Source organism: Lachnospiraceae bacterium (assembly GCA_022794035.1).
In the GTDB taxonomy this organism is placed as follows: Bacteria; Bacillota; Clostridia; order Lachnospirales; family Bianqueaceae; genus CALWPV01.
Map to the genome: position 1 here is coordinate 115,343 of JAAWDX010000005.1, position 57,671 is coordinate 173,013.

General features: G+C 51.3%; 55 protein-coding genes, 1 tRNA gene and 1 pseudogene (1 of these 57 cut by a window edge). 41 read left to right on the top strand and 16 right to left on the bottom strand.

Going from position 1 to position 57,671, the window contains the following annotated elements; all coding sequences use genetic code 11:
• Nucleotides 1-151 precede the first annotated feature (151 nt).
• The 8 genes from HFE64_05240 to HFE64_05275 all read left to right on the top strand — a co-directional run bounded on the left by HFE64_05240 (nucleotide 152) and on the right by HFE64_05275 (nucleotide 9,070).
• On the top strand, nucleotides 152-694 hold the full coding sequence (locus HFE64_05240) for a rubrerythrin family protein (protein ID MCI8632870.1): 543 nt from the start codon (nucleotides 152-154) through the stop codon (nucleotides 692-694).
• Nucleotides 695-818: 124 nt separating this feature from the next.
• A complete protein-coding gene (locus HFE64_05245) occupies nucleotides 819-1,823 on the top strand; it encodes a beta-lactamase family protein (GenBank protein MCI8632871.1) in 1,005 nt (334 codons plus the stop codon).
• Between the two features lie 62 nt (nucleotides 1,824-1,885).
• Nucleotides 1,886-2,716: a serine acetyltransferase gene (locus HFE64_05250; GenBank protein MCI8632872.1), complete on the top strand. Its 831-nt coding sequence runs from the start codon at nucleotides 1,886-1,888 to the stop codon at nucleotides 2,714-2,716.
• Between the two features lie 13 nt (nucleotides 2,717-2,729).
• Nucleotides 2,730-3,539, top strand: coding sequence for an HAD family hydrolase (locus tag HFE64_05255; GenBank protein ID MCI8632873.1), 810 nt, complete (start codon nucleotides 2,730-2,732; stop codon nucleotides 3,537-3,539).
• An 87-nt stretch (nucleotides 3,540-3,626) separates the two neighbouring features.
• On the top strand, nucleotides 3,627-4,544 hold the full coding sequence (gene pyrB / locus HFE64_05260; GenBank protein MCI8632874.1) for an aspartate carbamoyltransferase: 918 nt from the start codon (nucleotides 3,627-3,629) through the stop codon (nucleotides 4,542-4,544).
• A gap of 1 nt (nucleotide 4,545) precedes the next feature.
• A complete protein-coding gene (locus HFE64_05265; GenBank protein ID MCI8632875.1) occupies nucleotides 4,546-4,971 on the top strand; it encodes an aspartate carbamoyltransferase regulatory subunit in 426 nt (141 codons plus the stop codon).
• Between the two features lie 210 nt (nucleotides 4,972-5,181).
• Nucleotides 5,182-7,110: a S9 family peptidase gene (locus HFE64_05270; GenBank protein MCI8632876.1), complete on the top strand. Its 1,929-nt coding sequence runs from the start codon at nucleotides 5,182-5,184 to the stop codon at nucleotides 7,108-7,110.
• 28 nt (nucleotides 7,111-7,138) lie between these two features.
• Entirely contained in the window at nucleotides 7,139-9,070 is a 1,932-nt protein-coding gene (locus tag HFE64_05275) for a S9 family peptidase (GenBank protein MCI8632877.1), read from the top strand.
• Nucleotides 9,071-9,166: 96 nt separating this feature from the next.
• On the opposite strand, the gene HFE64_05280 is transcribed toward HFE64_05275, so the two are convergent.
• Nucleotides 9,167-10,219, bottom strand: a complete 1,053-nt coding sequence (locus HFE64_05280; protein MCI8632878.1) for a Fic family protein — start codon at nucleotides 10,217-10,219, stop codon at nucleotides 9,167-9,169.
• A 312-nt stretch (nucleotides 10,220-10,531) separates the two neighbouring features.
• Between HFE64_05280 and HFE64_05285 the strand changes: the two genes are divergently transcribed.
• Nucleotides 10,532-11,926, top strand: a complete 1,395-nt coding sequence (locus tag HFE64_05285) for a uracil-xanthine permease (protein ID MCI8632879.1) — start codon at nucleotides 10,532-10,534, stop codon at nucleotides 11,924-11,926.
• A 53-nt stretch (nucleotides 11,927-11,979) separates the two neighbouring features.
• Here the strand turns inward: HFE64_05285 and HFE64_05290 are convergent, their stop codons facing one another.
• Nucleotides 11,980-12,123: a hypothetical protein gene (locus tag HFE64_05290; protein MCI8632880.1), complete on the bottom strand. Its 144-nt coding sequence runs from the start codon at nucleotides 12,121-12,123 to the stop codon at nucleotides 11,980-11,982.
• A gap of 176 nt (nucleotides 12,124-12,299) precedes the next feature.
• Between HFE64_05290 and HFE64_05295 the strand changes: the two genes are divergently transcribed.
• Genes HFE64_05295 through HFE64_05305 form a run of 3 tightly spaced genes read left to right on the top strand, consistent with a single transcriptional unit; the run spans nucleotide 12,300 to nucleotide 14,937 of the window.
• A complete protein-coding gene (locus tag HFE64_05295; GenBank protein MCI8632881.1) occupies nucleotides 12,300-13,352 on the top strand; it encodes a P1 family peptidase in 1,053 nt (350 codons plus the stop codon).
• 2 nt (nucleotides 13,353-13,354) lie between these two features.
• Entirely contained in the window at nucleotides 13,355-13,900 is a 546-nt protein-coding gene (locus HFE64_05300) for a methylated-DNA--[protein]-cysteine S-methyltransferase (GenBank protein MCI8632882.1), read from the top strand.
• Nucleotides 13,900-14,937, top strand: a complete 1,038-nt coding sequence (locus HFE64_05305; GenBank protein MCI8632883.1) for a phosphotransferase — start codon at nucleotides 13,900-13,902, stop codon at nucleotides 14,935-14,937. Before HFE64_05300 ends, HFE64_05305 begins: the two co-directional genes overlap by 1 nt.
• On the opposite strand, the gene HFE64_05310 is transcribed toward HFE64_05305, so the two are convergent.
• The 4 genes from HFE64_05310 to HFE64_05325 form a co-directional block, all read right to left on the bottom strand.
• A complete protein-coding gene (locus HFE64_05310) occupies nucleotides 14,897-15,937 on the bottom strand; it encodes a hypothetical protein (protein MCI8632884.1) in 1,041 nt (346 codons plus the stop codon). The two genes, HFE64_05305 and HFE64_05310, sit on opposite strands and share 41 nt — an antisense overlap.
• Before the next feature lie 164 nt (nucleotides 15,938-16,101).
• Nucleotides 16,102-16,248: a hypothetical protein gene (locus tag HFE64_05315; GenBank protein ID MCI8632885.1), complete on the bottom strand. Its 147-nt coding sequence runs from the start codon at nucleotides 16,246-16,248 to the stop codon at nucleotides 16,102-16,104.
• A 24-nt stretch (nucleotides 16,249-16,272) separates the two neighbouring features.
• Entirely contained in the window at nucleotides 16,273-17,595 is a 1,323-nt protein-coding gene (locus tag HFE64_05320) for a TldD/PmbA family protein (GenBank protein MCI8632886.1), read from the bottom strand.
• Complete coding sequence (locus HFE64_05325) at nucleotides 17,592-18,986, bottom strand: TldD/PmbA family protein (GenBank protein MCI8632887.1); 1,395 nt, start codon at nucleotides 18,984-18,986, stop codon at nucleotides 17,592-17,594. The genes HFE64_05320 and HFE64_05325 overlap by 4 nt, the downstream gene beginning before the upstream one ends.
• Before the next feature lie 152 nt (nucleotides 18,987-19,138).
• Here HFE64_05325 and HFE64_05330 point away from each other — a divergent pair, with 152 nt between their 5' ends.
• The 3 genes from HFE64_05330 to HFE64_05340 all read left to right on the top strand — a co-directional run bounded on the left by HFE64_05330 (nucleotide 19,139) and on the right by HFE64_05340 (nucleotide 22,261).
• Nucleotides 19,139-20,473 (top strand): C1 family peptidase, encoded by a 1,335-nt coding sequence (locus tag HFE64_05330; GenBank protein MCI8632888.1) that lies wholly within the window; start codon nucleotides 19,139-19,141, stop codon nucleotides 20,471-20,473.
• Nucleotides 20,474-20,488: 15 nt separating this feature from the next.
• Nucleotides 20,489-21,469: a GNAT family N-acetyltransferase gene (locus HFE64_05335; protein MCI8632889.1), complete on the top strand. Its 981-nt coding sequence runs from the start codon at nucleotides 20,489-20,491 to the stop codon at nucleotides 21,467-21,469.
• Nucleotides 21,470-21,556: 87 nt separating this feature from the next.
• Complete coding sequence (locus HFE64_05340; GenBank protein ID MCI8632890.1) at nucleotides 21,557-22,261, top strand: PIG-L family deacetylase; 705 nt, start codon at nucleotides 21,557-21,559, stop codon at nucleotides 22,259-22,261.
• A 9-nt stretch (nucleotides 22,262-22,270) separates the two neighbouring features.
• On the opposite strand, the gene HFE64_05345 is transcribed toward HFE64_05340, so the two are convergent.
• Entirely contained in the window at nucleotides 22,271-22,657 is a 387-nt protein-coding gene (locus tag HFE64_05345) for a cupin domain-containing protein (GenBank protein ID MCI8632891.1), read from the bottom strand.
• Nucleotides 22,658-22,852: 195 nt separating this feature from the next.
• On the opposite strand from HFE64_05345, the gene HFE64_05350 reads away from it, so the two are divergent.
• From HFE64_05350 to HFE64_05385, 8 genes are all read left to right on the top strand, one after another.
• Nucleotides 22,853-23,014, top strand: coding sequence for a hypothetical protein (locus HFE64_05350; protein ID MCI8632892.1), 162 nt, complete (start codon nucleotides 22,853-22,855; stop codon nucleotides 23,012-23,014).
• Nucleotides 23,015-23,317: 303 nt separating this feature from the next.
• Complete coding sequence (locus HFE64_05355) at nucleotides 23,318-24,391, top strand: hypothetical protein (protein ID MCI8632893.1); 1,074 nt, start codon at nucleotides 23,318-23,320, stop codon at nucleotides 24,389-24,391.
• 67 nt (nucleotides 24,392-24,458) lie between these two features.
• Complete coding sequence (locus HFE64_05360) at nucleotides 24,459-25,376, top strand: ABC transporter permease (GenBank protein ID MCI8632894.1); 918 nt, start codon at nucleotides 24,459-24,461, stop codon at nucleotides 25,374-25,376.
• Nucleotides 25,360-26,151 carry an ATP-binding cassette domain-containing protein gene (locus tag HFE64_05365; protein ID MCI8632895.1) on the top strand — a complete coding sequence of 264 codons (792 nt, stop codon included), beginning with the start codon at nucleotides 25,360-25,362 and terminating at the stop codon, nucleotides 26,149-26,151. Before HFE64_05360 ends, HFE64_05365 begins: the two co-directional genes overlap by 17 nt.
• 23 nt (nucleotides 26,152-26,174) lie before the next feature.
• Complete coding sequence (locus tag HFE64_05370) at nucleotides 26,175-27,047, top strand: DegV family protein (GenBank protein MCI8632896.1); 873 nt, start codon at nucleotides 26,175-26,177, stop codon at nucleotides 27,045-27,047.
• Between the two features lie 4 nt (nucleotides 27,048-27,051).
• The gene (locus HFE64_05375; protein ID MCI8632897.1) at nucleotides 27,052-28,188 is read left to right on the top strand and encodes an HAD-IA family hydrolase; all 1,137 of its coding nucleotides are present in this window, start codon (nucleotides 27,052-27,054) and stop codon (nucleotides 28,186-28,188) included.
• 19 nt (nucleotides 28,189-28,207) lie between these two features.
• The gene (locus HFE64_05380) at nucleotides 28,208-28,768 is read left to right on the top strand and encodes a DJ-1/PfpI family protein (protein MCI8632898.1); all 561 of its coding nucleotides are present in this window, start codon (nucleotides 28,208-28,210) and stop codon (nucleotides 28,766-28,768) included.
• A 212-nt stretch (nucleotides 28,769-28,980) separates the two neighbouring features.
• On the top strand, nucleotides 28,981-30,189 hold the full coding sequence (locus tag HFE64_05385) for an ATP-binding protein (GenBank protein ID MCI8632899.1): 1,209 nt from the start codon (nucleotides 28,981-28,983) through the stop codon (nucleotides 30,187-30,189).
• On the opposite strand, the gene larE is transcribed toward HFE64_05385, so the two are convergent.
• The 4 genes and pseudogenes from larE to HFE64_05405 form a co-directional block, all read right to left on the bottom strand.
• On the bottom strand, nucleotides 30,184-30,993 hold the full coding sequence (gene larE / locus HFE64_05390) for an ATP-dependent sacrificial sulfur transferase LarE (protein ID MCI8632900.1): 810 nt from the start codon (nucleotides 30,991-30,993) through the stop codon (nucleotides 30,184-30,186). The genes HFE64_05385 and larE overlap by 6 nt on opposite strands.
• A gap of 530 nt (nucleotides 30,994-31,523) precedes the next feature.
• Nucleotides 31,524-32,264, bottom strand: a pseudogene (gene larB / locus HFE64_05395) (nickel pincer cofactor biosynthesis protein LarB).
• A 21-nt stretch (nucleotides 32,265-32,285) separates the two neighbouring features.
• Nucleotides 32,286-32,834, bottom strand: a complete 549-nt coding sequence (locus HFE64_05400; GenBank protein MCI8632901.1) for a phosphatase PAP2 family protein — start codon at nucleotides 32,832-32,834, stop codon at nucleotides 32,286-32,288.
• 162 nt (nucleotides 32,835-32,996) lie between these two features.
• Nucleotides 32,997-34,046: a hypothetical protein gene (locus tag HFE64_05405; GenBank protein ID MCI8632902.1), complete on the bottom strand. Its 1,050-nt coding sequence runs from the start codon at nucleotides 34,044-34,046 to the stop codon at nucleotides 32,997-32,999.
• 203 nt (nucleotides 34,047-34,249) lie between these two features.
• On the opposite strand from HFE64_05405, the gene HFE64_05410 reads away from it, so the two are divergent.
• From HFE64_05410 to HFE64_05445, 8 genes are all read left to right on the top strand, one after another.
• Nucleotides 34,250-34,870, top strand: a complete 621-nt coding sequence (locus HFE64_05410; GenBank protein MCI8632903.1) for a TetR/AcrR family transcriptional regulator — start codon at nucleotides 34,250-34,252, stop codon at nucleotides 34,868-34,870.
• Nucleotides 34,816-38,145 carry an efflux RND transporter permease subunit gene (locus tag HFE64_05415; protein ID MCI8632904.1) on the top strand — a complete coding sequence of 1,110 codons (3,330 nt, stop codon included), beginning with the start codon at nucleotides 34,816-34,818 and terminating at the stop codon, nucleotides 38,143-38,145. Before HFE64_05410 ends, HFE64_05415 begins: the two co-directional genes overlap by 55 nt.
• A 180-nt stretch (nucleotides 38,146-38,325) precedes the next feature.
• Nucleotides 38,326-42,975 (top strand): Cna B-type domain-containing protein, encoded by a 4,650-nt coding sequence (locus tag HFE64_05420; protein MCI8632905.1) that lies wholly within the window; start codon nucleotides 38,326-38,328, stop codon nucleotides 42,973-42,975.
• Nucleotides 42,976-42,978: 3 nt separating this feature from the next.
• Nucleotides 42,979-43,473, top strand: a complete 495-nt coding sequence (locus HFE64_05425) for a hypothetical protein (protein ID MCI8632906.1) — start codon at nucleotides 42,979-42,981, stop codon at nucleotides 43,471-43,473.
• A 2-nt stretch (nucleotides 43,474-43,475) separates the two neighbouring features.
• Entirely contained in the window at nucleotides 43,476-44,231 is a 756-nt protein-coding gene (locus HFE64_05430) for a hypothetical protein (protein ID MCI8632907.1), read from the top strand.
• Entirely contained in the window at nucleotides 44,228-45,001 is a 774-nt protein-coding gene (locus HFE64_05435) for a hypothetical protein (GenBank protein MCI8632908.1), read from the top strand. The genes HFE64_05430 and HFE64_05435 overlap by 4 nt, the downstream gene beginning before the upstream one ends.
• Nucleotides 44,998-46,005, top strand: coding sequence for a hypothetical protein (locus HFE64_05440; GenBank protein ID MCI8632909.1), 1,008 nt, complete (start codon nucleotides 44,998-45,000; stop codon nucleotides 46,003-46,005). The genes HFE64_05435 and HFE64_05440 overlap by 4 nt, the downstream gene beginning before the upstream one ends.
• Nucleotides 46,006-46,016: 11 nt before the next feature.
• Nucleotides 46,017-46,532: a signal peptidase I gene (locus HFE64_05445; protein MCI8632910.1), complete on the top strand. Its 516-nt coding sequence runs from the start codon at nucleotides 46,017-46,019 to the stop codon at nucleotides 46,530-46,532.
• A gap of 99 nt (nucleotides 46,533-46,631) precedes the next feature.
• Here HFE64_05445 and HFE64_05450 read toward each other — a convergent pair whose 3' ends face one another.
• Nucleotides 46,632-47,444: a sugar phosphate isomerase/epimerase gene (locus HFE64_05450; GenBank protein MCI8632911.1), complete on the bottom strand. Its 813-nt coding sequence runs from the start codon at nucleotides 47,442-47,444 to the stop codon at nucleotides 46,632-46,634.
• Nucleotides 47,445-47,489: 45 nt separating this feature from the next.
• The gene (locus HFE64_05455; GenBank protein MCI8632912.1) at nucleotides 47,490-48,836 is read right to left on the bottom strand and encodes an MATE family efflux transporter; all 1,347 of its coding nucleotides are present in this window, start codon (nucleotides 48,834-48,836) and stop codon (nucleotides 47,490-47,492) included.
• Nucleotides 48,837-48,961: 125 nt separating this feature from the next.
• Here HFE64_05455 and HFE64_05460 point away from each other — a divergent pair, with 125 nt between their 5' ends.
• From HFE64_05460 to HFE64_05470, 3 genes are read left to right on the top strand one after another with little or no spacing between them, the layout of a single operon-like run.
• Complete coding sequence (locus HFE64_05460) at nucleotides 48,962-49,738, top strand: GNAT family N-acetyltransferase (GenBank protein ID MCI8632913.1); 777 nt, start codon at nucleotides 48,962-48,964, stop codon at nucleotides 49,736-49,738.
• Complete coding sequence (locus HFE64_05465; protein ID MCI8632914.1) at nucleotides 49,723-50,385, top strand: hypothetical protein; 663 nt, start codon at nucleotides 49,723-49,725, stop codon at nucleotides 50,383-50,385. Before HFE64_05460 ends, HFE64_05465 begins: the two co-directional genes overlap by 16 nt.
• Nucleotides 50,386-50,416: 31 nt before the next feature.
• A complete protein-coding gene (locus HFE64_05470) occupies nucleotides 50,417-51,061 on the top strand; it encodes a TIGR01906 family membrane protein (protein MCI8632915.1) in 645 nt (214 codons plus the stop codon).
• A gap of 32 nt (nucleotides 51,062-51,093) precedes the next feature.
• Here HFE64_05470 and HFE64_05475 read toward each other — a convergent pair whose 3' ends face one another.
• Nucleotides 51,094-51,954: a phosphoribosylaminoimidazolesuccinocarboxamide synthase gene (locus HFE64_05475; protein MCI8632916.1), complete on the bottom strand. Its 861-nt coding sequence runs from the start codon at nucleotides 51,952-51,954 to the stop codon at nucleotides 51,094-51,096.
• 41 nt (nucleotides 51,955-51,995) lie between these two features.
• On the opposite strand from HFE64_05475, the gene HFE64_05480 reads away from it, so the two are divergent.
• Nucleotides 51,996-52,703, top strand: coding sequence for a DNA alkylation repair protein (locus HFE64_05480; GenBank protein ID MCI8632917.1), 708 nt, complete (start codon nucleotides 51,996-51,998; stop codon nucleotides 52,701-52,703).
• On the opposite strand, the gene HFE64_05485 is transcribed toward HFE64_05480, so the two are convergent.
• A complete protein-coding gene (locus HFE64_05485) occupies nucleotides 52,675-53,853 on the bottom strand; it encodes a phosphoribosylaminoimidazolecarboxamide formyltransferase (GenBank protein ID MCI8632918.1) in 1,179 nt (392 codons plus the stop codon). The two genes, HFE64_05480 and HFE64_05485, sit on opposite strands and share 29 nt — an antisense overlap.
• Before the next feature lie 14 nt (nucleotides 53,854-53,867).
• A complete protein-coding gene (locus HFE64_05490) occupies nucleotides 53,868-54,581 on the bottom strand; it encodes an inosine monophosphate cyclohydrolase (GenBank protein ID MCI8632919.1) in 714 nt (237 codons plus the stop codon).
• Nucleotides 54,582-54,958: 377 nt separating this feature from the next.
• Here HFE64_05490 and HFE64_05495 point away from each other — a divergent pair, with 377 nt between their 5' ends.
• The 6 genes from HFE64_05495 to HFE64_05520 form a co-directional block, all read left to right on the top strand.
• Nucleotides 54,959-55,294 carry a helix-turn-helix transcriptional regulator gene (locus tag HFE64_05495; GenBank protein ID MCI8632920.1) on the top strand — a complete coding sequence of 112 codons (336 nt, stop codon included), beginning with the start codon at nucleotides 54,959-54,961 and terminating at the stop codon, nucleotides 55,292-55,294.
• Nucleotides 55,295-55,942 carry a hypothetical protein gene (locus HFE64_05500; protein MCI8632921.1) on the top strand — a complete coding sequence of 216 codons (648 nt, stop codon included), beginning with the start codon at nucleotides 55,295-55,297 and terminating at the stop codon, nucleotides 55,940-55,942.
• Between the two features lie 42 nt (nucleotides 55,943-55,984).
• Nucleotides 55,985-56,764 (top strand): DUF4097 domain-containing protein, encoded by a 780-nt coding sequence (locus HFE64_05505; protein MCI8632922.1) that lies wholly within the window; start codon nucleotides 55,985-55,987, stop codon nucleotides 56,762-56,764.
• 95 nt (nucleotides 56,765-56,859) lie between these two features.
• Nucleotides 56,860-56,943: transfer RNA gene (locus HFE64_05510), tRNA-Leu, on the top strand.
• A gap of 83 nt (nucleotides 56,944-57,026) precedes the next feature.
• On the top strand, nucleotides 57,027-57,182 hold the full coding sequence (locus HFE64_05515) for a rubredoxin (protein ID MCI8632923.1): 156 nt from the start codon (nucleotides 57,027-57,029) through the stop codon (nucleotides 57,180-57,182).
• A gap of 269 nt (nucleotides 57,183-57,451) precedes the next feature.
• A protein-coding gene (locus HFE64_05520) for a VWA domain-containing protein (protein MCI8632924.1) crosses the window boundary here: on the top strand, nucleotides 57,452-57,671 show its 5' end (the start). 1,154 nt of this gene lie beyond the right edge of the window; 220 of the gene's 1,374 nt are visible here — the first part of the coding sequence; the start codon lies at nucleotides 57,452-57,454; its stop codon lies beyond the right edge, outside the window.

Below are 57,671 nucleotides of genomic sequence, written 5' to 3' on the forward strand. Positions count from 1 at the left end.
GCCTTCGTTAGATATTGGTACAAAAGGGCCGGGCAGACAGATTGCCCGGCCCTTTTGTTTTTTATTTAAGAAGAGAGGATTCAATCCTTGCGAAGTCTTTAGTTGTATGATATAAATGATACTATCAACCTAATATTAAACAGGAGGATCTATGATGGACAACAAGTACGCGGGCACTCAGACAGAAAAAAATCTAGAGGCAGCTTTTGCAGGCGAGTCACAGGCGAGAAACAAGTATACATATTTTGCTTCTGCAGCAAAAAAACAAGGCTTTGAGCAGATCGCTGCATTATTTTTAAAAACAGCCGATAATGAAAAAGAACATGCCAAAATGTGGTTTAAGGAGTTAAATGGGATCGGCGATACAGCTCAAAATCTTGCTGCGGCTGCAGAGGGTGAAAATTACGAGTGGACGGATATGTATGAAGGCTTTGCAAAGACAGCAGAGGCAGAAGGGTTTCCTGAGCTGGCTGAAAAATTCCGGATGGTTGGTGAGATTGAGAAGCATCATGAAGAGCGATACCGTGCACTGCTTAAAAATGTAGAGACAGCGGCAGTATTTGAAAAGAGCGAGGTTAAGGTATGGGAATGCCGTAACTGCGGCCATATCATCGTCGGGACAAAGGCGCCGGAGATTTGTCCGGTGTGCGCACATCCTCAGAGTTATTTTGAAGTACAGGCAGAGAATTATTGACCAGAAAGCAGCACCTCTCTAAATTCTTTGATTTGGCGGAAGTGCTGCTTTTCTTTGCTGGACTTGTTGGAATCGATGCAGGTATATGTTACAATACGATAGAACAAAAGGGGGAAACACCGTTATGAATATAGAAGCAGTCATTGACCAGCAGTTTAGAGGCAATATCTATATTGTGCAAAACGCAGGCGTGATATATGAAAGAGAGAGCGGCTTTGCCGATCTGCCAAACGAGGTTCCCAATACACGGGAAACGAAATTTGCCAGTGCCTCCGCAGGCAAGGTATTTGTTGCCGTCGGCATTCTGCAGCTGATCGAGCAGGGCCGGCTGCAGCTTGACGATACACTGGGAATGTTTTTAAGTACAGAGCTGGGGGAGATGGATCCGCAGGTTACGATTCGGCAGCTTCTTACGCATACGTCAGGCGTGCCGGATTATTTTGATGAAAGCGTAATGGAGGAGTATGAGGAGCTGTGGACAGACTTTCCTAATTATAAAATCAGGCATAACAGCGATCTGCTGCCCCTCTTTATCCATAAACCGATGATGTATCCAAGAGGAGAACGCTTTCAGTATAATAATTCCGGCTATGTGCTGCTGGCGCTGATCATAGAAAAAATCACAGGAATGGACTTTGATGAATATCTTAAGATAAATGTGTTTGACGTCTGCGAAATGACGGACACAGGCTACTACGAGCTTGACAGGCTTCCGGCCAAATGCGCGCAGCATTATATTTACTGCGCTGATACAGGCGATTACCGCACCAACATCTTTTCAGTGGATGTAAAGGGAACGGGAGCAGGAGGCGCCTTTATTACCGTGACCGACATAGTCAGGTTTTGGACGGCTCTGCTGGAGGGGCGGCTCATTGCAAAAGCGATGGTCCGTGAAATGCTAAAGAAGCAAAGCGGAGATGGCGCCGATGAGGAAGAAGGCTATTATGGCTATGGCGTGTGGATCATCGAGAGTGAGCAAGGAGAGGACCTCGCTTATTTTCAGGGCTGTGACCCCGGCGTCAGCTTTATTTCAGAGTATAACCCCAATACCGGTACCATTTCTGTATTGGTAAGCAATTATGGCGATAATGTTTGGAAGGAAATGCGCAAAATCAGAAAGGCATTTTAGAGAGGAGAACCATGATTTCAGAATGGCTTGTTTCGGAGACAGCAGAGCAGGCAAGGCAGCTGATGCAGTATAATCAGGTGTCAGAAAACCCGCTTGGCGGCTATGGCATGAAAAAAAGAGTAGAGAAGCTCATTCAGCTGCTGCGCACCGCGATGTATCCCAGTATCTACTATGAAGGCGTGCCGGAAGAAAAGTTTTTACAGGCTATCGTCACGCAGCACTGGCAAAAAGCCGCCATGCTGCTTTATGGCATGGCCTGCGATGTGCTGCCCAATGAATGCCGCAAAGCGGAAAAGGATGGCGCACATTGTACGCATTGCGTAGAAAAAGCAGAGCGGCTGGTCAAAGAGTTTATGGAAAGTCTTCCGGAGATCAGCCGCATACTGAGTACGGATATTCAGGCCGCTTATGAAGGCGACCCGGCGGCCCGTTCGCCGGAGGAGGTCATGCTGGCTTACCCTGCCTTTGAGACGATCACCATATTTCGGCTGGCACACCGCCTGTTTGAGCTAGAGATGCCGCTGATTCCGCGGATGATGACAGAATATGCGCATCAGCAGACGGGCATAGACATTCACCCGGGGGCGACGATTGGCGAATATTTCTTTATCGACCATGGAACGGGCGTGGTGATCGGCGAGACCTGCCGGATCGGCGAGCATGTAAAGCTCTATCAGGGGGTTACGCTGGGCGCCAAAAGCTTCCGGCATGATGACGAGGGGCGGCTGGTCAAGGGCGGCAAGCGGCATCCGGATGTGGGCAGCCATGTTGTGATCTATGCAGGCGCTACCGTACTGGGCGGCGATACCGTAATCGGGGATGACAGCGTGATCGGGGGCAGCGTATGGCTCACACATTCTGTACCGGCCGGCAGCAAAATCTATAACGAATGAGAAGGAAAAACCGATGAATCAGCAAACGCTATATGTATCAGACCTGGACGGGACGCTGCTGCGAAAAAATGAGCGCACCTCTGCTTATACTAATGAGGTGATCAATCGTATGACAAAGCAGGGGATGCTGTTTTCGTATGCGACGGCCCGTTCGATCGTAACAGCAAAGAAGGTCACAGCGGGACTGGAGGCGAAGATCCCGTTGATTGTCTATAATGGCGCCTTTATTATTGACAATCAGACAGGTGAGCTGCTGGCCGCCAATTATTTTGAAGACAGCGTAAAAGCTCTGATCAAGGATCTGATGGGCCATGACGTATATCCTATTGTGTATGCAATGCTTGAAGGGGCGGAGCGCTTTTCTTACTGGGAGGAGAAGTGCTCCCGGGGGATGCTGGATTTTATTGCCACCAGAAATGACAGCCGCAAGCGGCCGGTAAGAAGCGAAGAGGAGCTCGGGGCGGGACGCTGCTTCTATATCAGCTGCATTGAATCAGAGGCAAAGCTAAAGCCTTTGTATGAAAAGTATCAGGAGCAGTATCACTGCGTCTATCATAAGGATATCTATTCAGGAGAGCAGTGGCTGGAGATCATGCCTAAACAGACAACCAAGGCGCATGCCATCTGTCAGTTAAAACGGCTGTTAAACTGCAGCCGCGTAGTTGCCTTCGGGGACGGAATCAATGACAGAGAGATGTTTCAAATCGCGGATGAGAGCTATGCGGTGGCCAATGCAGCAGAAGCCTTAAAGCAGCTCGCCACTGGGGTGATCGGAAGCAATGAGGACGATGGCGTCGCCCATTGGCTGGAGGAAAATGCATAATCTGTCCTTGCTTTTGCAGCGCGCAGAGTGTATAATTCTATGAAATGTTATATGCAAGCTGTATGACTGAAAACGGAGGTATCTATGTTGCGGCATTTTTTAAATCCAATGGACTTTTCGGTAGAAGAATGGGACAAGCTGCTCGATCTGGCGGAAGCGATTAAAAATGATCCTCAAAAATACGCCCATGTATGCGATGGGAAGAAGATTGCGACGTTGTTTTACGAGGCAAGCACGCGGACGCGGCTGAGCTTTGAAGCTGCCATGCTGAATCTGGGCGGTTCAGTGCTGGGCTTTCATTCGGCAGAATCCAGCTCTGTTTCCAAGGGCGAGAGCGTTAGCGATACGATTCGTGTTATATCCTGCTTTGCCGATATCTGCGCGATGCGCCATCCAAAAGAGGGTGCGCCCATGGTGGCGGCGGCCAAATCCAGTATCCCGGTGATCAACGCAGGGGACGGAGGCCATCAGCATCCGTCGCAGACGCTGACGGACTTATTTACGATCCGTTCATTGATGGGCCGGCTTGAAAACCTGACGATTGGGCTTTGCGGCGATCTGAAATTCGGCCGGACAGTGCATTCACTCATCAACGCGCTTACCCGCTATGCGGGCATTCGCTTTGTGCTCATCTCACCAGAGGCGCTGCGTGTGCCGAGCTACATCCGCGACGAGGTGCTGGAGCAGAAGAACATACCTTATAAAGAAGTAGAAAATCTGGATTCGGTGATGCCGGAGCTGGATATCCTATATATGACGCGTATTCAGAAGGAGCGGTTCTTTAACGAGGAGGAATACATCCGCCTGAAAGACAGCTACATCTTGGATGCGGCGAAGATGAAGCTGGCCAAGAAGGACATGCTGGTGCTGCATCCGCTGCCGCGCGTGAATGAGATCGCCGTGGAGGTGGATGATGATCCGCGGGCGGCCTATTTTAAGCAGGTACAGTATGGCATGTACGCGCGCATGGCGCTGATCATGACGCTGCTGGGATTGGAGGAATAGTATGTTAAACGTAGGAAAAATTGAGCGGGGCATTGTGCTGGATCATATCAAGGCCGGCTGCGGCATGTCGATTTACCGGGATTTAGGACTGGACAAGCTCGATTGCTGCGTGGCCATCATTCAGAATGCGCGCAGCGGCAAGATCGGCCGCAAGGATATCATCAAAATCGAGGATGCCATGTCCAACATCGACCTCAATGCGCTGGGCTATATCGATCCGGATATCACGATCAATGTAGTCGAAAACGGAGAGATCGTGGAAAAACGGCGCATTCAGCTGCCCAAGAGGATCACCGGCGTCATCAAATGCCACAATCCGCGCTGCATCACCTCCATCGAGCAGGAGCTGCCCCATGTGTTCGAGCTCAGCGACGAGGAGCGCAAGATCTATCGCTGCATCTACTGCGAGGAAGCCTATAAAAGATAATCCGGAGCCTGAAAACGAGGAATCGTTTTCGGGCTTTTTTAAAAACTAGGTTCGTCCCTAAAAAACGCTGGACGGCCCGCGCGCAGCGTGGTATAATAAACTTTATATTAAAACATTTTTAAAAAGCCGGCCAGGCCGGCAAAAGGATGATCGGCATCGCCTTTTTCGCGCTGTGCGCGGCGGGGCGTGGTCAAATGAAAGGAGATTCAGATGAAACAGAAGATTGAAATCGATTCGTTTTTGAAGTTTCAATTTGTGAGCAATCCGACTTTTTCACCCGATGGAAAAAAGGCGGCATTTGTGGTGCAGCAGGCGAATTTAAAGGATAATAATTATCCGGGTGATATTCATTTGCTGGACATAGAGACAAAGACGACATCGCAGCTGACGAGCGGCGGCGATGCAAAAGGATATGTGTGGACGCCGGAGGGAACGCTTTTGTTTGCGGCAAAGCGCACGAAAGAGGACAAAGAGGCGAAGGATGACACGATTTTCTATGAGATCAGCCCCGAGGGCGGCGAGGCGAAGAAGGCCTTCAGTCTGCCGATTCAGGCGGGACGGATCGAGCCGGTGGACAGCGATCTGTATGTGGTTTCGGCGACGCAGAATAATGGCCAGCCGCTCAAGGATCGTGCCTATGAGATCATCGAGGAGTCTCCGTTCTGGTTTAACGGACGCGGCTTCACGGCAGGGCTGCGCGGACGGCTGTATCTGTACCGCCGCTCTACGGGCGAGCTGACGGCGATCACGGAGCCGTTTTTTGATGCGGGCGGCTTTGAGCTGAAGGGACATCAGATTTTATACCGCGGCGCAGAGTGGAAGAGCGGCATGAAATATGAGTTTGCCGGCGTGTATCTGTATGATATCGATGCCAAGACCACGCGCTGTCTGGTGGAGCCCAATCAAAAGCCGGGTTATACGATGGATTTCTGGACCGAAGGCAAGTTTATGCTGGCAACCAATGAGGGAGAGTGCAACCCCGGCATGGACTACAGTGAGTTCTATGTATATGATATGGAGACGGGCGAGGGCAGCAAGCTGGCTCCGTATGAACATAGCATTGGCAGCGGCTCTGTGGGCAGCGACGCCAGACTGGGCGGCGGACGCGGCAAGAAGCGTCTGGGCGATCAGTGGTATTTCATTACGACGGTGGATGACAGCGCATACCTGCGCACGATTTCGATGGATGGGCAGATCTCTGGCAATCTGACGCCGGATGGCTCGGTGGACAGCTTTGATGTCAATGAGGAGCATCTGCTGACCTGCGGCATGTACGGTAATAAGCTGGCAGAGCTGTATCTGGACGGCGAGCAGGTGACGCATTTTAATGACTGGTTTGAAAATGAATATGAAGTGATTACGCCTGAATATCACAGCTATACGGGCAGCGACGGCGTGGAGATCCACGGCTGGGCGCTGAAGCCCTTTGGCTATGAGGTGGGCAAGAAATATCCCTGTATTTTGCATGTGCACGGCGGTCCGCGCACGGTGTTTGGCAGCGTATATCATCATGAAATGCAGATGTGGGCCAATGCCGGCTTCTTCGTTATTTTCTGCAACCCGCGCGGCAGCGATGGACGCGGCAATGAATTTGGCGATATCTGCGGCAAATACGGCACGGTGGATTATACCAATCTGATGGAGTTTACGGATGAGATGCTGAAACAATATCCGGATATCGACCAGAGCAAGGTGGGCGTGACCGGCGGCTCTTACGGCGGCTTCATGACGAACTGGATTATCGGCCATACAGACCGCTTTGCAGCAGCCTGCTCACAGCGCTCGATTGCTAACTGGACGGTATTTGAGCATACCAGCGATATCGGCTATAGCTTTACCAAGAACCATCAAGGCGCGCATACGCGCGATGACATGGAGAAGCTGTGGTGGCATTCTCCGCTTAAATATGCAAATCAGTGCAAGACGCCGACTCTGTTTATTCATTCAGACCGGGATTACCGCTGCTGGATGGCCGAGGGCATTTCGATGTTTACGGCGCTCAAGATGCATGGCTGCGAGTCCAGACTGGTGCTGTTCCATGACGAGACGCATGAGCTGTCCCGTTCCGGCAAACCGCAGAACAGAATCCGCCGCATGGAAGAGATTCTGGGCTGGATGCAGAAATATTTGATGGCCTAAACCTAGCTGCTAAATAAGGGAGATTACTATGGAAAACGTTGTATATCAGGACCTATATCAATTTAACTTTCTCTCCGATCCGGTGATTGCGCCGGACGGAGCTCACGCGATCTTTGCTAAGCAAAACGCGGTAGAAGAGAAAAACGGATACACCTCCGAGATCTGGGTGATCGATCTCAAAACCAAGGAGTATCATGCGCTGACCAGCGGCGGCGACGAGCGCGGCGCATTCTGGCTGGACGCCGAGACGGTAGCCTTTGTCTGCCACCGGCAGAAAACAGAGGGTACCTGCTGGTACAAAATCAATATTCACGGCGGCGAGGCGCAGCCCTATCTGACCGTACCGGAGCGCGCGGGACAGATCAAGCTCATCGATGAAAACACCTATCTGTACACGACGGTGGTCGAGACGGGCGCCGAAGAAAAGGCTGAGAATAAGGCAGAGCTCGGCAAGGATTTCTGGGTGTTTGACGAATTCCCCTTCTGGTTCAACGGCCGCAAGGTCATCAACAAAAAGCGCAGCACGCTGATGCTGCACAAGGACGGTGAGACCAAGGCCATCACGCCGAAGTATCTCGACATGATGGGCATGCAGCTTTCTCCGGATAAGACAAAGGTCGTGTTCGGCGGCTGCGAATACACCGACGTGCTGCAGCGCACGAGCGGCATGTATCTGTACGATATCGCCACGGGCGAAACAACGACGCTGATTCCGCAAGGCACACTTGCCGTTGGCAGCTTCTATTTCATGGGAGATGACGAAATTTTCTATACGGGGCTGGAGGATGAAAAGCGCGGCGACAACCCGGATTACTATATCTACAATTTGAAGACGCAGACCAGCAAAAAGCTGCCCTTCCCCGATGCTTCGCCCCATGGCGGCGTTGGCTCCGATGCTAATATGGGCGGCGGCAATGGCATGAAATATGAAAATGGCTATCTGTATTTTACGCAGACGGTTTGGGGCAATGTGCATCTGGTGCGCATGGATCACGAGGGAACGATAGAAAAGGTTTGTGTGACGCCCGGATCCATCAATGCCTTCGACATGGCAAACGGCTACATCCTTTTTACCGCTATGCGGGGCAATGATTTGGTGGAGATCTATGAGCTGGCGGACGGCAAGGAGACGCGCCTGACAGCGCTGAACCAGCCGTATATGCAGAGCCACAATGTGATTACGCCGGAGTATTTTACGTTTGAGAACCGTGCAGGCGTGACGCTGGAGGGTTATGTGCTGAAGCCGCTTGGCTTTGAGAAGGGCAAGAAGTACCCGGGTATTTTGGAGATGCACGGCGGACCGAAGGTGGCGTTTGGCAGTGTGTTCCATCATGAGATGCAGTGCTATGCGAATCAGGGGTATTTTGTGTTTTATACCAATCCGCGCGGCAGCGACGGCCGCGGCGATGCCTTTGCGAAGATTAACGGCATGCTGGGTACGATTGATTATGATGATTTTATGGACTTTACCGATGAGATGATCCGGCGCTATCCGGAGCTGGATGCGGAGCATATCGGCATCTGCGGCGGCTCTTACGGCGGATATATGTGCAACTGGATGATCGGTCATACCGACCGCTATGCGGCCGCAGCTTCGCAGCGCAGTATTTCTAACTACTTTACGAAGCTGATGTGTACGGATATCGGGATTACCTACGATATGCCGCAGGCGGGCGGCGATCCGTGGAATGATTTTGATCAGGTGTGGGAGATTTCGCCGCTTAAGTATGCGCCGAATGCGAAGACGCCGACCCTGTTTATCCAGTCGGATGAGGATTATCGCTGTTGGATGAGCGGTGCGGTGCAGATGTTTAACGCGCTGCAGCAAAACGGCGTGCCGAGCCGGATTGCGCTCTTCCATGGGGAGACGCATGAGCTTTCCAGAAGCGGCAAGCCGAAGAACCGGATCTCTCGTCTGACGGAGATGGGCGACTGGTTTGAAAAGTATTTGAAGGGCTGAAAATGTAAAAGAGTGTATAAAACGCCAAAAGCCATTGAGGACAATGGTTTTTGGCGTTTCTCTATGTGTTGGGAAGGTTAGCGGGGAGGTTTGCTTTTATTTCTCATTCCAAACGTAGGACGTGTACCGTCCGCCGCCGACTTTTAGGATCTCACCTGTTTTCAGCAGATCTGCTAACGCACGCTGGACGGTGATCTGACTGATGTCCGGGCACTGCGCCATGATCTCACTTTTTGTGATCTTGCCAAGATGGTTTTTAATGATCTCTCGCACCCGGCCGGGCTTGGAAAGGGCATGGTTGGTCAGCAGTTTGACTCTGCTTTCAAAATCGCGGTAAGCGGCCATAAGAATGCCTAGCATATAGGTAACAAACGGCATGTAGTCGTTGGTAGCTTCATACCAGTTGCAGGAGCTGGATTGCAATGCTTCATAATAGGTTTCTTTGGTGTCGGAGATTAGTTTCTCAATGCTGATATACTTGCCGACAATATAGCCAGAGCGGTACAGAAGCAAGAGCGTCAATAGGCGGCTCATGCGGCCATTACCATCGTTGAATGGATGGATGCAGAGAAAATCTAAAATGAAAATAGGGATGAGCAGCAGCGGATCTAGTTCAGAATCTTGTAGTGCTTCTTGAAAAGAATGGCACAGTGCATGGAGTGCTTCCGGTGTTTCCCATGCGGGAACAGGCTGGAAACGCACGATTCGTCGCCCATCCGGCAGTTCTTCTGCGATCACATTATCCGAATTTTTGAAGCTACCGCCGATTGTTTTGCCGCTGAACTTATACAGGTCACGGTGGAACTGTAGAATAACAGATGGGTTTGGTGAGATATAGTCATGGCTTTCATGGATCGTCGCAAGGACATCACGATAACCAGCAATTTCTTTTTCACTGCGGGTTGTGGGCATGGTCTTGTCCCGGACTATTTGCTTCAGTCGATCATCGGTAGTGATGATTCCTTCAATGCGATTCGATGCTTCGGTGCTTTGAATCTTTGCTACCTCTAGGAGAGCGGAAAGCGCATCTGGCTTGGCTTCGATGAAAAGATTCTGCTGACCTCTGTATTCGTGAATCTGAGTCAGATAGGCCACGACCTCGGGTGTCAGAAGTTTGTTATATTCTGATTTGAAGTAAAAGGCTCTCATTTGGTTTCTCCGTTTATTATGAATTTGATTGTTTTTAGTGATTATATTGTATTGAGCATTTGCATCAATGTCAATGGTTAATTTTATCATTATATTAAAAATGATAAAATTAAAATTGTATTTTGTGGCTTTAATGTGCATTGTCAGCGCAGTGTATGTGTTTTTCGGATTAGCTTTTTATCATACCTCGGCCAGTTTTGAATTTTGCCGATTTTTCAGAAAAATTGTCTTGCTATCTGGCAGCAAACTCGTTATAATAGCCTGTGGCCGGGTAACGGCCGGACAATTACATATCTTAGGAGGATATACGCGATGAACAATCCTAATGCGCCCATTCGCGACGCGCGAACGCTGGGCATTCCGAAAATGCTGCTGCTGGGGATCCAGCATATGTTTGCTATGTTTGGCGCTACGATTCTGGTGCCGATTCTGGTGAACAGCTATTTTAGCGGGGAGCTTACGCAGGCGCTTACCGTACAGGTGACACTGTTCTGTGCCGGCTTTGGAACGCTGTTTTTCCATGTGTGCGCTAAAATGAAGGTGCCGGCCTTTTTAGGCTCATCCTTCGCCTTCCTTGGTGGCTTCTCCACCATTGCAGCGCTTGACAGCGGCATTTATGCCGGCATGGCGATGAACGAGAAGATCCTTTACGCCTGCGGCGGTATTGTGGTAGCCGGCGCGCTGTACTTGATCATGGCGCTGATTATCAAGCTGGTAGGAGTGAAGCGGGTGATGCGCTTCCTGCCGCCGGTGGTGACGGGGCCGATCATTATCTGCATCGGACTGAGCCTGGCAGGCTCTGCGATTACCAATGCATCCAGCAACTGGATTCTGGCGCTGATTGCATTAGGAACGATCATCATTTTCAATATCTGGGGCAAAGGAATGTTCCGCATCATTCCCATTTTGATGGGTGTGGTGATCGCCTATGCGGCGGCTGTGATCATGCATCTGTGCGGGCTGACGAATCCGGATGGTTCTGCGATCCTGAATTTTGCGCCGATTGCCGAAGCCAGCTGGGTAGGTCTGCCGCCCTTTGAGATCTGCAAGTTTGATATCACGGCGATTCTGGTGATGGCGCCGATCGCGCTGGCGACCATGATGGAGCACATCGGCGATATGTCGGCAATTTCGGCAACGGTGGGTGAAAACTATATTGCGGATCCCGGCCTGCACCGTACGCTGATCGGCGATGGCATTGCCACTTCGCTGGCCGGCCTGGTGGGCGGCCCGGCGAATACCACCTATGGCGAGAACACGGGCGTGCTGGAGCTTTCCAGAGTGCATGATCCGCGTGTGATCCGGATTGCGGCCATCTTTGCTATCCTGCTGAGCTTCATTCCCAAGGTTTCTTCTGTGATCAGCACGATGCCGGCTGCCATTATCGGCGGCGTTAGCTTTATGCTGTACGGGATGATTTCCGCCATCGGCGTGCGTAATGTAGTAGAAAACAAGGTGGATCTGACCAAATCGCGCAACCTGATCATTGCGGCTGTGATCTTTGTATGTGGCCTGGGCTTTGGCGGCGGACTGACCTTTACGGTCGGCAGCGTATCGATTACGCTGACAGGGCTTGCCGTAGCGGCCATCGCAGGTATTGTGCTCAACATCATCCTGCCCGGCAATGATTATGAGTTCGGTGTGAATGCCGAGGGCGATAAGAACCGCGGTGTAAGCATCAATCCCGGGAAAAAGGAAGAGAAATAATCAGTGGACTAAGAGAGTGTCTCCGGAAAATGGGGATTGCTCTCTTTTTCTATCTATTTGCTGGCGCGCTTGTGGCCTGTGGTTTGTGGCTTATGGCCTATGGCCTGCGTCAGCCTTGGCTGAAATCGCAAGAATGGCTGAAGATTTTCAGCTATTTTGACCTGTTCCGCCATATCTGGGAGAACTTTGTCAGCCATAGACTTTTCAGAAGCTGTTTGTGACGGGGAGTTTTCCACCACCACCCGCCCGTTCCGCCAGACATGGCTGAAATTTTTCAGCTAATTTCAATTTTTCCGCCACGCGGGGCGCACGGGTGTGGCGAGGGCGCGAGCGCAAGCAGCGCAACAACATCCATCAAGAAACGAGGCATACAATGGGAATTGAAAAATGGAATATCCCATGCGGCGTGATGCCGCATGGACCAAGGAACTTAATCAGCGACGTGCCGGGCGTTACAGTGGGACACACCACCATCCACGAGGGCGACCACCATACCGGTGTGACCGTCATCATGCCCTGCACCGATAATATTTTCAAACATAAGCGCGTAGGCGCGGCCTATGTCCACAATGGCTACGGCAAGACGCTGGGCACGATCCAGATACAGGAGCTCGGTACGCTGGAAACGCCGATCGCGCTCACCAATACGCTCAACGTAGGGCTGGTGCACGACGCACTGGTCGATTATACGCTCACACGCTGTGAAGAGGACGGAACCGACTGTGTATCCGTCAACGCCGTAGTCGGCGAATGCAACGACAGCTCACTCAACCGGATTGCTCAGCGCGCCGTCACAGCTGCCCATGTAAAAGCCGCCATCAAAAACGCCCGCCCCGACTTCGAGGAAGGCAGCATCGGCGCCGGCACCGGCACACTCTGCTATGGATTTAAAGGCGGCATCGGCTCCGCCTCGCGCATCATGAAAATCGGCGGCCAAAGCTTCACACTGGGCATTCTCGTACAGTCCAACTACGGCAGCACCGCCGACTTTGTAGTAAACGGCCGCCCTGTAGGGCGGGAAGTGCTGGAGCTCATGAAAACGAAAGACTTCACCCCGGCGCAGGTAGACAAGGGCTCGATTATGGTCGTGCTGGCAACCGACCTTCCGGTAACGTTCAGGCAGCTGCAGCGGATTGCCCGCAGAGCGGGAGCAGGACTGGCTCGTACTGGATCCTTTATTGGCCATGGCAGCGGGGAGATCATGCTCGCCTTTAGCACGGCGCAGGCGTATGACGAGGACGAGGCGTTCGAGAGCCGCCGGCAGGTGAAGGAGGAGCTGCTGGACGTAGCGTTCCGGGCGGCGGCTGAGGCGACCAATGAGGCGGTGCTTTCTTCGATGCTGCATGCGCAGACGGCAAAGGGGCTGGATGGGCGCGTATGGTATTCGCTGGCGGATTTTGAGCTGTTTGAGGAAAAGGAGGTATAGCTGTGGAATATCTTTGGCAATATGAATCGCCGGTGGGATGGATCCACCTGGCTTCAGATGGCGAGGCGCTGATCGGGCTCTGGATTGAGGGACAGAAATATTTCAGTGAAACGCTGGGCGAAGCGGTGCAGGGCGTATGCCTGCCTGTTTTTGAAAAAACGGCCGCCTGGCTGGACGCTTATTTTGCAGGGAAGCAGCCGGCGATTCTGGGGCCGCAGGCTCCGAAGCTGGCGCCGCACGGCAGCGAGTTCCGGCAGATGGTGTGGCAGATTCTCTGCGAGATTCCGTACGGCGGCCTGACGACGTATGGAGCGATTGCACGCCGGATCGCTGAAAAAACAGGAAAAAGTACGATGTCGGCGCAGGCTGTTGGAGGCGCTGTGGGGCATAATCCCATTTCAATCATCATTCCATGTCACCGAGTGGTAGGCAGCGGCGGCAGCCTGACGGGCTATGCCGGAGGACTGGACAAAAAAATCCAGCTGCTCACGCTGGAGGGCGCCGACATGGCGGGGCTGTACCGCCCGAAGAAAGGAACGGCATTATAATGGCGCTGGAGGCTTCGGTGCTGGATCCGGCAAGGATTAGGGCACTGGTTAATAAGGAATATGGAATCGAGGTGCAGCGGGCAGAGCGTCTGCCGCTGGGGACGGCGAACTGCTACCGGCTCTATACGCTGCACCAGAGCTATTTTTTAAAAGAATTTCAAAGCAGCATGCAGGAGGCGGCGCTGCTGCGCGAAGCCGACCTCACGCGCAGGCTGGCTGAGAGAGGCATCCGCACAGCGCAGTTTATCAGAACGAAAAGCGGCGGGCCCTTTATTGTAGAACAGGGGCATCTGATCTGCCTGCAGGAATACATCGAAGGCACGGCCTATGGCTATGATGACTTTCCCAAGGAGCTGCTGATGGAGATGGGCGCTCTGCTGGGCAGGCTCCATACCGCGATGGCAGGCTGCGCGCTGCCAAGCGGCAAAATCGAGTTTACAGAAGCATCCTTGGCGCAGACAGAGGCAAAGCTTACCCGGCTGCTTTCGGTGCTCGAGGCGCACCGCACAGACAAAAACTACCAAAAAATAAAGCAGGATCTGCATGAGAAAAGCAGAATCCTGCAGCAAAACCGCCAGTGGATGGAAATATGCCGCCGCGCCGCCTGCGCTCCGTCACACGGCGACTTTCAGGGCTGTCAGTTGATCTGCGGCGACGGGCACATCCGCGTGGTGATCGACTTCTCTGCGGCCTGCACGCTCCCCCTCGTGTGGGAGGTGATGCGCTCCTATGTACAGACGTCGTCATTTTGCCGCCGTGCGGCGAAAATTGACGCAGATGAGCTGCTTCAGTATGTGGCTGCGTATTTGCAGCAGGCGCCGCTCAGCCAGGCAGATCTGGCGGCGATGCCGTATGTGTATCTGTGGCAGCTGAGTAAAAGCGCCTATGGCTATGAGGAATATTTGTTGTCAGAATCGGAGGATCGGGACGGACTTCTGGCGTTTGCGTTTTGGAGAACGCGGATCTGTCAGGAGCTCGTGCGGCAGGCGCCGGTGCTTAGTCGGAAGCTAAGCGCTCTCGCAGCTGCGAGAGACTGATATTGTAAAATGGATGATCCTCGGTGTTAAACCGCGGAAACAGCGTATCCTGATCGAGGACGGCGGTGCTGTATTGACCAAAATACACATCGCCGTCTTCTGTTTGCTTGACGCAGATCAGGTAGGTGAGTTCCGGCTTAAAATCAGGCGCGTAGGCGCGGGGATAGGCCACCAGAAGCTGATCGTTCAGCATACAGAATTTGCCAAAGGAAGAGGAGAGCAATTTGTACCAGGGCGAATTGGCCTCGCCCTTTAGCACCTCCTGAATATGAAAGTGGTCCCAGTTATAGCGGATGGGATTCTGCGAGGCGGGGAATCTGTCGATGCAAATTCCTTCGTGCGTAGCTAAAAAGATCAGATCGCTTTCGGAGAGGATTTCTTCTAATGAATAGGGGTGCGCGCTCAGCAGACCGCCGGGAGAATAGGAGCCGGCAGCGCCGTCGAGCTTGGCCATGGACAGAAGCCGCTGCTCTGATGAGCGGTTATAGACCGAAACAGCGTTGTTGTAGGCGGCGCGCATATCCTCTTCCGTCCACATAGTGCTGCCGGTGAAGCGGTAGTGGTATTTTTGGCCGTCGATGATCACATCAAAGCGGTTCCCGATGCGCTCAAACAGAGGCGGCTGATAGGAATCAGCATAATCGAAGAGTGCGCCGGGCGTTTCTCCGGGCATGGTATCGTAGGGAAACCAGTAAAAAGTCAGCAGATATTCGGCCTCGCCGCAGAGAAAGGTGACCGTGATGTCACAAGGAGTAAATTCATGCGCTTCCGATATGACGGCCGGCTCTGACGCGCTGATGGCGTCTAAGAAGCGAGTCGTATCCCGGCGATCTAAGGAAACGCTTTGGCCGTGGTAGGTAAAGCGAACCGCATCGACCTGTTCGCGCTGCGCGCCAAGCTGCTGCCAGAAGGGCTTGGGGGAAGAGCCTGAAAAAGCATATATACCTATGCATAGCAGGATAGCGCAGAAAAGGCTGAAAATGAGTGGTTTGTGTTTCATGAGCAGCTCCTTAATAGTTGGTGAGGTCCGTCCCGCATGCTGGCGGTGCACGCAGATTGGTTCGGATCGACATGCAAATGGGCAAAATGCATGCTGATGGCATCCATAGATTGCCTCAGGCCGACATGCAAACGAGCAAAATGCATGTCGATGGCGTACGTAGATTAATTCAGGCCGACATGCAAACAAGCAAAATGCATGCCGGTGGTGTCCATAGATTGACCTCGGTCGACATGCAAACAAGCAAAATGCATGTCGGTGGCGTCCATAGATTGTCTCAGGCCGACATGCAAAATAGAAAGGGGCTGCATTTGAGCAGCCCTCTTTTTCACGCTTTATTTGCCGGCTACGCGCACATCCGTCACATAGACACTGGGCGAGCCGATGCCGCCATGGCCGAATTTCAGATCACTGCCCACAGCGGCAATGCCGCCAAACAGGGACTCGAACGACCCGGCGATGGTGATCTGATTCACGCTCTGCACGACCTTGCCGTCCTTCACGAGCAGGCCGCCGGCCAGCAGGGAGAAGGAACCGGAGATGGGATTCAGCCCGGCATGGAGGCCGCCCACGCTGGTGATCACAAGGCCGTCGCCCATCTGCGCCAGCAGCTCGTCATAGCTGGCCTCGCCCGGCTCGATGTACATCGTCGAGGGAGCGATGGTAATGGGAGCCGCGGCCGAGGCACGTCCGGCATTGGAGGTGGGCGCTACGCCAGCCGCGGCAGCCGTTTTCAGGTTGTGCAGCAGGCTTTTGAGTATGCCTTTTTCAATCATCACGGTTTTGACAGAAGGAGTACCCTCTGCGTCAAAGGCGCGCGGAGACTTGGGATATAAGGGATCATCTACCAGCGTCACGGCGGGAGAGGCGATGGGATCGCCCTCGCGGCCGGCCAGCAGCGACATATCCTTTTGTGCGTTTTCTGCATTGAACATGGGGAAGAAGGCGCTCAGCAGGCTGGCAAAGGCATCATGCCGGAAAACAGCGTTATAAACGCCGCTCTCTACCGGCGCAGCGCCCAGCTTGGCTAGCGCTTCCGAAACAGCCTTTTCGCCGCAGGGGAGCAGCTGATCGGCTTCTTCTCCGCCCTTAAAAGCAAAGCTGTTTTGCAGCTCGTCGTTTTCGCTGACTACGCAGGAGGCGATGCAGGCAGAGGAATGCTGCGTATCCTCAGCAGCAAGACCTAATGTATTATAAATTTTAGTCACGGTGGTATCGGTCGAGATAGCGCCGTTTGGCATTTTAACTACGCGCGGATCCTGGGCCAGAATATGGCGCTCCATTTCCTTTAAGCGCTCGATGCGTTCTGCCTCAGACACATTCTGCAGGGGATCAGTCGGAGCGGTGAACTGAGGATAGGCACAGGCCTTCTGCATGGGCTGCACCTCAGAAGAGGTGATTACGCGGGCATTGTCAATAGCAGCCTCCACAAGCGGCTCCGGATCCTCTAAAATCTCGGTATAGGCAGAGCCGCTTTTGCCACCCACGCTCACGCGCAGATTGACGCCTGCGCTCTGGCTCATCACATAGGAGTCTACAGCCTGCTGATATACGCCGATCTGAGAGCTTTCCGAGCCCTGATAGTAGATCTCAGCTGCATCAGCGCCCATTTCCAGAGCCAAGCGCAGCACTGCATCCTTAAATGCTTCAAATGTCATGCTAATGCACCTCCTTTACCGCCAACGGTAATCTGTTTTACACGAATCTGGGGCTGGCCGACGTTGGTCGGAATGCTGCCTGAGGAGGCGCCGCACATGCCCTGTGCCATGCTCATGGAGCGGCCTATGCGGTCGATCTGCATCAGGATTTCCGAGCCCTTTCCGATCAGCGTAGCGCCGCGCACCGGCGAAACGATCTTGCCATCGCGCACCAGATAGCCTTCCATAACATTAAAGTTAAACTCTCCGGTGATCGGATTCACAGAGCCGCCGCCCATGGCTGCGGCATAGAGGCCGGTGCCCATCGTGCGGATCATCTCTTCATCATCATCGGTTCCGGGAGCAATGAAGGTGTTCGTCATGCGGGAGGTCGGAATAAAGGTATAATTCTGGCGGCGGCAGCTTCCGGTCATGGGCAGTCCCATGCGGCGGCTGCCGATCCGGTCTACCATATAGCTTTTTAATACGCCGTTTTCAATCAGCACGTTGCGCTGAGTAGGCGTGCCCTCGTCATCCACATGCAAGGAGCCCCACTCGCCGGGCATGGTGCCGTCGTCAATCGCGGTCACAATGGGCGTGGCCACAACCTGACCCAGCTTGCCGCAGAACTCGGAATTGCCGCGGGAGACGGAGGAGGATTCGAGAGAATGGCCGCACGCCTCATGGAAGATAACGCCTCCGAACCCTCCGGCCATCACGACGGGCATAACACCCGACGGACATTCGGGAGCGTGCAGCATGGTCACGGCCTGTTTTGCCGCTGCGCGGGCCTCGGCCTCGATGTCAAAAAGCTCGCTGTATACTTCAAAGCCCATGGTGCGCCCGGGACGGACACGACCGGTCTGCGCTTCGTTTCCATTGGAGGCGATGGCCTGGATGACCATCTGCGTGCGCGGGCGGCTGTCCTGCACCCAGAGCCCTTCGCTGTTGCAGATGAGCACTTCTTTTTGGGTATCCATGAAGGAGGTGCTGACCTGGGTAATTTCGGGGGAATAGGCGGCTGCGGCGCGCGCGCCGAGGGTGAGCATGTTGATGCGTTTTTGGTTGTCGATGGCGGAAAAAGGAATTTTCACGCCATTTTCAAAGCGGCTGGGAGTAAAGGCGGCAGGCCGCAAAGAGGCGCTGCCCTTCAACCCGGCGGCAGCCTGCGCGGCGGCCTTGAGTAGGCCTTCCTCGCTGGTGTCTGCCGTATAGGCATAGGCGTACTGGTCGCCGGAGAGTACGCGGATGCCGGCGCCGTGGAAGCGGCTGTAGGAAGCATCCTCAACCTCCTGACCCAGCATGCGCACGTCATGGGTGATTTCGTCTTCCAGATAGATCTCAGCAAAATCACCGCCGCTTGACAGGGCTTTTTCCATAACAAGCTGCGCTGTTTTTTCGTTAAGAGTCATACGAGTTCTCCATTCTGTTAGATTTTTAAAAGTTTTACTTATCATACCAAAAAATGGAGAGAGTGTCAAAAATTTTGAACTTTTATTTGAAATTGATAGTGCATTGTGCTAAGATGAAACCAATTTTAGGAAGAAAAGAATGGAGGGTCATTATGAACGGATTAGTCACGAAGGAAGAGCTCAGCGAACTGGAAAAAAGCTTTCTGCAGGACCGCGCCAACCGCATTGCCATGGACAGCGTGGTCAATAACGGACTGCTGGCGAGCGCGAAAAATGCGGAGGCATTTCGCAGCACCACGCATCATTTTTCAGTCAGCCTGAAACAGGGAGAGATCACCAATCAGAAGCAGAGCGGCCGCTGCTGGATGTTCGCCGCGCTCAACTGCCTGCGGTTTCAGGTGATGAAAAACCTGAATCTGGAGACCTTTGAGCTGTCGCAGAACTATACGCTGTTTTATGATAAGCTGGAGAAGGCGAATTACTTTTTGGAAAGCATTTTGGAGACGCTGGAGGAGCCCAGCGGCAGCCGGCTGATTGCGCATCTTTTGATGGCGCCGCTCAACGACGGCGGGCAGTGGGATATGCTGACCAATCTGGTTGAAAAGTACGGCGTAGTGCCCAAGAGCGCGATGCCGGAGACCATTTCCTCCTCTAAAACCAACGAAATGAACGCGACCCTCACCGAAAAGCTGCGCGAGGACGCCTGCATTTTGCGCCGCATGCATGCGCAGGGCGCTGCCGAGGCTGAGCTGCGTACAGCAAAGACTGATATGATGAAGGTTATCTACAATGCGCTGTGCATCTGTCTGGGTGTGCCGCCCAAGACCTTTGATCTGGAGGTGCGCGATAAGGATGATGCGTTCATCCGCGATACGAACCTCACGCCGCAGGCCTTCTATGAAAAATATGTGCAGATTAAACTCAGCGACTATGTGAGCTGCATCAATGCGCCCACGGCCGACAAGCCCTATTATCACAGCTACAGCGTGAAGTTCCTAGGCAATGTAAAAGAAGGAGCAATTGTGCGCTATGTCAACCTGCCGATTGAGGAGCTGAAAAAGGCCGCCATCGCGCAGATGCAGGACGACGAGCCCGTATGGTTCGGCTGCGATGTGGGCAAAAGCTCAGAGAGAAATGAAGGCGTGATGGATCTCAATCTGTATCACACCGCAGAGCTTCTGGGCACGACATTCAGCATGAACAAGGCAGAGCGGCTCGAATACGGCCAGAGCCTGATGACGCACGCCATGGTATTTCAGGGCGTCAATCTCGATGAGGCCGGAAAGCCAAACCGCTGGCGCGTGGAAAACAGCTGGGGCAAGGAGCCCGGCAAGGACGGCTACTATGTGATGACCGACGACTGGTTTGACGAATACACCTATCAGATCGTCGTCCACAAAAAATACTTATCCGAAGAGGCGCTGCAGGCCTATCAGAGCGAGCCTATCATGCTGGAGCCCTGGGATCCGATGGGCTCCCTGGCCTAAGAAAAGGAGCAGACTATGCAGATTCAAATCATGCAGCCGGCGGACGCCGCACAGGCGGCAAAGCTTTATAACGCGTCTGCCGAGGGGGAGCTGGTTTATAAAAAGCTCTCCGAGGAAGCGTTTGTCGATACATTTATGACGAGCGGCGATGGCATCACGAAGCTGCTTCTCGCCGCCAAGGCGGAAACGGGAGCCATTTCCGGCTTTGCCGGCGGCTGTCTGGTACGCGGCAAAGCTATCGCCTATATCACGTTTGTGCTGGTGGACGAAGCGTATCGCCGGCAGGGGATTGGCAGTGCGCTTCTGGCGGCGCTGGAGCAGGCGCTTCTGGAGGCGGCGGAGATGCCGCTGGAGAAGTATCAGATGATTTTCTTTAATCCGGCGGCGCTTACGTGGATTGTGCCGGGCACGGCGGGGCATGATCATCCGAATGCGCCGGGCGTGGATGTGGCGAGCGATGCCTATATTTTCTTTAAGAATCAGGGCTACATGGACAGGGTGTTTCAGAATTCGTTTTATCTGCCGCTTGCGCATTTTGCGGTGAAGCCGGAGGTGCAGGCGAAGATGGATGCGCTGCCGGAGCATGATCTTTCGATTTGCTTTTATGATGCGAAGAAGCACTATGGCATGGAGGAGCTGTTTGATAATCTAGGTAGCGAGGCCTGGAAGGAAGAGATTCTGGGCAATATCAGCCGGCCGGATGGCGGTGATCCGGTGATCATTGCGGAGCACAAGGGAAAGGCAGTGGGCTTTACGGGGCCGATCCGCGTGCAGGAGAGCGGCCGCGGCTATTTTGCGGGTATCGGCGTGCATTCGGACTATCGTCAGTATGGGCTGGGTAAATCGCTGTTTTCGACGCTTTGTCTGGAGCTTAAGAAGATTGGCGCCGGCTATATGACGCTGTTTACCGGCGAGACCAATCCGGCGCGCCGGATTTACAGCTCGGCGGGCTTTAAGATTGTGAAAACATGGTCGGATATGGAGAAAAGTTTATAAGCCGGAGCGGCTTATAAGCCTTAGAGGTTCCTGCTCTTTGGGCGGGAACTTCTTCCTTATAAATACAAATATAAAAGGAGAAATGAAATGGCAGATCAAAAGGTGATTTTGGCGGTTGGCGGCCATATCGGCGATATGGAGCTGACGGCCGGCGGCGTGCTGGCGACAATGGCGCTTAAGGGGCATAAGATTGTGACGGTGGCGCTGACGGGCGGAGAGCGGGGCTGTCCGCCGCATTTAACGGTGCCGGACTATTTGAAGCAGAAAAAGGAGGAAGCGCGCATCTTTGCGGAGATGCTGGGCGGCGAGAGCGTGGTCTTTGATTATCCGGACTGTGAGCTGCCGGTGAATATGGAGGTAGGCCTTCAGCTTTGTGATGTGATCCGAAAGTACCGGGCGGATGTGATGCTGACGCATTGGAAGGGTTCGATTCATAAGGATCATATTGCTACGCATCAGATTGCAAAGGATGCGCAGCAGTATGCAGGGCTTTCCAGCATTGAGCGCGAATATCCGGCGAAGTTTGCGGCGCTCTATTACTGTGAAAACTGGGAGGATCCCTATGATTATATTCCGCATACCTATATGGAGGTTTCAGATGAGGGCTTTGAGCTTTGGGAAAAGGCAATTTCGCACCACTGGTTTGCGGTGAATTCTAAGGATTTTAAATATAAGGAGTATTATACGCATCTGATGCGTGTGCGCGGCATTGAAATGCGCAAAAAAAGAGCGCAGACCTTCATGATCAATCCCATGGGTATGCGCGTCTTTAAATCGGACTTTTGGTCATAAATTAGGCTGTTAGGCTTCGGGGCGGTAATCCTCCCGCTGCGGCGTGAAAAATTCGAGCCAGGCCGCGTCCTCGGTGATGGAGTCAAAGGTGTGCAAAATGTCTGGATCGATCTGGATCACGTCGCCGGGGACAAGCGCCTGCAGCTCTTCGCCGCAGCGGAAAACGCCCTTGCCGCTTAGCATGTAAACAACCTGGCGGTGGGGATGGTTGTGAAGCGGCGCCTGTGTGCCGGCCTTGGCCTGCATGTAGTTGATCGTGTAGCCGCCCTCGCTGTCTTCGTAAGCCAGGAGCTTACGGGTAACAGTGGGCGTCATATGGACCTCGGGCAGATGCTGAAATGGATTGTATTTCATAATGTAAAACCTCCTAGTGTTATATGTAGATTGGGGTATCATAAGTTCAGCGAAGAATGCGCTGAACACTCGTTTGACCTGTGTCAAACGAAGCAAGGAATCCCTGTGGGATTCTTGCATGACATCGGAGTTTGGCGTAAAACGCCAAACTCATAGCGCAGCACAATTGCTTGATTAGCCTAAATATATCTGACTGCGCTTATTGTATCATAAGTTTAGCCGTGTGTGGCGGAAAATTTGAAATTAGCTGAAAAATTTCAGCTGCGCATGGCGCAGAAAAAAGCAATGGCGGAAACGCTACGTCACAGGTGGTTTCCGAGGAGGCGACTGGCTGGTAAAATTTCGCCAGGCGCGGCGGAAGAAACCAGAATAGCTGAAAAAGTTCAGCTATATTTTTAATTTCAGCCATGCCCGGCGCACTCGGCGGCTTTGTATGCACCGTATCCAGCGGTCTCCATGCCCGGCGCACTCGGCGGCTTTGTATGCACCGTATCCAGCGGTCTTCATGCCTGACGCACTCAGTGGCTTTTGCATGCACCGCATCCAGTGGTCTCCATACCCAGCCCTATCAACCACCTCCCCCACCCATCGCAGACCGCGAAAAAGCGAACAAGCTATTGACAGACACGGAAAACATGGTAAAATTAAAATACTATACGCCTAAATCAAATAGACGGCGTAGGAATAAATGGAGGAAAGAACATGAAAAAACTGCTTGCGGCTGTTTTGGCTGCAATGATGGTCTTCTGTATGGTTGGCTGCGGTAATGAGGCAGACAACTCAGAAGCAGGGAACACTTCCGGGTCTAACGAGCAGAGCTCCGATACGAGCAGTGCCGAAAAGGAAGGAACCGTAAACACAAAGGATGTTATTAATGTAGGATTTGTACAGCTGGTGGATATGGCTGACGCACAGGAAATGCATGACAGCTTCATCAAAACCATTAAGGACGCAGGCCTTGAAGACAAGATTGTGATCGATTTCAAGAGTGCATCAGGCGATGCCGGCACGATGTCAACGATCATTCAGGGATTTGTCGATCAGGATTACGATCTGATCGTACCGATGCTTACCCCGCCTGTACAGGCAGCAGTAGGAATCTGCGGCGGCGAGATCCCGATTATCTTCATGTCCGTGGTAGATCCCGTATATTCCAAGATTATGCCGGATCTGAATACGATCGATCCTAAAAATCTGGCAACTGGTACATCCAATACGATCCCGGCAGATCTTATTATCGAAACGGCAAATGGAATCACTCCTTTAGAAGACGGAAAGAAGATCTGCATTATGTACAATACTTCTCAGAACAATGCAGAATGCACGATGAATGCAGCTAAGGCATATTGTGAAGAGAAGAAATACCCCTACGAAGTAGTTGGATATGCAGATGTAACAGAAGCGGTTACACAGGCACAGGCACTCAGTGAAGCAGAGTATGGCTATGTGTATGTGGCGCTGGATTCTGTGATTGCGGCTAATTTCAATCAGCTGGGTCAGGCACTGGCTGAGAAAGGAATTCCGGCTTATGGCGCAGCGGATTCTATGACCGGCGGCGGTGCGTTCTGCTCTTATGGAGTGGATTATGCGACAGTCGGCAAGATGACGGCTGATATGGTTATTGACTGGTATAACGGTAAGCCTCTGGAAGAGATGCCCTGCCAGCAGTACAGCGAATTTACGCTGGTCATCAACAGCGATGTGCAGGAGCAGCTGAAGATTGAGCTGCCGGAGGAATATGCTTCCAAAGCTACTTATGTAACGACAAAGAAATAACACACGCGTAACAGCGGGGAGCCTCGCTCCTCGCTGTTTTATTCATTTTGGAGGTGACTAGCCAATGATCAATCAGATTTTAGGCGCAGTCGAACTGGGACTGGTATATGGCCTGATGGTGCTGGGCGTATATATCACATTTCGAATTTTAAAAATTCCGGATCTGACAGTAGACGGAAGCATTACGCTCGGAATGGCAGTCAGCGCAATGCTAACCAATGCAGGGCATCCTTATATGGCGCTTGTCATTGCGCTGATTGCAGGAGCACTAGCAGGATGCATCACTGCTTTTTTTCAGACAAAAGTCAAAATTCCAGCCATTTTGGCCGGCATATTAACCATGTCAGGGTTATATTCTATTAATTTGCTGATTATGAATAATGGAACACCTAATATTTCTATTTTAGGTTCTGATACAGTTTTCTCTTTATTCAGAGATTTGACCGGGTTATCTAAGCATACAGCTATGATTTTAGTTGGACTGATCATTTGTACGGTGATTGTGCTGCTGGTTGAATTTTTCTTTACAACGCATACAGGTCTCTGTATTTGCGCCACTGGCGACAATGAGGATATGGTGCGCGCTAGTTCAATTTCCCCTGTTAAGATGAAATGGATCGCCCTGGCTATGGCCAATGCATGCGTGGCCTTATCGGGCGCAATATATACACAGTACATGGGCTATGCCGATGTAACGGCTGGCAGCGGAACGATCGTTGTTGGCTTTGCTTCCGTGATTATTGGCGAGACCCTGTGCATCAAAAAGAGCCTGAAGGTTGGTTTTATTTCCGCTATCGTCGGTAGCGTGGCCTATCGGATTGTGATTGCCATTGCCATCAAAACCAATCTATTCCCCACATATTTCTTAAAATTTGTTTCGGTGCTGATTATTGCTGTTGCACTTTCCGTTAAGCCGGTGAAGACGGCCATTGCGGAGTACCGCAACCGGAAGAGAAGGAGAAAAGAAAATGCTGCAAATTCATAATCTTTATAAAACCTTCGAACCCGGCACCGTGAATGAAAAAAAGGTATTAAAGGGGCTCTCGCTGCATTTAAAGGCAGGAGATTTTGCCAGCATTATCGGGTCCAACGGTGCAGGAAAATCAACCCTGTTTAATGCCATCGCCGGTGTTTTTTTATCGGATGAAGGAAGGATTTTAATCGACGGCGAGGATATGACCTTCCGTCCGGAGCCGTATCGCGCCAAGGTGATCGGCCGCATTTTTCAGGATCCGATGAAGGGAACCGCGGCCAATCTGACGATTGAGCAGAATCTGGCCATTGCCTATGCGTCTGTTAAAAAAGGACTCAGACCAGCAATCAGCCGGAAGGACCGCGAGGTTTTTCGCGAGGTTTTATCACGGCTGGATATGGGTCTGGAGGACAGAATGAAGACCAAAATGGGGCTTCTTTCCGGCGGACAGCGGCAGGCCGTGACACTGCTCATGGCCGTGATCGTAACGCCAAAGATTCTGCTGCTGGATGAGCATACAGCGGCCCTCGATCCGCTCACAGCGGAAAAGGTGCTGCAGATCACGCAGGAGGTAGTAGCGGAAAAGAAAATTACCACGCTGATGATCACGCATAATATTGCTTCATCCTTAGAGCTCGGCAACCGTACGATCATGATGGACGACGGCGCAGTCGTGCTGGATATAGAAGGTGAGCAGCGGAGCCAAATGACGGTAGAAAGCCTGCTGCAGAAATACCGGGAGGTCAAGGGCCAGATTTTAGATAACGATCGTATTTTATTATCATAAATCAATGAATGGAGGATGATCCCATGAGAGATTACCAAATTGTAACGGATACCAATTCCGATTTGCCGCAGAGCTATGTAGAGGAGCATCAGCTGCTGCGCATTTCGCAGTACTATTCCATTGGTACAACCATTTATGAAGGAGCCGGTGGGATTGAACCTTCTGAATTTTACAAGATGATGCGCGAGGGCACCATGCCGCAGAGCCAGGCCGTGAATCCGGCTGTGGCAGAGGAAAAGCTGCGCAGCGTATTGGATGCTGGAAAGGATGTTTTGTATATCAGCTTTTCCTCCAATCTGAGCGGCAGCTGTGATATTGTGCGTATGGTAGCCAAACAGCTGATCGAGGAAGAATATCCGGATGCCCGGATTGAGGTGGTGGATTCTCTGTGCGTGTCGCTGGGAGAAGGTCTTTTAGTCAACAAGGCGCTCCAGATGCAGGCCGAGGGCAAGACGATGGAGGAAGTGCAGGGATGGCTCGAGGAGAACAAGCAGCACCTGTGCGTAAAATTCACAGTGGATGATTTGTTCCATCTGCAGCGCGGCGGCCGTGTATCCAAAACAACAGCAGTCGTAGGCAGCGTATTAAATCTGAAGCCGCTGCTGCAGCTGACGCCGGAGGGCAAGCTGGAGGCTGCCGGCACTGTGCGCGGCCGCAAAAAATCCATGCTGGCATTGGTGGATTATATGGCAGAGAAAATGCCCGGCTATGAAGCGCTTAACGACATGGTAGCCATTGTGCACGGAGACTGCATGGCTGACGCGCAGTTTGTCGCCGAGCAGGTTAAGCAGCGCTTCGGCATTCAAAACATCATGATCGGAGATGTAAATCCCAGTATTGGCGTGCATTCCGGCCCCGGCGCACTGGGCCTGCTGTTCTTTGGCAGCGGACGATAAAGCTATGATAAAAAATATTGTTTTTGATATGGGCAATGTGCTCATGAACTGGAGTCCGGAGCGGATGCTGGCGGCTCTCCCTGTGCAGGAGGAGCACCGGCGATTGCTTAGAGATCAGCTTTTCGGCGCGCCCGAATGGCTGCGGCTCGACGAAGGCACAATAAGCGAGCAGGAGTTTATGCAGATTATCTGCGCGCGCCTGCCTGAGGACGCCATTGCCGATGCACAGCATGTGATGGCGCACTGGCATGAGCAGATGAAGCCGCTGGACGGCCCTTACCAGCTGGCCAAGGAATTAAAAGCCGCCGGCTACCATCTGTATCTGCTTTCCAATGCAGCAAAGCGTTTCCATGTATATGAAAACGACGTTCCGGCCTTTCACCTGCTGGACGGACGATTTGTCTCCGCGGATTTCAAATGCATCAAGCCGGGGCCCGTCATCTATGAGAAGTTCTTAAGTCATTTCGGCCTGCAGCCGGAGGAATGCCTTTTTATTGATGATGTGCCTGCCAATATAGAGGGCGGCAAGGCCGCCAAAATGGACGGCATCGTCTATATCGGCGATGTGAATCAGCTGCGGCAGGAGCTGGCAGCGCACGGCGTGGCGGTGCGGACGCAGCCGCAGTTTGTGAAGGTGAGCTCGGACGCGCAGCTAACGCTGCTGAGCCAGATGGCAAACGAGGTGTGGCATCAGCATTTTGCATCGATTTTGGCGCCGGAGCAGATTGACTATATGGTGGAGAAGTTTCAGTCCTATCCGGCCATGAAGCATCAGATCGAGGAAGAGGGATATGAATATTATCTTTTCCGCGAGGAGGATGACGGCGTATACGAGGGGCATCATGGCTATATGGGCTTTCGGGTGCAGGATGACGCGCTGTTTTTGAGCAAGCTTTATTTGCTGCAGGCCTACCGCGGGCGGGGCATATCCAGCCGGGCACTGGAGCTTTTGATTTCGACCGCGCAAAACCGCGGCTGCCGCAAGATCTGGCTGACGGTAAACCGCTTTAATGCGCACACGATTGAGGTGTATCGTCACTGGGGCTTTCAGACGGTGCGCGAGCAATGCGCGGACATTGGGCAGGGTTTTGTGATGGATGATTATATCATGGAACTGCCGGTTCCGGATTGGAGAATATGATCTGACAGGGAGGATACGCGTGAAAAAGGTTTGTGTATTTTTGGCAAATGGCCTTGAGGAGTGCGAAGGTCTGATTACGATTGATATTCTGCGCAGAGCGGGCATCGAGGTTACGACGGCTTCGATCCATGATGAGCGTATGATCGAGTCCTCGCACAAAATTCGGTTTGAAGCGGATGCGCTGGCGAAAGAGCTGAGCTATGAAGGCTTTGATATGGTGATCCTGCCGGGCGGCCTGGGAGGCACGCAGAATCTGGCGGCCAGCCCGCTGGTAGCGCAGGTGGTTCGGGAATTTGTGCAGCGGCCCGACAAGCAGGCAGCGGCCATCTGCGCGGCGCCGAGCGTGCTGGGAGAGCTAGGTCTGTTAAAGGGACGCAGGGCGACCTGCTACCCCGGCTTTGAGGCAAAGCTTCTGGGAGCCGAGGCTACAGGCGAGGCAGTCACCGAGGACGGCAATATCATCACGGGACGCGGCCTTGGCGCGGCCATCCCTTTTGCGTTGCATCTGGTGAGCAGGCTGGAAGGCGCAGAGAAGGCCGAGGAGATACGTCAGCAGATTGAATATCCCTTTGGGATTTGATAACAGAAAGAGAGGACAAGGAACTACGGTGGTATGTTCCTTGTCCTCTCTTTCTGTTATCAAAATAGTTTACGGTGGTATGGTTCCTTATTGGTACTTTTTTTCATTAAAAATAGTTTTTTCGGAATTTCGGTAAAAACTATTGATTATTGAGAAGTTTTTAGGCATAATAATAAAAAACAGGTTTATGTATCGGGGAAGGAGGATCCAGTATGATTGTTAGACCTTATTATTTGGAGTTATTAAAAACGTACCGTGATGTTCCGCTGGTGAAGATCCTTGCAGGAATTCGCCGCTGCGGAAAGTCCACGATTTTAGAAATGCTGCAGGATGATCTGATAAAAAACGGCGTTTCTGCGGATCACATTATCAGCATGCGTTATACCTCGGAAGATTTTGATGCCGGTATGACCGATAAGGATATGTATAGCAGCATTAAGGAGCAAATAATCGACAGTCAGCGGTATTATCTTTTGCTTGACGAGGTACAGGAAGTGAATGGCTGGGAAAAAGCGGTCAACAGTCTTTTAGAAAATGCCAATACCGATATTTATATAACGGGTTCCAATTCCAAGCTGATGTCAAGTGAAATATCCACCTATTTAACCGGGCGATATATTTCCATTCCTGTGTTTACGCTCTCTTTTTCTGAATATATGGACTTTAAAAAATCAAGCGGCCGTACAGCCACAGCCAAGGAGCTGCTTGCCGAATATATCCGTATGGGCGGCTTTCCGATTGTTGCGCTGGGCAATTTTGAGGAAGGCGCAGCCTATCAGATCGTCGAAGGCATCTATCATTCTGTGGTCACAAGCGATATCACGAAACGGCATAATATCACGAATTTTGATTTATTTGGACGCATAGTAAAATATGTGATTGAAAATGTGGGCAAGACCTTTTCTGCCAATGCCATCGTAAAGTTTTTAAAAAGCGAGGGACGGTCTCTTTCTATTGAATCCGTCTATAATTATCTGCTGTGGCTGGAAAAAGCCTTTGTCATCTATCGCTGTCAAAGGTATGATCTGCAGGGAAAAGCAGTGCTGAAAACGCAGGAGAAATTCTATCTTGCAGATACTTCTCTCAAATACTGTATAATGGGCTTTAATCCAAAATCGATTGCTGCCATGCTCGAAAATATCGTATACTTTGAGCTTCGCAGAAAAGGCTATGAGGTCTATATCGGCAAGAATGAAACGAAAGAAATCGACTTTGTAGCGATGCGGCGGGACGAGCGTATTTATGTGCAGGTATGCCGGAGCCTTCCGGAAGAATCTGACCGCGAAATTGCCAATCTGCTTGCCATCAAAGACCATTACCCCAAATATGTCGTAACGCTTGACGAGCTTGCTGCAGGCAACATCGACGGCGTGAAAATCATGCATTTATCCGATTTTCTGCTGCGCAAAGAGTATTCATGACAAATACACATCCATGCTGCCGGAGCGCAGCCCCTCCAAGTCCAGCGTCAGATACACAAATCCAAGATCATGCAACTGCTGTACGATCTGCTCGCGCTGCTCTAAAAAGCGGGGAAAGTCAGCAAGTGGCAGCTCCAGGCGCACCACATCCCCGTGCAGGCGCAGCCGCATAGCGGCAAAACCCTGACGGTGCAGATAGGACTCTCCGGCCTCAATCCTTTGCAGTACCTCCGGCCTAAGCTGTGTTCCATAAGGAAGCCGCGTCGCCATGCAGGGGGAGGAGGGGCGCTCGGCAACAGAGATTCCCAGCTCACGCGCCATGGCGCGGATCTCGGCCTTGGTGATGCCAAGCTCGGCAAGGGGGCTCAGAATCCCCAGCTCGCGCACAGCGCGGATGCCGGGGCGGTATACGTGAAGGTCGTCCTCATTCGTGCCCTCGATCACGGCCCGAATACCGCGCGCCTGCGCCCAGTCCTTTAAAGTCTGAAACAGATAGCGTTTGCAGATGTAGCAGCGGTCCGTGGGGTTATTTTGCAGCAGCGGATTGGAGAGCTCATCCATGGTAAGCTGCACTAAAGGCGCACCGCATTCTTCTGCGACCTGCTTGGCAATTGCTAGATCGGCCTTTGGATGCAGGCTTCCCAAAAAAGTAACGGCATAGACGGTAGTGCCGTTTTTTTGTGCGCTCTGGCACAAAAGCTTAAGCAGCAGGCTGCTGTCGATACCGCCGGAAAAGGCAAGAGCGCAGTCAGCCTGTGTGTACTCATCTAACCGTGCGGTCAGCGCTTTTAATTTTGCTTCCATGCCTGCGCAACCTCCTGATAAATCGTTTGATAAGAAAGGTCGGTAGCCTCGCAAATGCGGCGTACGCTTTCGTATTCGGGATAGGCGTATTCGGTTTCGCCGTGCAGGCAGATTTTGACCTGTGCCGGGCCGTAAGGTGTTTCAATCTCTTCAATGCGGCGCGGCAGAGCCGTACGCTCAGCGGGAAAGCGCCGCACGCCGATGGTGGTCGTGTGGGTAAAGATCAGAGCCTCCATTTCAGCGATTTGATTCTCCATACACATCACGCGCAGCAGATAGGCGGGCCGGTTCTTTTTCATGAAAATAGGAGAATAGAACACATCGCGCGCGCCGGCTGCGAATAATTTCTCCATCACATAGCCCATGGCCTCGCCCGAGCAGTCATCGATATTCGTTTCCAGCATCCACAGCTGCGAGTCTGACGAAGAGGTAACAGAGGAGCCCACTGGTGTCTCGACCAGAGCGGATACGGGAGCTTTTGCCGGCTCTGCCGGTGCCGGGGCCGGGGCAGACACAGCGCTTGGCGAAGGCTGATTGACTAAGCGATTGATCTGCGTGGCTGTATAGGCGGCGCCGTAGCCGTTGTCGATGTTGACGACGCAGATGCCGTTGGCGCAGGAGTTGATCATGGTCAGCAGGGCGGAGATGCCGCCGAGGTTGGCGCCGTAGCCGACGGAGGTGGGCACGGCGATCACGGGCTTGTCGGCGAGTCCGGCGATCACACTGGCGAGCGCGCCTTCCATGCCGGCGATGGCGATGATGCAGCTGGCCTGATTGATGGCGTCGATTTTGGAGAGCAGGCGGTGAATGCCGGCAACGCCTACATCGTAGTAACGCTCGACATGGGAGCCGAAGAATTCGGCGGTCTGCGCGGCCTCTTCAGCCACGGGGATGTCGGCTGTGCCGGCGGTGCATACGGCGATGCAGCCGGTCTGGGGCTCGGGATGCAGCTCGTATTTGAGCAGCCGGGATACGGGATCATACTGAACGCCCGGTACAGCTTGGCGCACCAGCTCATACTGATGGCGGCTGGCACGTGTGCCCAGCACATTGACGCCGCGGCTGCAGAGCGTCTGATAGATGCTGACAAGGTGTGCATCGGTTTTTCCGCTGCAGAAGATGACCTCGCCGAAGCCCTGCCGCAGCTTTCTGTGATGGTCGAGCTTGGCAAAACCCAGATCCTCATAGGGCAGCTTTTTGAGTTCATTTTCGGCGGCCTCAAGGGAGAGCGTGCCGTTTTTTACATTTTCAAGTAGAGTTTGGATGTCCATAGTTGAATGCTCCTGAAAGGGTTAAGATGACGCCGAGCGGCGGCGCAGGATGGTTTGAATGACCTTATGAGATAGCCAGCCGATCAGAAGGCCAAGCGCTATGCCGGCCAGCACATCGGTGGGATAGTGAACATAGAGATAAAGACGGGAAAAGGCGATGAGCGCTGCCAGCAAAAAGGCGGCGACGCCCCAGCTTTTTTTATGAAAGTATAAAATGAGGGCAGCAGCAAAGGAGGCGTAGGTATGGCCCGAGGGAAAAGAAAAGTCAATGGGGGGATTTTTGAGCAGCAGGATCATGGATGGATTTAGATCATAGGGACGGATGCGGGCCACCCATGGCTTGAGCAAAAGATTGCCAAGGAGAAAACAGACAAGAAGCGCGGATGCCATTTCGGCCCCCATTGTGCGATAACGGCGGATCCATAAAAAGATGATGCTCATTAAAATCCAGAAAATGCCGGAGTTGCCCAGCACAGTAATTTTAGGCAGCAGCCAATCTAAAAAATCACAGCGAAGATAGTGCTGAATGAAATCTAATATAGCCAGCTCACCGGCAGATAATAGGTTCATGAGACCTCCATTGGAAATATAATCAATTCAAGGCAAGAGCCGCGCAGAGAGTGCGGCATGCAGTATTATTTTATTATAGCGGAATTTGTAAAACGATGCAAGCAAAACTAAAAGCGTGCACCGCATCGGCAGTACACGCTTGGGGATTTATAGGAAAGAGATTTATTGAGGCAGGTTTTGAGAATCCTCCTCCTGATTGACAGGCGGAGTCTGCTCTGGTTGGGGAGCTGAAACCGGCTGATAGAAAGGTTGCTCCGGCTGAGGAGCCGAAACCGGTTGGTAGGAGGGCTGCTCAGGCTGATAGGAGGGAAACGGAGTCTGCTGCGAATAGGGAGGAACCTGCGGGCCGGGTGTGATAGGCGGCATTGGCATGGAATATGCCTGATTTTGCATTTCTCTTCTGAATTGCAGCAGCGCGAGAGAAAGGAGAACTAAAAACGCAATATTAAACAGAGAAGAAGCAAGGCTCATAAGGCTAAAATCCGTAAACAGACTGGAAATAAGGCTTATCATACTGAAGCCGGCGATGATGAAGTTCATCACAATGACAAACATAGAAACCGGCTTTGCTGGATAGCTTCCATTAGAAGCTGCCTTTACGCTTGCGATCGTGCCCAGCGCCTTTGCGTAATAAATAATATAGAAAATAAGGAAAACAAGCAGGAGAACCAGCACACCGATGATAATGGCGGCTGACATGTCATAGGGCGTGTAATAAGAAGAGCTGTAGTAAAATTCGGAGCTGTATTCACTGATTGCAAAGCTCAGGGGCAGCAGCAGGACGCCAAGCAGGAGCACCAAAAGGCTGACGCCCACCAGACGGATGATGATAACAGCCTGCACTAAGGACAGACCGCCGGTCGAAACCACAGGGCGCATGCGGTTTTTAGCAGAAGCATAGAAGCTCCAAAAGCCTATGCTGGCTAAAAGCGTGGGTACCAAAAAGGCAATCGCAAAAATCATGACCATGCTTTGAATCGCCGGAATCATAGGAGCAATATCAGGCTCCAGCATGGCGGCATTACGCATGGCGCTGTAAAAAACGGAGCCCGGTACAAACTGGGTCAGTAAATTGACAAGAGAAAGAATTAAATTTGCGGTATATGTAACGGTCGCCAGTAAAAATAAAACAGAGCCGGCAGACCGTTTCACAGCCTGCACATTCGGATTTTGAGCAGGGATCTGCGGATAAATGGTATTAAAATCATTCATAGGAATTCCTCCAGATTATATATAAGTGATATAACCCTTATGTTACCATGCAAAGAGTCTACTTGCAAGAGCTGAAGATCGATTTTTATAAACTTGACAGGGGGCGCAATGTTACATATAATAGGTGACAGGGTGTCATTTTAGGGATCGATTCTGCTCTTGGATGCCACTATATATAATCGTTTGAGAATGCGAGGGATAGCATGCCAAAAGAACGGTTTTTAAACCTGCCTGATGAAAAGCGAAGGCGCATCTGCCAGGCGGCATATGAGGAGCTGCTTCGGGTCAGTTATGATCAGCTTTCCATCAATCAAATTATTCGCAGGGCTGATATTTCCAGAGGAAGCTTTTATCAATACTTTCAGGATAAGGATGATCTGCTTGCCTATATGATGAAGGATTTTCAGGAAAGCTGTATGAAAGAGGTAAGAAGCAGCATAGAAAATCAAGAAGGCGATATCTTTGATATTTGCCTTGAAGTAGTAAAGAAAATCATTGCATTTGGAGAAGAAAAGGAGCATCATCAGCTTCTGAAAAATATTTTTTCAGATTTAAAGCTTGGCAAGGTGCAGTCCTTTGAAGTCGTCTGCAGATTGGATGAAGCCTTTGTTAAAGAAATGTATCCGCTCATTCATAAAGAGGACTGGAGGATCAGCAGCCTTGATCAATTTATGGAACTAGCAGAATTTTTAGGCGCATTGATCCGCAGCGCCTGTGCTGAAATTTTCATGGACATTGCCCGAGAGGAGGAAGCCCTGCGCAAGTTTTCATGGCGGCTGAGGCTCATCCAACAAGGGGTGATGAAAAGAAAGGAGTTCATGTAATGCCAAAATTTAGTGTTCGGAAACCGCTTACCGTATTCATGGCAGCCATTATTGTCATCATCTTGGGCGTCGTTGCTTACACCCGTATGACGCCGGATTTGCTGCCCAATATCGATATGCCCTATGTGGTGATTATGACTACATATCCAGGGGCAACGCCGGAAAAGGTAGAGACCGTCATCAGCAAACCCATGGAGCAGTCGATGGCCACGCTGGAAAACATTGAAAATATTCAGTCCGTTTCCAGTGCCAGTGCCTCTACGCTCATATTAGAGTTTAATGAGGACGTCAATATGGATACGGTCAGCGTCGATATTCTCCAGAAAATCAATCTCATCCAGGGCTATTGGGATGATACCGTAGGCACCCCCGTCATTTTAAAAATGAATCCATCAATGCTGCCGGTAGCCGTGGCCGCCGTCAGTATGGAGGGGATGGATCAAACCGAGCTATCAGACTTTGTCAGCGATACGCTGATGAACCAGCTTGAAGGGACGGGCGGCGTCGCCAGCATCAGCACCACGGGTATCCTAGAGGAGCAGATGAATGTGGTCATTCGCCAGGATAAAATCGATGCCGTCAACCAGCGTATCCGCGATGCCATCGACCGTCAGATCGAGCAGCAGATGCAGGACGCGCAGAGCGCGCAAATGGACGGCATGCAAAGCCTTCCTCCGCAAGCCCTGCAGCAGATGCAGCAGCAGGCGCAGGCGCAGATGGAGCAGGCCAAGGCAGAAGCTTATGCAGCTGCTGATATCAGCGGTCTGATTACGATGGATATGATTTCCGGCATTTTAACAGCGCAGAATTTCGCTATGCCAGCCGGGTATGTAGAGCAGGAAGGCGTATCCTATCTGGTGAGTGTGGGAGATGAGATCGTTTCTTTGGAAGAGCTTCAGGGCATGTTTTTGATGGATCTGGGCATAGAGGGCGCAGAGCCTGTGTATTTGGAAGATGTCGCCGACGTATTTATCTCCGATAATGCCGGAGAGAGCTATGCAAAAATTAACGGTAAAGACGGCGTACTCTTGTCATTCTCTAAGCAGTCAAATTATGCGACGGCCAAGGTGTCCGATCAGATTGCAGCAAAATTTGAGGAGCTGGAGCAAAAATACGAGGGGCTTCGATTTGTTACGCTGATGGACCAGGGCGACTACATTTATATGATCATTGAGTCTATTTTGCAGAATCTGGTGCTGGGCGCTGTATTTGCGGTGCTGATTCTGTTCCTATTCTTGAAGGATTTGCGTCCTACTTTTATCACGCTTTGCAGCATTCCGATCAGCGTTATTTTTGCTATTGTACTCATGTATTTTTCAGGGATCACGCTGAATGTGATTTCCATGTCGGGATTAGCGATCTCAGTGGGTATGTTAGTCGACAACGCGGTCGTTGTCATTGAAAATATTTATCGTTTGAAAAATAAGGGCTTTTCCACGACGAAGGCGGCTGTTTCGGGAGCAACACAGGTGGCAGGCGCTATTACGGCCTCTACGCTGACAACCGTGTGTGTATTTCTGCCGATTGTATTCGTAGAGGGCATCACCAAACAGCTTTTCGTGGATCTGGCGCTGACGCTGGGCTATAGCCTGCTGGCCAGCCTAATCATCGCGCTGACCTTGGTGCCGGCAATGGCCCGCGGTATGCTGCAAAATGTAAAGCAGAAGCCGCATAAATGGTTTGACCGTTTTTTGGCGGGTTACCAGAAACTGCTTGGTGCAGCACTGCGGCGAAAAGTAGTGGTGCTGGGCTTAGCATTGGTGTTACTGATAGTGAGCGTGGTAGCGACGGTACAAAGAGGATTTTCCTTTATGCCGGAAACTAACATGCCGCAGCTTAGCCTGAGCATTGAAATGCCGGAAGAGGCTGATTTAGAAGAAAAGGCAGAGATGACAGATGCTGTGATGGAAAGAGTGCAGTCAGTTCCGGAGGTGCAGGACGTGGGCGCTATGATCGGCGGCTCTGGTGCGATGGGCATGCTGGGCGGTTCAGGCAGCTCTGCGGTGACGATGTATGCCATTTTGGATGAAAAGGCTGAACGCTCCAATCAGGAAATCGAAGCGGAAATCCTGTCACTATGCGCCGATCTGGACTGTGAGCTTGTGATCGACAGCTCAGGGATGTCTGCAGCTTCCAGCATGCTGGGAGGCTCCGGCATATCCATTGAGGTGTACGGCGATAATCTGCAGGATTTGCAGCAGGCTGCTCAAGAGATTGCAGCTGAGCTGCAGACGCTAGAAGGGGTGGCGGAGGTCTCGGATGGTATCGATGAGACCGAGCCGGAGATTCATTTCATCGTTAATAAAGAGGAAGCCATGAAAAATGGGCTTACCGTGGCACAGATCTATAGTGAGATCAATAAGGCAATGACTAAAGAAAAGAGTGCCTCCTCCGTAACCTTCGATGGCCGGGAATATGAGATTACTATATATGCAGACGGAGCACAAACCCTGACGCCTTCAGAGATCAAAGAGCTTATGATCACGGTAACTGATAGGCAGGGCAATGAAAAGCAGCTTGCAATCGGCGATGTGGCGCAGATCGAAGATCAGGAAACACTGGCTTCGATTCAGCGTAAAAATCAGATGCGGTATTTAACAGTGACAGCAGAGCTTAAGGAAGGCTATAATATAACGCTGGTTACCGATGCCGCAAAGGAAGCATTAAAGGATTTTGAGAAAACGGGCATTACCATCGAGTTTTCCGGAGAAAATGAAACGATCATGGAATCCATGACGCAGCTCATGCAGATGCTGCTGCTAGGCATTGTACTGGTGTATATGATCATGGTAGCGCAGTTCCAGTCCTTGAAATCTCCGTTTATTATTATGTTCACCATTCCGCTTGCCTTTACCGGCGGATTGCTTGCCCTGCTGTTTACAGGTATGGAGATCAGTATTATTGCCATGCTTGGCTTTGTGATGCTCAGCGGAATCATTGTCAACAACGGCATTGTCCTAGTCGATTATATCAATCAGCTGCGGCTGGAAGGAAAAGAGAAAAAAGAAGCCATTTTGGAGGCAGGGGCCACGCGTATGCGGCCGATTCTGATGACCTCGCTCACGACGATTTTAGGCTTGTCCGTCATGGTTTTAGGCATTGGACAGACCAGCAGCGGAGCCGAGATGATGCGCCCGCTGGCTATGGTGTGTATCGGCGGTCTCGTTTATGCTACGATCCTGACGCTGTTTGTAGTGCCGGCGCTGTATGATATCATGAACCGAAAGCCGATGAAAACGGTAGCCAAAGAGGATCTTGAAATAACAAACGAATAAACAGATCAGATAATTTCTTTTACCACGGATGGATTCCAGTGATCCCTCCGTGGTATTTTTTTATATAATAGTAAAAAGACTGAGCCATTTTTGGAAAAATCTGCGTCTTAAATTAAAGGAAAATATCTTACTCTATCAATTCTCCGATATGGATAAAAATAAAAGCAGAAAGGAAAAGGTATGAAAACTTTTAAGAAAATGTTGACCATCGTGCTGTGCATGGCACTGTTGATTTCTAATTCATTATCCGTACCGATGACGGTAAGTGCAGAAGATGCCTCGGATATGGAAGTGGCAATGGAAGAAAATTCTACAGAAGAAAATTCTACAGAAGAAAATTCTACGCAGGAAGACTCATTATTAGAAGAGATAAAAGAAGAGTCTTCGGAAACAAGCATTCAAGAAAGTGAGCCGGAAACTTCTGCTGAGGAGCTTAGTCAAGAGCAACCGCAGGAAAGCGAGGAGGTCTCTGCAGAGCCGCAGGAGGAGCAAAGAGCGGTTTCCTATGCTCTTTCCATGCAGCCGGCGGCCACAATTGGAGATACGCCCTATCCCAGTCTGGCAAGAGCCATTGCGGCAGCAAGCTCCGGCGATACCATTGTACTGCAGAAGGATATCACGGAAAGCGTTTCCTTTACCAAAACACTGACCCTTACGATCGATATGAATGGTAAAACATGGACGGGCAGTGGCGCATCCATGATCAGCCGCACAAGGAATAAACTGAATTTAACGCTGCAGGGCGGCGGAATCCTGATTGCGGCAGAAGGATACCGCGTTGCTACGCTTGCCACAGGCGATGTGCTGACGGCGCAGGGAGTTACCTTCAGAGGCAGCGGGGCAAACCCCAGCCAGGAAGTAGGAGGAACCAGTTCAAAAGGCGGCGTGATCTATGCAAACGGCGCGGCCGTAACGCTGACTGACTGCTATCTAGAAAATGGTAATACTACCTATAACGGCGGTGCTGTATGCTGTGAATACAGCGCATCCCTTACAGTTCAAGGCGGTGCATTCCGCAATAACCATGCAGGCAGCAGTGCCACTGGGGGCGGCGCGATTTATATTAGTAGTTCCAGCTTAAAAATAGATGGGGCAAGCTTTACCGGAAATACGGCCGGCGTTTTAGGCGGTGCTATTGGAGTCTACAGCACCAATCAAGATGTTGAGATCTCTAATACGGTATTTGAAAATAATGAGGCTAAGTATGGCGGCGCGCTTGCCTTCGGCGGAGATATGAGTTATCTATCAAAGGCGGTTCATCTGACAAATATTACGGCAGCGGGCAATACAGCAAGCAATAGTGGTGGCGCCATTTATGCGAAGGCGCCTACGCTGACAGTAAGCGGTTCTTTGACGGATAATATTTCTGGGCAGGACGGCGGTGCGATTTATAGTGTGTATAGCAATTCAAGCAGTCAGATTGGCAGGGTAACGCTCAGCGCTGCGATTCGCAATAATACAGCGGCAAGAAATGGCGGCGGCGTCTATGTACAGGCACGCTATATTACATTTGAAAGCGGCATCGTGACTGCTAATACAGCGACTAAAGGATGCGGCGGCGGTGCGTATTTATGTACTGCTGGTACGGATAAGACGCTAAACGGCGAGTATACACTGAGCGAAACGGCCCATATTTATCATAATCTGACGCCGGGTGATCTTAAGAAGGTTGGCGATATGGGCGCTTCCTCAGAGATTTATATTCGCAATGCCAGCGGCACAACGAGTAGCGCGAAGCAACAGCCAAGCACAAAGCTGATCGGATTTACGCCGGCCGCGTTTACGGATCCTGAATCCGGCGTGAGCTATATACTTTCACAATATAACGGAAAGTACGGAGCTACAGTGCCGGCAAAATGGGCAGTCAGCTATTATAGTGAGGTGCCGGTTGAGAAGACTATCTATCTGGATGCGCAGGCGCGTCATACAGCAGGCGAAAATGTCTGGGTCACCGATACGATCCAGCAGGCTTATGAGATAGCTAAAAAAGAAGAGATTCATAAAATATATGTCTGCAGCCTGCAGACGGTCGGAGCGGAAGAAGCAGCATATCTGAATGATGCTGCTATCACATGGTATCGCTGCAAGGAGCATGGCAGTACGCACTTGTTTGCCATTAAGGGAGCAGTTACGCTGAGCGCACTGCAGGTGGATGGCAATAATATCGAGTCAAAGCAATCCCTCATTGAGGTAGGAAGCGGAGCACATCTGACGCTGACCGGCAGTACTCTTGTCTGTAATGGCGTCTCGCAGTACGGCGGCGGTATCAGTGTTAATCAAGGCAAGCTTACCATGGAGGGCGGTACCGTTATCAATAACAGAGCAACCAAAAGCGGCGGCGGCATTTACGTGCAGCATGGCATTGTGAATCTGGAGGGTGGTACGATTTCCTACAATACGGCGGGCAATATTGGCGGCGGCGTCAATGCACGCGACTATGCGGTTGTCAATATGGGTCTAAACGGCGGCAGAGTGCTGATCGATCATAATACCAGCTATTCAGAAGGCGGCGGTATCTCTTATGAAAGGACCGCCAGCGGCGAAATATACAAGGCAACGATTACCAATAATCAGTCTACTTTGTACTCTCAATATGTAGCCGGCGCAGGTATTTCGGTGCAGGTAGGCGCCAGCCTGAAAATGAAAAATGTGTATGTGACCGACAATTTGGCCAAACATTATGGAGAATATGGCGCCGTATATACCTGCCCCACCGGTGAAACCGCTATTTTTAAAGTAGCGGGCGCACTGATTACAGACAATCAGCGCGAAGGTAGCGTATATGGCCCAGAGGCGATCGATATCTATCATTATACCTCCAATAGAAATAATATGGTGTACGTGTCAGAGGAAGCGCTTGGCGGCGGCGACATCACATTTTATAAGGATGTTTCAAAACAGCATAAAGCAGAGAGAAGCTATTATCAGTATACAACGGAAGGCTTTGCCATTGTCAGCGGAGTGAGTGAAGAGGCGAAGCAGTGGGCAAAGGAAAAAGCGGAGGCAGACGGCGTTGTGATTACTGGAAACAGCAGTAATGCGCCGGGCAGTGCGATTGCCAATAATGGACATTTAACGATTGGCACAGAGCAGATGGCCATGACGGTTGTGAAGGAGTGGAAGAATGCTGACGGAAGCACGCCGGTGCAGCATCCTGATCAGGTTTTGGTGTATCTTACCCGCAATGGCAAGGTAGTGGATCAGGCCACGCGTAAAGATGCCAGCATCGTACTGAGTGCCACTAATGGATGGAGCTATACCTGGAGAAATCTGGATCCGGATGCAGAGTGGTCGGTAGTGGAAGCCAGCGTACCGGGCTTTGAGGCATCTGTCAGTGAGATGAAGAAGGAAGAAGCGCCGGTATGGCTGGCGACGGACGAATATTATGTACGGACGTTAACCAATACCAAGACGGACGAACCCTCAGCAGATCTGACGATTGGGAAAACAGTCTATGCCGATGATCCAAGCGGCAGCTATGCCTTTACGATTTCTTTGGAGGCCGAGGGACAGTATGCGTATTATACCAGCAGCAATCCGCAGCTGCGGCCTATCTATGATAATCAGCAGATCAGGATCAGCCTTAGAAACGGAGAGACCGCTACGATTGCGGGACTGCCGGTTGGCACGCCGTATACAGTAAAAGAAGAGGCGCCAGAGGGATATCTGGTCTATATCGACCATCAGCTGAGCGATACAGGAGAAATCACCGGCAGCGCTGAGCAGGCGACGGCCATTCAATATACGAATATTCAGGCAACTGATATTGCCGTTCAAAAAGAATGGAATGACGGGGAAGATCAATACGGCAGAAGACCCGATGAGATTAGCGTCCATCTGCTGCAAAACGGACAAAAGCATCAAACGGCGCAGCTTAATGCAGCCGGCAGCTGGCAGCACAGATTTACTCAGCTGCCTAAATATGATCTGGATGGCGTGCTGTACCAATATGAAGTGAAAGAAGAGCCGGTGCAGGGATATGAGACAGAGATCGCGGCAGCAGAGGACGGAAGCTATGTAATGACCAATACGCTTCTTACGGACATCACGGTGACAAAGGTATGGGAGGACGAAGACGACCTTTACGGCCTAAGGCCACAAAACATTGTCATCATACTGCAAAGATCCGTCGCCGGTGAGGCGGAAGAGGAGATCCAGAGGCTTGAGCTTAGCGCAGAGCAGGCAGATGCAAGCGGAGCCTGGGTCTTCAAGGCTTCCGGACTTCCGGTATTTAATCAGGAAGGGCAGGCCTATGTCTATCGCATTACCGAGGCAGCGGAGGGGCTGAATCCACAGTATACGATCCTGTATGATGAGCCTCAGACCGACGCAGAAGGCGGTATCCGTCTGACCGTGACCAACCGGCTGCCGATGGGAGAAGCTCAGCTGATTAAAACTCTAAACCGTTATAATGCCACACTGGGAGGCGCGACCTTTGTATTTGATGTGAAGGCAGAGCTGGATGGCCAGCTGCTGTACAGCAATATACTGACCACAGACTTTGCAGCGCCGGGGCAGCAGTATGTTTCCATGGGTAAATTCCCCGTCGGAACTGTGATTACGGTAGAAGAGGTTTACAGCGGCAGCTGTTATGAGCTGGTTTCAGGAGAGGCGCTGCAGACCCTGATCATGGAGCAAGATGAGACCACCGGCGAGGTGCCAGTGCAGACAGCGCAGTATGTCAACGATTATAATGAAAAGCTTGTGAGCGGCGCAGGGATTATCAATGCATATACCCGAGGGGAAAATGAAGAGGGTATTTCGATTTGGAACGTAACCCAGCATTTTTCTGTGAATCCACTGCGAATGACAGAGGAAGGGAGGCAATAAGATATGAAAAAAAGAGTTTGGATGCTGCTTGGCAGTATCGTACTTGTCCTAGGAATATCCGTTGGTATTACGCTGGCATATTTTACGGCCTATTCCACGGAAGCAGGAACGCAGGAGCTGGTTTTGGGTACGGATACAACGATTCATGAAACAGTGACGGACCTGAATAAATCCGTCACCATCACAAACGAAGGCGGGGCTCCTGTCTTTGTCAGAGTTAAGGCTTTCTATCCGCAGGCAGAGGGGCTGGAGGTCGCGGTGATTCCGGGAGAGGGCTGGAGCGCTGCTGCCGAAGGCTGGTATCAGTATCAGCTTCCGCTGGCGGCTGGAGAGACAACGGCGTCCTCTGTTGAGATCGAGGTTACCGTATCGGAAAAGCTGGAAAAGGAGTTTAATATTGTGGTGGTGCATGAAGCCGTGGCAGCTCTGTATACAGAAGAAGGAGAAGCCTATGCGGATTGGAGCATGAGGCTTGCTGCAGAAGGGGAGGAGAATTAACCATGAAAAACGTAAAATCTCTTCTTTCAATTAAGACCGTCGTATTCGCGCTCTGCGCGGCTGCATTGATTGGGCTGGCCGGAGCCGGCTTAAGCAGAGCAAGTCTGCAGGTGACCGGAGGAGAATATACGGCGCAGATCGGCACGCAAAATATTGGCGTTGCTCTTTTAGAGGGAGAGCGATTGGTGAGTCAGTCGCAGGCTGAAGGGGCAACACACGGCACGATCCTCAGTCATTTGCTGGAAGAAGGGGAAACGCAGATTGTCCCCGGCAAGACCTATGAGGAACTGCTCAGTGTTAAAAATACAGGCGATATCGATGAGTATGTGCGAGTCATTATAAAAAAGCGGTGGCAAAACCAAGAGGGGGTGCCGCTTACGACACTAGCGCCGCAGCTGATTGATTTGCATCTTTTAACGACTGAAAACGGCGGTGCGTGGCTATTAGATGAGAGTGCCAGCACAAAGGAGCAGATCGTATTATATTATACTGGCATTATACCGGTTGAGGGCACGGCAGCCTTTGCTGATACGCTGCGGATTGACGAGGCGGTCATGAAGGCGGCCTCCATGAAGGAGGAAAGCCAGGTGATCACATTAACGTATGCGTATCAGGATGCCGTATTTGCCATTGATGTTGAGGTAGATGCCGTGCAGACGAATAATGCAGAAAAGGCAATCCTCAGCGCCTGGGGCAAAGAGGTTTCCATTGATGAGAATGGGGTGCTCAGTCTGAAAGAGGGAGGAGCGCAGAAATGAAAAAGATAAATCGATGTATAGCGCTGCTTCTGATGGCGGCTGTGTGTATCCTGAATGCAGCAGGCGTTTCTGCCGCAGAGCATGAAGGCGAGGAAGGCTGGCTGGTTACTTTTGATTCCGAGAGGCTGGTCAGCAATATGGAAACGGGAGAAGAGTTTACCGAGGTTTTGGGCCGGATTCAGCCCGGCGATACAGTCACTTTGCGCGTGGCGCTGCACAATGAAGCCTCTGAGGCAACGGATTGGTATATGCAGAACGAGGTGCTGAATAGCTTTGAAAAAAGCGTGCAGGCAAGCGGCGGCGCGTATAGCTATATCCTGAGCTATATAGATGAAAAGGGAACAGAAACTGTGATCTATAACAGCAATACAGTGGGCGGAGATGAAGTCATAGGGCAGCGTGTTGGCTTGGAGCAGGCAACCATCTCATTAACTGATTATTTTTATGTGGCTACGCTAAAAGAGCAGGAAAGGGGCGCGGTATTGCTGACCGTAGGGCTGGATGGAGAGACAAACGGCAATCAGTATCAAAATGCAGCCGCTGACCTTAAAATGGATTTTGCCGTAGAGCTTTCTTCGTTATTTAAGGAACCAGAGGTAGAGCGGCGCACAGAGAATCAGTATATTACCGTGCGGACACCGGGCAGCACTGCCGGCGCAAAGACCGGCGATACCACATCAATCTGGCCGTATGTGGGTGCGGGAGGCGCAGCGCTGCTGCTGATCATACTGCTTGTCTGTCTGAAAAAAAGAAAGGGGACGCAAAAATGATGAGATCTGTTAAAAAAGCTTTAGCATGCGTACTCAGCAGTGTACTCCTCATCATGCTGCAGATACCCGCTTTGGCAGCAGAGGCTGAGCAGGAGCCCTACACATATCAGGTGACGATTTCTGCCGGTGCGCAGGGCGTTTTTAATGAAAACAGTCTGGCGGCCATTGGAGTGACGGGAGACAATGTATCTGGCGTCAGCAAGGAGATCAATGAGAGTCATACGCTGATTACGATTAGCGGACTGCACTATGGTGATAAGGTTAGCTGTGATATGGCCAATCAAGCAGAGAATAATCCGGTCACCTTATTAGAAACGCGGTATTATAACAAGGGAATCCGTCAGAGCGGTCATGATAATGAAGAGGCCAAGAATGCGTCTTTTACCGTAGAGGGCGATGCTTCCTATGTGGTAGCCTATGGAATTGCCGGCAATATGGCCGAATATCGGGTACGCTATGTAAGCAGCGTTACCGGCGAGCCCTTAGCAGAAGAGCAGGTATATTACGGCGTGATTGGCGATAAGCCGGTTGTTCCGTACTTGTATGTGGAGGGGTATTTGCCGCAGGCTTATAATCTGACGAAAACACTGAGCGACAATGTCGGAGAAAATGTTTTTGAATTTGACTATACGCCGGTTCCAGAGTCGGTTATCGAGACAGTGGTTAACACGGTTTATGTAGAAGGCTCTGAGGGGCAGACCAGCGAGAGTGTGCCGGCACCTGCGGAAGAAACATCCGAGACCTCAGCCGCACCTGCAGGAGAAAGCAGTGAAGCGCAGCAGGAGGATCAGGAAGTGAGTCGGCCGCAGGAAATCATCGACTTAGATGATAATCCGGTACCGTTGGGCTCCGGCGAAAGTCAGGCAGATGCCAATGAGGATGAGGAGCCCTCAGGCAGCACCTATCAGAAAATGCTATATGTGCTGGCAGGCGGAGCTGCCGCGGTGCTCGTTGTAGTCATTTTGATTGCTGTGATTTTGAAAAAGAGAAAAGAGCGGCGATAAAGGAAATGAAGATGAAACAAGAAAAAAAGAAGCGCTGCACCGCGTGGCTGCACGCGATAGGTGCTCTTCTGCTCTGGGGCGTGATTTTACTCTGCATTATCCTTACCATTCCCCGAGTTTTTGGCTATCAGCTTTATCATGTTATCAGCGGCAGCATGGAGCCGCAGATCCCAATAGGGAGCTTGATTTTAACAAAGGAGATACAGCCGCAGGAGCTGGAGTCCGGCGATATCATCACCTTTTACGGCGGGTTTAATCAGGCAAGTACGATTGTGCACCGGGTGGTAGCCAATGAACGGGCAGAGAAGCAGCTGATTACAAAGGGGGATGCCAATGAGCAGGAGGATATCCGGCCGGTAAAATACTCCTATGTACTGGGCAAAATGGTTATATCTGTGCCAAGGCTTGGGTGGCTTGCCGCTGCGATCGGCACTTGGACAGGGAAAGCGGTGTTAATGATCATTGCGGTAATTGGCTTCTGTGTTAAGAATATTGCTTCCTATATGGAGCTGAAGCATAAAGAATAGATTTCATCAAAAAATGCGACTAATAAAAAAGCGCTAGTTGTGGCCAATACCAGAACTAGCGCTTTTCTGTATACAGTTGTGCTTGGCTTTTTTACAGCATTAGCCCTTTAAGTACTGAATGCTTAAAAGAGCAGCTTCCATGGGAGTGCGTCCGACGGAACGGTCCTGTTCCACGACGAGCCACTGCGTGCCGGATTCCTCAGCCGCCTTTACAATAGCCGGCATATCCTGCATGCCATGTCCGACAGGACGGAATTCAAAAGTGCCCTTAGTTTCCTTCTTCTCAGCGATACCAATCAGCTCATACATATCAGAGGCAGCGCCCTCTTTGTAGAAGTCCTTTAAATGAACAACCGGGCAGCGGCCTGCATATTTGCGGATGTATGCAGCCGGATTTTCGCCGGCAACATTTACCCAGCAGGTATCCAGCTCAGTCTGCAGTAGGTCAGCCGGAATTGCATCATACATGTAGTCAAGGCCATATTGTCCGTTTTCCAGCTTGATAAATTCAAAATCATGATTATGATACAGCATCGGGATTCCCATTTCCTTGGCAACCTCGCAGATATGACGCATCTGCTTCAGCGTATCTTCAAAAACGGGCGTGCCATGGCGGACATCCTCATTCAAATAAGGAAAAGCAATATACCGACAGCCAATTTCCTTATAGGCAGCAATGGTGCCCTTTGGGTCTGCCAAAAGCTCTACATAGGGAACATGCGCAGAGATCGCAGGGATGCCTACTTCATCCAAGGCCTGACGAATCTCCGCAGGCGTATGTCCGTACAGGCCGGCCAGCTCTACGCCGGCATAACCGGCATCCTTCAACTTTTGCATAGTACATTTAAAATCAGCAGCGGCATCCTCACGGACAGAAAAGACCTGAATTGCAACGGGTAATTGAGTTAACATACTCTTCCTCCTATCAAAATGTAATCCATTACATATGCTTATATACTATACTTTTGAAGGTTTTTTGTCAACCGCTTTACGCAAAAAATATATCAAGAAAGGAACGCTTAATAAAAAGGTTGCCGCATCCGCAAAGGCCTGTGCCAGCTGTACGCCCCAGAGCTCAGGCAGCAGCAGAATCAGCGGCAGAAAAAACAACCCCTGCCGTGCCCCTGCCAGAAAGGACGATATCACAGGCCGGTTTACAGACTGAAAGCTCAGATTCGCAATCGTACAAGCCGGAAGCAGCGGCATTGTTAGCGCGCCGGCGCGCAAAGAAAGAGAAGCAATGCGGACAACCTCCGCCTCGTCCATAAACAGGCGAATGAGGGCAGGAGCCTGCCAAAATATGAGAGCGCCCAAAAGAGTAAGGGCGGCGGTCCCGGTCCAGAGGCAAAAATGAAAGGCCCTGCGGATGCGCTGCGTGTTATGCTGTGCGTAGTTAAAGCCGATGAGGGGCTGCAGACCCTGGCCGTATCCGAGCATGAGCGTGAAAACGATCATAAAAATTTTGCCGGCGATGGACATCGCAGTGACGACGGCATCACCGTAGAGGCTGGCACAGCGGTTAAGCAGGATGGCGGAGGCTGCCGCCAGCCCCTGACGCAGCAGAGAAGGAAAGCCGGTCAGGAAAATGCGTCCAGAGAAGCGAAAGCCGGAAAAACGGAGAGAAAGGGAGCTTTTACCGGTGAGAAATGCGGATAAAAGGACGGCAAAACAAGCCGCTTGGCTGAGGAGTGTGGCGAGCGCGATGCCCTGAATGCCGAGCGGCTGCAGAAGGAGGGGGTCGAGAAGGATATTGAGAAAGCCACCGACGGCAATGCCCAGCAGTGCGCGGGCAGTTTTGCCTTCGGCACGCAGCAGATGGCTCAGGCAGAGGGATCCGGTCAGGAAGGGAGCGGCAATGAAAATATAGAGGCTGTAGGAGACGGCATGCGGCAAAATGGTCTCAGAGGCGCCTAAAAGGCGCAAAAAGGGCTCCCGCCAAAAGGCAATGGAGGCGATCAAAAGACCGCAGAGCAGCGACAGATAAAAGCTGGCGCCGGCAATCTGACCGGCCTCGTGCACCTGACGCTTGCCGAGGCGGAGGGAAATCAAGCTGCCGCCGCCCATGCCCAGCGTAAAGCCGGCGGCCTGGATGAGCGCCATCAGCGAAAAGGTGATGCCGACGGCGCCGGAGGCTTCTACGCCAAGTCTGGCAACAAAAAAGGTATCGGCCAGATTGTAAATAGAAGTGATCAGCATGCTGCCCATGGTAGGCAGCGCCAAGGAAAGCAATAGGCCGGGTATGGGCTTTTGCATCATGCGTTTATATTCGGCTTTCGATGCGGCAGGACTCTGGGTTTTCGTCATGACAGGCTCCTTTATGGGATAAACTTGACGGTAGTATATGTAAAAAAAGAAAATTCCATACAAAAAAGGAAATCTGACAAAAACAGCGAATATTAACTATTATATGATAAGAAGGAGAAGAGAAAATGGTCACGCGATTAGAGGATACGGACAAGGCAGCGCCTCTTTTTGAGGGCTGGCAGGAGACCATGATTTGGTCATGCCTGCAGGGAATGATGGGCGGCATTTATGTCACGGATGTGACGGCGCCCAGATCAGCCGTCGCTCGTTTGGGAGATTTTTGTTTTTTTGCCGGCCGGCCGGAAAGAGAGCTGGTGCTTTATCAGCCTCCGGAGGATATACGGGATTTTATGATTATGGCAGCGCAAAATGCGGCCTGGGAAGAGCTGATTGCGGAGTGCTGGGGAGAACGGGCGCAGAGGAGAATGCGGTACGCCATTAAAAAAGAAGGGGATATTTTTGACAGGAGAAAGCTGCAGCAGATAGTAGAGAATCTGCCTTCAGAATATAGGCTGAAGGAGATTGACGAGAGCCTGTATGAGCAGTGTCTTCAGGACGGCTGGACAAGGGATCTGGTGGCACAGTTTGAAAATTATGAGATCTACCGAAAATATGGGCTCGGCATTGTAGCGCTGCATGACGGCCGGATTGTATCCGGCGCCTCCAGCTATTCGGCGTATCGGGAAGGCATTGAGATTGAGATCGATACGCATGCTGCCTATCGCAGGAGGGGGCTGGCGCTGGCCTGCGGCGCCAAGCTCATTTTGTCATGCCTTGAGAGGGGGCTGTATCCAAGCTGGGATGCGCAGAATCTGGGCTCGGTAGCGCTGGCAGAAAAGCTGGGGTATCATGCCGATCATGCCTATCCCGTGTTTGAGGTGAGCGGATGCGGCAACGTATAAGGGCAGTCTTTATAGCGGCGGAGCTGCTGCTTTACGGTCTGTTTTTGATGCTGGATATACGGCAGCAGCCTTCGGCAGAATGGAAATATGCCTCGATCTGTTTATGCGCTTTGTGTGTCTTCCTGCTGACAAAAAGACAGTGGCTGATGCGGACAGCCTTTTTGCTGACTGTGCTGGCCGATACATTTTTATTGCTGCTGGACAGGCAGTACCTCATAGGAGTGCTGTGCTTTTGCGCGGTGCAGCTTCTATATGCCCTTAGGCTCGGGAAGCGCTGCGGCAAGCGGGGGCTTGTCATCCGCGGGATGAGCTATGGTGCTGCGCTGCTTATTTTGTATGGACTGGATTTGTTGGCGCCTTTGACGGCAGCAGCAGCGTTTTCTTTTACGCAGCTTGCCGTGAGCGCTATGACGGCGCTGCGAAAGCCGCGTAAAACATGTAGTGATCGCCTGACGGCTTGGGGCCTGACGTTGTTTTTAGGCTGCGATATCTGTGTGGGGCTGCACAATATAGAGGCCTATCTGCCGGTTTTGATATGGCCGCAGGGGGTCAGCATAGGGATGTGGCTGTTTTATCTGCCTGCGCAGGTACTGCTTGTTTTATCAGCATATGAAGAGGAAAGGGAGGGACAGACCAATGGAGAATAAAGATTGGCAGAGCAGGGCCGCGGCGCTTCTGATGATTATCTGCACAGCTCTGTTTATTTTAACGGCGAGTATCGCTGTGCCCATCCTGTGCCGGCCATTCTTTTATCTGCAGATTGGCCCGCTGGGCTTAGAAGCAGAAACAGGGCTGGCCAAGCAGGAGATTATGCAGGCCTATTCGGAAATGCTGGATTTCTGCACCGGCTTATCCAGAGAATTTTCAACGGGCGTACTGCCGTGGTCGCCGCAGGGGCGTGCGCATTTTGTGGATGTCAGGTGGCTTTTTATGCTCGATTTAGGAGCAGCCGCGGTCAGCGGCTGTGTGCTTTTGGCAGGGTATTTTATGCGGAAAAGAGCCTTGAGGCCGCTCTATTGTTTTAGAGGGCGGGGAGCCGGCTTTTGGGCGGGCAGCAGCCTGCTGGCTGTTTTTGCTTTGCTGACAGGCCTTGCCGCGCTGGATTTTGGGAGAGCCTTTGCGGTATTTCATAAGATTTTCTTCCCGGGGAAAAGCAATTGGATTTTTTCTCCGGAAGAGGATGCTGTGATTACGATTTTGCCGGAGGCATTTTTCAGAAACTGCGCCATTTTGATCGTGGTTTTGATTGTAGTAAGCTGTTTATCGCTGATCGTGCATGATGTTTATCGGCGCAGAAAGCAAAAAAAGCCTTCCAAAATCTGAAGAAGATTTTGGAAGGCTTGAAAAGCAGCTTTTTAGAGAGCCTTGCCGGTCAGCATTTCATAGGCCTGCAAATATTTATCAATTGTCTTGTTCACAACCTCCTGCGGCAGTGTCCAGTTATGGTCTGTATTTTCCTTCAGCCAGTCGCGGGCAAACTGCTTGTCAAAAGAGGGCTGGCCGTGACCGGGCTCATAGCCTTCGGCCGGCCAGAAGCGAGAGCTGTCTGGCGTGAGCATTTCATCGCCGATGACAATATTGCCGGCTTCATCGAGTCCGAACTCAAATTTGGTATCAGCAATGATGATGCCGCGGCTCAGCGCATAATCAGCGCATTTTTGATAAAGCGCGATCGTGTAGTCACGCAGCTTGGCGGCATATTCAGCCCCCTTGCCCGGAAAATATTTTTCCAGATGGGTGATGCTTTGCTCAAACGAGATATTCTCATCATGATCGCCGATTTCCGCCTTAGTGGAAGGGGTGTAGATGGGCTGCGGAAGCTTGTCGGATTCCTGCAGGCCCTCCGGCAGTGTGATGCCGCAGACGGTACCGTTTTTCTGGTAGCTGGCCCAGCCGCTTCCGGTAATATAGCCGCGCACGATGCACTCGATGGGCAGCATGTTCAGCTTACGGCAGAGCATGCTCTTGCCTTCAAAGGCCGGCTGGCGGAAAAACTCCGGCATATCGTTTGTGTCGGCAGAGATCATGTGATTCGGCACGATATCCTTGGTCAGATCAAACCAGAACTTAGACATCTGTGTCAGCACCGTGCCCTTTTTGGTCACTTCATTATTTAAAATCACATCAAAACAGCTGATACGGTCGGTAGCCACCATGATCAGGCTGTCGCCGTTATCATAAATTTCACGGACCTTTCCTTCTTTGATTGGTTTCATTTCAAATACCTCATCATCTAAAATTTTGCAAAGGAGTATAACTGGTGAAAAATTACATAGAAAAGCGGCTTTTTGAATTGCAGGATACGGCCTATCGGGACTTTCACAGCAGACTGATCCCTACAATCAGCCCCGATAGAATTATCGGCGTGCGCACACCGGCGCTGAGAAAGCTGGCCAAGGAGCTGATCAAGGATCCGTACATTGCAGAGTTCCTGCAGGACCTGCCGCATTCGTATTATGATGAAAATACGCTGCACGCCCTCCTGATTTCAGAGCTTAAGGACTATGCGCTGTGCCTGCAGGAGTTAGACCGTTTCCTTCCCTATGTGGATAACTGGGCCACCTGCGATATCATGTCGCCCAAGATCTTCAAAAAGCACCTGCCGGAGCTTATCCCGGTGGTAGAGAGCTGGATCAGAAGCTCACATCCCTATACGATTCGTTTTGGCCTTGTCATGCTCATGAGCTTCTATCTGGACGAAGCCTTCCGCCCGGAATACCTGACTCTCGCAGCATCTGCCGTCTCCGAAGAGTACTATGTGAAGATGGCGGTCGCCTGGTACTTTGCTACAGCACTGGCCAAGCAGTACGAGGCGACGATTCCTTACATCGAGCAGCAGAAGCTGCCAAAATGGACGCATAACAAAGCCATTCAAAAGGCGATCGAGAGCTACCGCATCACAGCCGATCAAAAAGCATACTTAAGGACCCTTAAGCTTAGTGGTGGAATAACCGAAGTCCGGTGAAGGACATTACCATATTATGCTTGTCGCAGGCAGCGATCACATTGTCATCGCGCACAGAGCCGCCCGGCTCAGCTACATATTGGACGCCGCTCTTGAAGGCGCGCTCAATATTATCGCCAAAGGGGAAGAAGGCATCGGAGCCAAGGGCTACGCCGGTAAGCTGATCAAGCCAGGCGCGTTTTTCCTCACGGGTGAATACAGGCGGTTTTTCTTTAAATGTATTTTCCCATACGCCGTCAGCAAGGATGTCCATGTACTCCTCGCCGATATAAAGATCAATGGCATTATCACGGTCCGCACGGCCGATGTGGTCAACAAACTGCAGATTCAAAACCTGGGGAGCCTGCCGCAGCCACCAGTTGTCTGCCTTGGTTCCCGCCAGGCGGGTACAATGGATGCGGGACTGCTGTCCGGCGCCGATGCCGATGGCTTGGCCGTCTTTTACGTAGCACACAGAATTGGACTGCGTGTATTTGAGCGTAATCATGGCGATGGCCAGATCGATCTTAGCGCTGTCCGGCAGCTCTTTGTTTTGCGTAACAATATTGCTGAAAAAGTTTTCGTCGATTTTGAGTTCGTTGCGGCCCTGCTCGAAGGTGATGCCGAAGACCTGCTTGCGCTCAAGGGGAGCAGGACGGTAGGCAGGATCAATTTCCAGTACGCAGTAATTGCCACCCTTTTTCTTTTGCAGAAGCTCCAGTGCCTTGGGCTCATAGCCGGGCGCGATCACGCCGTCGGAGACCTCACGCTTGATGAGGCGGGCCGTGGGCACATCGCATACATCAGACAAAGCGATAAAATCACCGAAGGAAGACATGCGGTCTGCACCGCGGGCCCGGGCATAGGCGCAGGAGAGGGGCGAGAAGGTCTTGACATCCTCCACCCAGTAGATTTTTTTAAGCGTGTCAGTGAGCGGCAGACCGACAGCGGCGCCGGCCGGAGATACATGCTTAAATGAGGTAGCAGCAGGAAGGCCGCTGACGGCTTTGAGCTCTGTTACCAGCTGCCAGCCGTTCAAGGCATCAAGCAGATTGATATAGCCGGGACGGCCGCAGAGCACTTTAATAGGCAGATCAGAGCCATCCTCCATAAAAATGCGGGATGGCTTCTGGTTGGGATTGCAGCCATATTTTAATTGCATTTCATTCATGGTGAAAATCCTCCTTAGTGATGTTTATTGATAATCCGTGTCTCATAGGAGCCGGTTTCAATATCGATAAAGCGGACGAACAGAGAAATTTTATTGTCTTCGTTCAGGCTGTTCCAAAGCAGCTGGGTAAAATCATCCAGATCATTGGGAATGGAGATCAGCTCAGGCTCGCCCTCAAAGCTGGGCAGCGGGTTGCCGTCGCCCTGATAGGTATGAATAAAATGTCCCTCGCCGGGCTTAGCGTTGTTATAAGTAAAGGTATGGCGCAGGCAGGAGGACGGATCTCCGTTATCGCTTTTTAAGATTGACATAGCGTAATGATACCGTCCGCCTTCGATATGCATGATACCAGAGATGCGGGGGGTATAATTAGGAGCATCCGGCTCAAATTCGCGGGTGCGCAGCGCCTGCTCGAAGGTGAATTGATTGTCCATGTATTCATAGATGGTATCGGTCTGATCGCCGTTGGTGACGATGGTTTTGTTGCCGAGCACGCGGACCGGCGCATAGATGACAAGGCTGGGATCGGTGAGCTTGGCCGGGTCAAAGGCCTGTGTACGGATGCCCTCGCCGTCCTCTACAAAGATGCGGTTGCGGCTGTTTTCGCTGCGGCCCATAATAAAATAGGCGGTCACGGCCTTGCTGCCATCCGCGCTGCGGCCGATAATGATGCCGCGGCCGGGATAGGAATTATTTTGAAGCTCTTGGTCAATAGATCGTAATTGCATGAGATCCTCCTTATAGTATGATAATGAAATAAAAAAACAGCATCGCAGTAGGATGAGTACTCGGTGCTGCCCAGACGGTCGGCCTAGCTTTGAAAGGCAGCATCTAAGGCACAGCCTTCAAAGGTTGCCGGCACTGCCGGCAAATACGGCCGTCTGCTTCCCGGTGGTATCCCACCTTATTTCCGTCAGTCACAGAGGCCCTAAGTTTGGTTTCATCATATCATTTTAAGGAAGCGCTGTCAATCAAAAGCGCAGGAAAATTCTGCGGTCCGATAACTAACAAATATAAAGTATTTTATTTTAGAATATACCTTGACAGATGAGGTATATAAGAATATAATAGCGGCATCAGAATGAAGAGGAGAACGGAGGAGCCTATGTCGATTACATCGGATCTAATCCGGGGGCATACCGATACAATTATATTATCTCACTTAATACAGGGAGATAGCTATGGATATCAGATCAATAAGGCCATCGGACAAAAAACCAATGAGCAGTATGAACTAAAAGAAGCTACGCTCTATACGGCGTTCCGGCGTCTGGAGCAGGCCGGCTATATCTATTCATACTGGGGCGATGAAGCGGTCGGCGCCAGGCGGCGCTACTATTCTATCACCAAGGAAGGCAGAGCCGCATATCAAAAGCTGAAAAGCGAATGGGAGGAAGCCAAACAAATTATTGATAAGCTATTAGTGGAGGCAGAAAAGTAGATGGAGAGAAAATTAAGAGAATACATGGATCACCTGTTTGCACAGGCAAAGCCCACCCGCAGCACCGTTGAGCTCAAAGAAGAAATGCTGCAGAATCTCATCGAGAAATATCATGATCTTCTTGCCGAGGGAAAAAGCGAGGAGGCGGCGTATAATATAGCCATAGCCAGTGTCGGCGATATTTCAGAACTATTAAAACAGATTAAAGAGGAGGAAAATCAAATGCCGCGTTATACGGAAGAACAGATCGAACAGAGCAGAAGGCGCTCCGCCCTTTGCGTATCCATTGCCGTGATGCTGTATATTTTATGTGTGATACCGGTGATTATCTGGGAAGAGTATGGCGTGATCGCCATGTTTGTCATGGTAGCCATCGCAACCGGCCTGCTTATCTACAACAACATGACCAAGCTGAGCTACAAAAAGAGCGACGATTCCGTGGTGGAGGAGTTCAAGGAGTGGCAGGATCAGAGCAGCGACCAGAAAAAGCTCTACAAAGCCATCAAGGGGGCGATCACAAGCCTTGTGGTCGTGGTCTATATCGTAGTCAGCTTTACCACGCATGCCTGGCATATTACCTGGGTCATATTTTTGATCGGAGCTGCGATTGAAAATGTGGTGAAGGCCATTTTTGAATTAAAGCAGTAAATAGGAGCATTTTGCCGCCGTGCGGCAAAGAAAGGGGAAGCTATGAAAAGTTCGACGATTGTAAGAATCGTATTATGGTCGCTTGTGGCGGTCATCCTCACCGGCATTCTGGCATGGGGGATTGGCTTTAAGAGCGGATTTGGCTGGCCGTGGCATTTTGGCGGCGATGGCAGCGGATATACGTCCGGTGAGGCTAGCTTTGATGCATCAGAGATTGATGAGGTGCAGGTGGAATGGGTGAGCGGCAAGCTGATCATTGAAGAAGGTACGCAGATCTCATTTAAGGAAGAGGCCAGTCACAGTCTGGATGAGGATGAACAGGTCAGCTACCGGGTGGACGGCCGTAAGCTGATTATCCGTGAATATAGAAGAACTGTTTGGTTCGGCAATACGCCGAGCAAGGATCTGTATCTGACGCTGCCGCAGGAGCTGCGGAAGCTGGATCTGGAAGTGGTTTCGGCTGATGTGACGATGACGGGTAAATTTACGCTGGATGAGCTGGACATGGAAGGGGTCTCCGGGCGCTGGCAGGTGAATGAGGTAAGCTGCCGCACAGTGGATATCGAGTCGGTCAGCGGAAATTTTGAGGTGACGATCGGAGAGATGCCGGATAAAATTGATATGGATACTGTGAGCGGTGATCTGGTTTTATACCTGCCGGAGAATGAGGGCTTTACGGCTGAGGTCGATGGCGTGAGCGGCGATCTGAGCAGTGAGTTTGCGACGGTGAGCGAGAAAAAACGTCAGATTTATGGCAATGGAAGGACGGAGATTGACGGCGATACCGTGAGCGGCGACATCGAGATCAGAAAACGCCGATAAGCCTTTACAAAAACTTGAAAAAAGGGTTGACACGGAGAGTGTCCTGTGTTAATATAGTAAACGTCCTTGCGAGAGCACCTCGCGAGGATGGTTAAGCGGATGTGGCGGAACTGGCAGACGCGCTAGATTCAGGTTCTAGTGATAGCAATATCATGGGGGTTCGAGTCCCTTCATCCGCAGTGAATAAGACGGTGATTCTCTACAGGAGTTGTCGTCTTATTTTATATTTTACAGGATATGAAGAGTAGAAAGGAGAACTACTATGAAGTATGTGTGTGACGTATGCGGATGGGAATATGATGAGGAAGCTGGATATCCGGAGGGCGGCATCGAGCCCGGAACCAAATGGGAGGATCTTCCGGAAGACTTTGCATGCCCGCTGTGCTCAGTAGGCAAGGATCAGTTTTCAGAGGCATAATAAAGAAATAAAAGCAGACGCAGAGAAACGCTATGATGCACAGATGATACGCACCCTCTTTACTAGATTGTCCAGTGAAGAGAGTACGTATCATGGATCATAGCGTTTTTTATTGTGCCGTACGGGGAGAATCGGAAAGCCTTTCAGATATCAATAGCGCGGCAGATTAAGTCTTGATAAGGATGTACCATTGTGGATTGCCAACATATAATAAATTGACTCTAAACTGCAAATAGAGTCGATTGATTGTATAGAAAGGAGATTCATTTATGGGAGTAGTAACAGCGAATAAAGAGCTTTCTGCCTCGGATATTGAATGCGGCGGAATATTTAAAATCACACTTTCGATGGCGGCCGGACCGGACATCGTGTCAAACCCGACGGATATTGTGCTGATATTGGACCGTTCCACAAGCATGGCCGGCAGTCCGCTTGCCAATTTGAAAAATGGAGCAAAGAAATTTATTGAGATTATCTATGAGGCGACGG

Bases quoted from the DNA above. Each gene is read 5' to 3' on its own strand.
- HFE64_05240 (MCI8632870.1), top strand. From the start codon at position 152: ATGATGGACAACAAGTACGCGGGCACTCAGACAGAAAAAAATCTAGAG.
- HFE64_05245 (MCI8632871.1), top strand. From the start codon at position 819: ATGAATATAGAAGCAGTCATTGACCAGCAGTTTAGAGGCAATATCTAT.
- HFE64_05250 (MCI8632872.1), top strand. From the start codon at position 1,886: ATGCAGTATAATCAGGTGTCAGAAAACCCGCTTGGCGGCTATGGCATG.
- HFE64_05255 (MCI8632873.1), top strand. From the start codon at position 2,730: ATGAATCAGCAAACGCTATATGTATCAGACCTGGACGGGACGCTGCTG.
- HFE64_05265 (MCI8632875.1), top strand. From the start codon at position 4,546: ATGTTAAACGTAGGAAAAATTGAGCGGGGCATTGTGCTGGATCATATC.
- HFE64_05270 (MCI8632876.1), top strand. From the start codon at position 5,182: ATGAAACAGAAGATTGAAATCGATTCGTTTTTGAAGTTTCAATTTGTG.
- HFE64_05275 (MCI8632877.1), top strand. From the start codon at position 7,139: ATGGAAAACGTTGTATATCAGGACCTATATCAATTTAACTTTCTCTCC.
- HFE64_05280 (MCI8632878.1), bottom strand. From the start codon at position 10,219: ATGAGAGCCTTTTACTTCAAATCAGAATATAACAAACTTCTGACACCC.
- HFE64_05285 (MCI8632879.1), top strand. From the start codon at position 10,532: ATGAACAATCCTAATGCGCCCATTCGCGACGCGCGAACGCTGGGCATT.
- HFE64_05290 (MCI8632880.1), bottom strand. From the start codon at position 12,123: ATGGCTGACAAAGTTCTCCCAGATATGGCGGAACAGGTCAAAATAGCT.
- HFE64_05295 (MCI8632881.1), top strand. From the start codon at position 12,300: ATGGGAATTGAAAAATGGAATATCCCATGCGGCGTGATGCCGCATGGA.
- HFE64_05305 (MCI8632883.1), top strand. From the start codon at position 13,900: ATGGCGCTGGAGGCTTCGGTGCTGGATCCGGCAAGGATTAGGGCACTG.
- HFE64_05310 (MCI8632884.1), bottom strand. From the start codon at position 15,937: ATGAAACACAAACCACTCATTTTCAGCCTTTTCTGCGCTATCCTGCTA.
- HFE64_05315 (MCI8632885.1), bottom strand. From the start codon at position 16,248: ATGCAGCCCCTTTCTATTTTGCATGTCGGCCTGAGACAATCTATGGAC.
- HFE64_05320 (MCI8632886.1), bottom strand. From the start codon at position 17,595: ATGACATTTGAAGCATTTAAGGATGCAGTGCTGCGCTTGGCTCTGGAA.
- HFE64_05325 (MCI8632887.1), bottom strand. From the start codon at position 18,986: ATGACTCTTAACGAAAAAACAGCGCAGCTTGTTATGGAAAAAGCCCTG.
- HFE64_05330 (MCI8632888.1), top strand. From the start codon at position 19,139: ATGAACGGATTAGTCACGAAGGAAGAGCTCAGCGAACTGGAAAAAAGC.
- HFE64_05335 (MCI8632889.1), top strand. From the start codon at position 20,489: ATGCAGATTCAAATCATGCAGCCGGCGGACGCCGCACAGGCGGCAAAG.
- HFE64_05340 (MCI8632890.1), top strand. From the start codon at position 21,557: ATGGCAGATCAAAAGGTGATTTTGGCGGTTGGCGGCCATATCGGCGAT.
- HFE64_05345 (MCI8632891.1), bottom strand. From the start codon at position 22,657: ATGATACCCCAATCTACATATAACACTAGGAGGTTTTACATTATGAAA.
- HFE64_05355 (MCI8632893.1), top strand. From the start codon at position 23,318: ATGAAAAAACTGCTTGCGGCTGTTTTGGCTGCAATGATGGTCTTCTGT.
- HFE64_05365 (MCI8632895.1), top strand. From the start codon at position 25,360: ATGCTGCAAATTCATAATCTTTATAAAACCTTCGAACCCGGCACCGTG.
- HFE64_05370 (MCI8632896.1), top strand. From the start codon at position 26,175: ATGAGAGATTACCAAATTGTAACGGATACCAATTCCGATTTGCCGCAG.
- HFE64_05375 (MCI8632897.1), top strand. From the start codon at position 27,052: ATGATAAAAAATATTGTTTTTGATATGGGCAATGTGCTCATGAACTGG.
- HFE64_05385 (MCI8632899.1), top strand. From the start codon at position 28,981: ATGATTGTTAGACCTTATTATTTGGAGTTATTAAAAACGTACCGTGAT.
- larE (MCI8632900.1), bottom strand. From the start codon at position 30,993: ATGGAAGCAAAATTAAAAGCGCTGACCGCACGGTTAGATGAGTACACA.
- HFE64_05400 (MCI8632901.1), bottom strand. From the start codon at position 32,834: ATGAACCTATTATCTGCCGGTGAGCTGGCTATATTAGATTTCATTCAG.
- HFE64_05405 (MCI8632902.1), bottom strand. From the start codon at position 34,046: ATGAATGATTTTAATACCATTTATCCGCAGATCCCTGCTCAAAATCCG.
- HFE64_05410 (MCI8632903.1), top strand. From the start codon at position 34,250: ATGCCAAAAGAACGGTTTTTAAACCTGCCTGATGAAAAGCGAAGGCGC.
- HFE64_05415 (MCI8632904.1), top strand. From the start codon at position 34,816: ATGGCGGCTGAGGCTCATCCAACAAGGGGTGATGAAAAGAAAGGAGTT.
- HFE64_05420 (MCI8632905.1), top strand. From the start codon at position 38,326: ATGAAAACTTTTAAGAAAATGTTGACCATCGTGCTGTGCATGGCACTG.
- HFE64_05425 (MCI8632906.1), top strand. From the start codon at position 42,979: ATGAAAAAAAGAGTTTGGATGCTGCTTGGCAGTATCGTACTTGTCCTA.
- HFE64_05430 (MCI8632907.1), top strand. From the start codon at position 43,476: ATGAAAAACGTAAAATCTCTTCTTTCAATTAAGACCGTCGTATTCGCG.
- HFE64_05435 (MCI8632908.1), top strand. From the start codon at position 44,228: ATGAAAAAGATAAATCGATGTATAGCGCTGCTTCTGATGGCGGCTGTG.
- HFE64_05440 (MCI8632909.1), top strand. From the start codon at position 44,998: ATGATGAGATCTGTTAAAAAAGCTTTAGCATGCGTACTCAGCAGTGTA.
- HFE64_05445 (MCI8632910.1), top strand. From the start codon at position 46,017: ATGAAACAAGAAAAAAAGAAGCGCTGCACCGCGTGGCTGCACGCGATA.
- HFE64_05450 (MCI8632911.1), bottom strand. From the start codon at position 47,444: ATGTTAACTCAATTACCCGTTGCAATTCAGGTCTTTTCTGTCCGTGAG.
- HFE64_05455 (MCI8632912.1), bottom strand. From the start codon at position 48,836: ATGACGAAAACCCAGAGTCCTGCCGCATCGAAAGCCGAATATAAACGC.
- HFE64_05460 (MCI8632913.1), top strand. From the start codon at position 48,962: ATGGTCACGCGATTAGAGGATACGGACAAGGCAGCGCCTCTTTTTGAG.
- HFE64_05465 (MCI8632914.1), top strand. From the start codon at position 49,723: ATGCGGCAACGTATAAGGGCAGTCTTTATAGCGGCGGAGCTGCTGCTT.
- HFE64_05470 (MCI8632915.1), top strand. From the start codon at position 50,417: ATGATTATCTGCACAGCTCTGTTTATTTTAACGGCGAGTATCGCTGTG.
- HFE64_05475 (MCI8632916.1), bottom strand. From the start codon at position 51,954: ATGAAACCAATCAAAGAAGGAAAGGTCCGTGAAATTTATGATAACGGC.
- HFE64_05485 (MCI8632918.1), bottom strand. From the start codon at position 53,853: ATGAATGAAATGCAATTAAAATATGGCTGCAATCCCAACCAGAAGCCA.
- HFE64_05490 (MCI8632919.1), bottom strand. From the start codon at position 54,581: ATGCAATTACGATCTATTGACCAAGAGCTTCAAAATAATTCCTATCCC.
- HFE64_05495 (MCI8632920.1), top strand. From the start codon at position 54,959: ATGTCGATTACATCGGATCTAATCCGGGGGCATACCGATACAATTATA.
- HFE64_05500 (MCI8632921.1), top strand. From the start codon at position 55,295: ATGGAGAGAAAATTAAGAGAATACATGGATCACCTGTTTGCACAGGCA.
- HFE64_05505 (MCI8632922.1), top strand. From the start codon at position 55,985: ATGAAAAGTTCGACGATTGTAAGAATCGTATTATGGTCGCTTGTGGCG.
- HFE64_05515 (MCI8632923.1), top strand. From the start codon at position 57,027: ATGAAGTATGTGTGTGACGTATGCGGATGGGAATATGATGAGGAAGCT.